This window comes from Shewanella sp. FeAMO, assembly GCF_053653955.1.
This window is the reverse complement of record NZ_CM132201.1, coordinates 3,221,732-3,279,402: the sequence shown is the minus strand read 5'-3', so window position 1 is coordinate 3,279,402 and position 57,671 is coordinate 3,221,732. Positions and strand designations below refer to the sequence as shown.

Annotated in this window: 45 protein-coding genes and 10 tRNA genes (2 of these 55 running past the window's edge); 32 read left to right on the top strand and 23 right to left on the bottom strand. The window is 53.6% G+C overall.

Going from position 1 to position 57,671, the window contains the following annotated elements; translation table 11 throughout:
- Window positions 1-104 carry the start of a DUF3649 domain-containing protein gene (locus ACWAU4_RS14775; RefSeq protein ID WP_044734829.1) on the bottom strand. The gene continues 199 nt to the left of window position 1, outside the view, so only the first 104 of its 303 coding nucleotides appear in the window; its start codon is at window positions 102-104; the stop codon falls past the left edge of the window.
- A gap of 350 nt (window positions 105-454) precedes the next feature.
- Here ACWAU4_RS14775 and hpf point away from each other — a divergent pair, with 350 nt between their 5' ends.
- Window positions 455-811, top strand: coding sequence for a ribosome hibernation-promoting factor, HPF/YfiA family (gene hpf / locus ACWAU4_RS14770; RefSeq protein ID WP_025010928.1), 357 nt, complete (start codon window positions 455-457; stop codon window positions 809-811).
- 74 nt (window positions 812-885) lie between these two features.
- Here the strand turns inward: hpf and ACWAU4_RS14765 are convergent, their stop codons facing one another.
- Window positions 886-1,608, bottom strand: coding sequence for a YebC/PmpR family DNA-binding transcriptional regulator (locus tag ACWAU4_RS14765; protein ID WP_025010927.1), 723 nt, complete (start codon window positions 1,606-1,608; stop codon window positions 886-888).
- A gap of 263 nt (window positions 1,609-1,871) precedes the next feature.
- Between ACWAU4_RS14765 and ACWAU4_RS14760 the strand changes: the two genes are divergently transcribed.
- Window positions 1,872-3,446, top strand: a complete 1,575-nt coding sequence (locus ACWAU4_RS14760; protein WP_208124916.1) for a methyl-accepting chemotaxis protein — start codon at window positions 1,872-1,874, stop codon at window positions 3,444-3,446.
- 46 nt (window positions 3,447-3,492) lie between these two features.
- Here the strand turns inward: ACWAU4_RS14760 and ACWAU4_RS14755 are convergent, their stop codons facing one another.
- Entirely contained in the window at window positions 3,493-4,074 is a 582-nt protein-coding gene (locus tag ACWAU4_RS14755; RefSeq protein WP_208124915.1) for a TetR/AcrR family transcriptional regulator, read from the bottom strand.
- 184 nt (window positions 4,075-4,258) lie between these two features.
- Between ACWAU4_RS14755 and ACWAU4_RS14750 the strand changes: the two genes are divergently transcribed.
- Window positions 4,259-5,302 (top strand): alkene reductase, encoded by a 1,044-nt coding sequence (locus ACWAU4_RS14750; RefSeq protein WP_044734827.1) that lies wholly within the window; start codon window positions 4,259-4,261, stop codon window positions 5,300-5,302.
- Here the strand turns inward: ACWAU4_RS14750 and ACWAU4_RS14745 are convergent.
- Window positions 5,220-6,158 carry a substrate-binding periplasmic protein gene (locus ACWAU4_RS14745; protein WP_208124914.1) on the bottom strand — a complete coding sequence of 313 codons (939 nt, stop codon included), beginning with the start codon at window positions 6,156-6,158 and terminating at the stop codon, window positions 5,220-5,222. The genes ACWAU4_RS14750 and ACWAU4_RS14745 overlap by 83 nt on opposite strands.
- Window positions 6,159-6,511: 353 nt before the next feature.
- On the opposite strand from ACWAU4_RS14745, the gene ACWAU4_RS14740 reads away from it, so the two are divergent.
- Together ACWAU4_RS14740 and ACWAU4_RS14735 are read left to right on the top strand one after the other, a co-directional pair.
- Entirely contained in the window at window positions 6,512-10,411 is a 3,900-nt protein-coding gene (locus tag ACWAU4_RS14740) for a S8 family serine peptidase (RefSeq protein WP_454290313.1), read from the top strand.
- A 66-nt stretch (window positions 10,412-10,477) separates the two neighbouring features.
- On the top strand, window positions 10,478-11,296 hold the full coding sequence (locus ACWAU4_RS14735; RefSeq protein WP_454290312.1) for a GlyGly-CTERM sorting domain-containing protein: 819 nt from the start codon (window positions 10,478-10,480) through the stop codon (window positions 11,294-11,296).
- 302 nt (window positions 11,297-11,598) lie between these two features.
- On the opposite strand, the gene ACWAU4_RS14730 is transcribed toward ACWAU4_RS14735, so the two are convergent.
- From ACWAU4_RS14730 to ACWAU4_RS14720, 3 genes are all read right to left on the bottom strand, one after another.
- Entirely contained in the window at window positions 11,599-12,792 is a 1,194-nt protein-coding gene (locus tag ACWAU4_RS14730; protein WP_208124912.1) for a porin, read from the bottom strand.
- Window positions 12,793-12,856: 64 nt separating this feature from the next.
- The gene (locus tag ACWAU4_RS14725) at window positions 12,857-14,725 is read right to left on the bottom strand and encodes a methyl-accepting chemotaxis protein (RefSeq protein WP_144224667.1); all 1,869 of its coding nucleotides are present in this window, start codon (window positions 14,723-14,725) and stop codon (window positions 12,857-12,859) included.
- A gap of 510 nt (window positions 14,726-15,235) precedes the next feature.
- Window positions 15,236-17,023, bottom strand: a complete 1,788-nt coding sequence (locus ACWAU4_RS14720) for a flavocytochrome c (protein WP_208124911.1) — start codon at window positions 17,021-17,023, stop codon at window positions 15,236-15,238.
- 117 nt (window positions 17,024-17,140) lie between these two features.
- On the opposite strand from ACWAU4_RS14720, the gene ACWAU4_RS14715 reads away from it, so the two are divergent.
- The gene (locus tag ACWAU4_RS14715; RefSeq protein WP_044734823.1) at window positions 17,141-18,094 is read left to right on the top strand and encodes a LysR substrate-binding domain-containing protein; all 954 of its coding nucleotides are present in this window, start codon (window positions 17,141-17,143) and stop codon (window positions 18,092-18,094) included.
- 43 nt (window positions 18,095-18,137) lie between these two features.
- Here ACWAU4_RS14715 and ACWAU4_RS14710 read toward each other — a convergent pair whose 3' ends face one another.
- Window positions 18,138-20,516 (bottom strand): Lon protease family protein, encoded by a 2,379-nt coding sequence (locus ACWAU4_RS14710; protein WP_123116613.1) that lies wholly within the window; start codon window positions 20,514-20,516, stop codon window positions 18,138-18,140.
- 227 nt (window positions 20,517-20,743) lie between these two features.
- Here ACWAU4_RS14710 and ACWAU4_RS14705 point away from each other — a divergent pair, with 227 nt between their 5' ends.
- From ACWAU4_RS14705 to ACWAU4_RS14675, 7 genes are all read left to right on the top strand, one after another.
- Entirely contained in the window at window positions 20,744-21,967 is a 1,224-nt protein-coding gene (locus ACWAU4_RS14705; protein WP_101059776.1) for a DEAD/DEAH box helicase, read from the top strand.
- A 348-nt stretch (window positions 21,968-22,315) separates the two neighbouring features.
- Window positions 22,316-23,077: a phosphatase gene (locus ACWAU4_RS14700; protein WP_144132917.1), complete on the top strand. Its 762-nt coding sequence runs from the start codon at window positions 22,316-22,318 to the stop codon at window positions 23,075-23,077.
- 68 nt (window positions 23,078-23,145) lie between these two features.
- Window positions 23,146-24,417 (top strand): SDR family oxidoreductase, encoded by a 1,272-nt coding sequence (locus ACWAU4_RS14695; RefSeq protein ID WP_208124909.1) that lies wholly within the window; start codon window positions 23,146-23,148, stop codon window positions 24,415-24,417.
- A 188-nt stretch (window positions 24,418-24,605) separates the two neighbouring features.
- Window positions 24,606-25,367, top strand: a complete 762-nt coding sequence (gene cysQ / locus ACWAU4_RS14690; protein ID WP_208126195.1) for a 3'(2'),5'-bisphosphate nucleotidase CysQ — start codon at window positions 24,606-24,608, stop codon at window positions 25,365-25,367.
- Window positions 25,368-25,395: 28 nt separating this feature from the next.
- Window positions 25,396-26,298: a fructokinase gene (gene mak, locus ACWAU4_RS14685; protein WP_208124908.1), complete on the top strand. Its 903-nt coding sequence runs from the start codon at window positions 25,396-25,398 to the stop codon at window positions 26,296-26,298.
- Between the two features lie 187 nt (window positions 26,299-26,485).
- Window positions 26,486-27,265, top strand: coding sequence for a YdcF family protein (locus ACWAU4_RS14680; protein ID WP_028781562.1), 780 nt, complete (start codon window positions 26,486-26,488; stop codon window positions 27,263-27,265).
- A 68-nt stretch (window positions 27,266-27,333) separates the two neighbouring features.
- Window positions 27,334-28,008 carry a DUF2982 domain-containing protein gene (locus tag ACWAU4_RS14675; protein WP_454290311.1) on the top strand — a complete coding sequence of 225 codons (675 nt, stop codon included), beginning with the start codon at window positions 27,334-27,336 and terminating at the stop codon, window positions 28,006-28,008.
- A 106-nt stretch (window positions 28,009-28,114) separates the two neighbouring features.
- On the opposite strand, the gene ACWAU4_RS14670 is transcribed toward ACWAU4_RS14675, so the two are convergent.
- The 6 genes from ACWAU4_RS14670 to galU all read right to left on the bottom strand — a co-directional run bounded on the left by ACWAU4_RS14670 (window position 28,115) and on the right by galU (window position 34,724).
- Window positions 28,115-30,382, bottom strand: a complete 2,268-nt coding sequence (locus ACWAU4_RS14670; protein ID WP_454290310.1) for an OmcA/MtrC family decaheme c-type cytochrome — start codon at window positions 30,380-30,382, stop codon at window positions 28,115-28,117.
- A gap of 288 nt (window positions 30,383-30,670) precedes the next feature.
- Window positions 30,671-31,645, bottom strand: a complete 975-nt coding sequence (locus tag ACWAU4_RS14665; protein ID WP_454290309.1) for a LysR family transcriptional regulator — start codon at window positions 31,643-31,645, stop codon at window positions 30,671-30,673.
- Between the two features lie 154 nt (window positions 31,646-31,799).
- The gene (locus tag ACWAU4_RS14660; protein WP_025010908.1) at window positions 31,800-32,204 is read right to left on the bottom strand and encodes a bactofilin family protein; all 405 of its coding nucleotides are present in this window, start codon (window positions 32,202-32,204) and stop codon (window positions 31,800-31,802) included.
- 116 nt (window positions 32,205-32,320) lie between these two features.
- Window positions 32,321-32,800: a ferredoxin-type protein NapF gene (gene napF, locus ACWAU4_RS14655; protein WP_208124904.1), complete on the bottom strand. Its 480-nt coding sequence runs from the start codon at window positions 32,798-32,800 to the stop codon at window positions 32,321-32,323.
- 2 nt (window positions 32,801-32,802) lie between these two features.
- Window positions 32,803-33,816, bottom strand: a complete 1,014-nt coding sequence (gene galE, locus ACWAU4_RS14650) for a UDP-glucose 4-epimerase GalE (protein ID WP_208124903.1) — start codon at window positions 33,814-33,816, stop codon at window positions 32,803-32,805.
- Window positions 33,813-34,724, bottom strand: a complete 912-nt coding sequence (galU, locus tag ACWAU4_RS14645) for a UTP--glucose-1-phosphate uridylyltransferase GalU (protein WP_100145791.1) — start codon at window positions 34,722-34,724, stop codon at window positions 33,813-33,815. The genes galE and galU overlap by 4 nt, the downstream gene beginning before the upstream one ends.
- 286 nt (window positions 34,725-35,010) lie before the next feature.
- On the opposite strand from galU, the gene phhA reads away from it, so the two are divergent.
- From phhA to ACWAU4_RS14610, 7 genes are all read left to right on the top strand, one after another.
- Window positions 35,011-35,802: a phenylalanine 4-monooxygenase gene (phhA, locus tag ACWAU4_RS14640; protein ID WP_025010904.1), complete on the top strand. Its 792-nt coding sequence runs from the start codon at window positions 35,011-35,013 to the stop codon at window positions 35,800-35,802.
- A gap of 54 nt (window positions 35,803-35,856) precedes the next feature.
- Window positions 35,857-36,195 (top strand): 4a-hydroxytetrahydrobiopterin dehydratase, encoded by a 339-nt coding sequence (locus ACWAU4_RS14635; protein ID WP_025010903.1) that lies wholly within the window; start codon window positions 35,857-35,859, stop codon window positions 36,193-36,195.
- 198 nt (window positions 36,196-36,393) lie between these two features.
- The gene (gene tyrR / locus ACWAU4_RS14630; RefSeq protein ID WP_025010902.1) at window positions 36,394-37,932 is read left to right on the top strand and encodes a transcriptional regulator TyrR; all 1,539 of its coding nucleotides are present in this window, start codon (window positions 36,394-36,396) and stop codon (window positions 37,930-37,932) included.
- Between the two features lie 261 nt (window positions 37,933-38,193).
- Complete coding sequence (locus tag ACWAU4_RS14625) at window positions 38,194-39,183, top strand: fumarylacetoacetate hydrolase family protein (RefSeq protein WP_025010901.1); 990 nt, start codon at window positions 38,194-38,196, stop codon at window positions 39,181-39,183.
- A gap of 157 nt (window positions 39,184-39,340) precedes the next feature.
- On the top strand, window positions 39,341-40,000 hold the full coding sequence (maiA, locus tag ACWAU4_RS14620; protein ID WP_025888342.1) for a maleylacetoacetate isomerase: 660 nt from the start codon (window positions 39,341-39,343) through the stop codon (window positions 39,998-40,000).
- Between the two features lie 461 nt (window positions 40,001-40,461).
- Window positions 40,462-42,579 carry a S8 family serine peptidase gene (locus ACWAU4_RS14615; RefSeq protein ID WP_208124902.1) on the top strand — a complete coding sequence of 706 codons (2,118 nt, stop codon included), beginning with the start codon at window positions 40,462-40,464 and terminating at the stop codon, window positions 42,577-42,579.
- Window positions 42,580-42,589: 10 nt separating this feature from the next.
- Entirely contained in the window at window positions 42,590-43,051 is a 462-nt protein-coding gene (locus tag ACWAU4_RS14610; protein WP_025010899.1) for a hypothetical protein, read from the top strand.
- A 56-nt stretch (window positions 43,052-43,107) separates the two neighbouring features.
- Here ACWAU4_RS14610 and ACWAU4_RS14605 read toward each other — a convergent pair whose 3' ends face one another.
- Window positions 43,108-44,445 (bottom strand): IS4 family transposase, encoded by a 1,338-nt coding sequence (locus ACWAU4_RS14605; protein ID WP_208124901.1) that lies wholly within the window; start codon window positions 44,443-44,445, stop codon window positions 43,108-43,110.
- A 101-nt stretch (window positions 44,446-44,546) separates the two neighbouring features.
- Window positions 44,547-45,428: a LysR family transcriptional regulator gene (locus tag ACWAU4_RS14600; protein ID WP_028781271.1), complete on the bottom strand. Its 882-nt coding sequence runs from the start codon at window positions 45,426-45,428 to the stop codon at window positions 44,547-44,549.
- Between the two features lie 148 nt (window positions 45,429-45,576).
- On the opposite strand from ACWAU4_RS14600, the gene ACWAU4_RS14595 reads away from it, so the two are divergent.
- Window positions 45,577-46,839, top strand: coding sequence for an MFS transporter (locus ACWAU4_RS14595; RefSeq protein ID WP_045282643.1), 1,263 nt, complete (start codon window positions 45,577-45,579; stop codon window positions 46,837-46,839).
- Here the strand turns inward: ACWAU4_RS14595 and ACWAU4_RS14590 are convergent.
- The 6 genes from ACWAU4_RS14590 to ACWAU4_RS14565 all read right to left on the bottom strand — a co-directional run bounded on the left by ACWAU4_RS14590 (window position 46,818) and on the right by ACWAU4_RS14565 (window position 53,655).
- Complete coding sequence (locus ACWAU4_RS14590) at window positions 46,818-48,185, bottom strand: sigma-54-dependent transcriptional regulator (RefSeq protein WP_096142300.1); 1,368 nt, start codon at window positions 48,183-48,185, stop codon at window positions 46,818-46,820. The genes ACWAU4_RS14595 and ACWAU4_RS14590 overlap by 22 nt on opposite strands.
- Window positions 48,182-49,978, bottom strand: coding sequence for a sensor histidine kinase (locus tag ACWAU4_RS14585; protein ID WP_208124900.1), 1,797 nt, complete (start codon window positions 49,976-49,978; stop codon window positions 48,182-48,184). The genes ACWAU4_RS14590 and ACWAU4_RS14585 overlap by 4 nt, the downstream gene beginning before the upstream one ends.
- 78 nt (window positions 49,979-50,056) lie before the next feature.
- Entirely contained in the window at window positions 50,057-51,454 is a 1,398-nt protein-coding gene (locus ACWAU4_RS14580) for a TRAP transporter large permease (protein ID WP_025890112.1), read from the bottom strand.
- An 8-nt stretch (window positions 51,455-51,462) separates the two neighbouring features.
- On the bottom strand, window positions 51,463-52,101 hold the full coding sequence (locus ACWAU4_RS14575) for a TRAP transporter small permease (RefSeq protein WP_025012078.1): 639 nt from the start codon (window positions 52,099-52,101) through the stop codon (window positions 51,463-51,465).
- 45 nt (window positions 52,102-52,146) lie between these two features.
- Window positions 52,147-53,166, bottom strand: coding sequence for a TRAP transporter substrate-binding protein (locus tag ACWAU4_RS14570; protein WP_028781275.1), 1,020 nt, complete (start codon window positions 53,164-53,166; stop codon window positions 52,147-52,149).
- A 261-nt stretch (window positions 53,167-53,427) separates the two neighbouring features.
- Window positions 53,428-53,655, bottom strand: coding sequence for a hypothetical protein (locus tag ACWAU4_RS14565; protein ID WP_025890110.1), 228 nt, complete (start codon window positions 53,653-53,655; stop codon window positions 53,428-53,430).
- A gap of 265 nt (window positions 53,656-53,920) precedes the next feature.
- Between ACWAU4_RS14565 and gltX the strand changes: the two genes are divergently transcribed.
- The 11 genes from gltX to ACWAU4_RS14510 all read left to right on the top strand — a co-directional run bounded on the left by gltX (window position 53,921) and on the right by ACWAU4_RS14510 (window position 56,911).
- Window positions 53,921-55,330 (top strand): glutamate--tRNA ligase, encoded by a 1,410-nt coding sequence (gene gltX / locus ACWAU4_RS14560; RefSeq protein ID WP_208124899.1) that lies wholly within the window; start codon window positions 53,921-53,923, stop codon window positions 55,328-55,330.
- Between the two features lie 106 nt (window positions 55,331-55,436).
- A tRNA-Ala gene (locus tag ACWAU4_RS14555) sits at window positions 55,437-55,512 on the top strand.
- 51 nt (window positions 55,513-55,563) lie between these two features.
- Window positions 55,564-55,639, top strand: a tRNA-Glu gene (locus ACWAU4_RS14550).
- A 60-nt stretch (window positions 55,640-55,699) separates the two neighbouring features.
- A tRNA-Glu gene (locus ACWAU4_RS14545) sits at window positions 55,700-55,775 on the top strand.
- Window positions 55,776-55,988: 213 nt separating this feature from the next.
- Window positions 55,989-56,064: transfer RNA gene (locus ACWAU4_RS14540), tRNA-Glu, on the top strand.
- Between the two features lie 34 nt (window positions 56,065-56,098).
- Window positions 56,099-56,174: transfer RNA gene (locus ACWAU4_RS14535), tRNA-Ala, on the top strand.
- 37 nt (window positions 56,175-56,211) lie between these two features.
- A tRNA-Glu gene (locus ACWAU4_RS14530) sits at window positions 56,212-56,287 on the top strand.
- 213 nt (window positions 56,288-56,500) lie between these two features.
- A tRNA-Glu gene (locus ACWAU4_RS14525) sits at window positions 56,501-56,576 on the top strand.
- 35 nt (window positions 56,577-56,611) lie between these two features.
- Window positions 56,612-56,687, top strand: a tRNA-Ala gene (locus ACWAU4_RS14520).
- A gap of 37 nt (window positions 56,688-56,724) precedes the next feature.
- Window positions 56,725-56,800, top strand: a tRNA-Glu gene (locus ACWAU4_RS14515).
- 35 nt (window positions 56,801-56,835) lie between these two features.
- A tRNA-Ala gene (locus ACWAU4_RS14510) sits at window positions 56,836-56,911 on the top strand.
- A gap of 390 nt (window positions 56,912-57,301) precedes the next feature.
- Here the strand turns inward: ACWAU4_RS14510 and ACWAU4_RS14505 are convergent.
- Window positions 57,302-57,671, bottom strand: the final stretch of a protein-coding gene (locus tag ACWAU4_RS14505; protein WP_044735871.1) for an ABC transporter ATP-binding protein. It continues 1,460 nt past the right edge of the window; the window shows 370 of its 1,830 coding nt (coding positions 1,461-1,830); its start codon lies off the right edge, out of view — the gene reads right to left on this strand; the stop codon is at window positions 57,302-57,304.

The window sequence follows — 57,671 nt, the reverse complement described above, 5'->3', positions numbered from 1 at the left end:
GACGCGATAAGATAACCGCCAACAATAGATGCCAGCGCCCGGCTGATAATGGTCAGGGCTTGGGGATAGCGCCTGGGAAACTGTAACAGAGATAGAGATTTCATGATTGCTGCGGATAGTCATTGACCACCAAGGGAAACAGATGCGCTGATTCTAGCTTAATAATAATTAATGATAAACATTACCATTCGTGTTTTACCTGTAAATAACGCCTGTATCGAACCGGCAGTTGACTTGATACAGAAGGGGCTGGAAATACTGAACTGAATTAAAACAGGCCAATAACCGGCGATAAAAACAGCACTAAACAGGGAACAAGATGAACTCTGGATTAATTTTGACCATACAAGAGCAGAATGAGGCACTGATCGAGCTTTATTTGAACATTGGCCCTTGTGTTTTACGCTGAAAGCCCCAAGCTCTATAAGTGAATCAGCAGAAAAAAGGAAAACCTATGAAAATTCAGCTTTCAGGTCATCATGTTGAAGTCACAGCAGCAGTACGTAGCCATATCGAAGAGAAGTTTTCCAAAATCGCCAAGCATTTCCCCAGCCTGTTAGGCTTGGACATCATCATTGCCAAAGAGCATGGCGTACATCAGGTTGATATTCGAACCAATTACGAGGGGGTGGCAGTCGCGGCCTCCGGCAAGAACGAAGTCATGTATCCGGCCATCGCCGAAGCAGGCAAAAAACTGGAAGCGGCGCTCAAGCACAGAAAGGGGCAACTCAAGGCCGATCTTCATGAAAAACCCGAGGTGACCACCCCGGAAATTGCCCACGAGATTATCCAGGAAATGGAACTGCGTTAATTCAAGTGCATTAACATTTACGTAGAAATAAAAAGGGACCATCTGGTCCCTTTTTATGTTTCAAAACCTTGGTCTTATTCGATGATCTCGGCGTTGTGATAGACATTTTGCACGTCATCACAGTCTTCCAGTGCGGCAATAAACTTGTCGAACTGGGCGACATCTTCACCGGACACTTCCACCATGTTCTGTGGTACGAAAGTGATCTCTTCCATCTCAAAGTTGACTTCGGGGAAGGCTTCCAGCAATGCCGTCTTGGCCTTGTAGAATTCGGTGTTGGGGGCGTAGACACTGATCATGCCGTCTTCCAACTCGACATCGGCAACATCGACATCGGCCATCATCAGGGCCTCGAGCACCACTTCATCATCTTCACCGGGGAAGACAAATACCGCCTGGTGATCGAACATGTGGGCCACAGTGCCTGGACCACCCAGCTTGGCATCATTCTTCACAAAGGCCTGACGAACCTCGGTGAAGGTGCGCTTGCCGTTGTCGGTCAGACAGTCGACAATCACCATGCAGTTACCCGGGCCGAAACCTTCATAGCGGGCAGTATCATAGTCTTCACCGCCACCACCTTTGGCCTTGTCGATAGCCCGGTCAATAACGTGTGCCGGTACCTGATCTTTCTTGGCGCGTTCAATCAGGCGCCGCAGTGCCAGGTTACCGTCGGGATCGACACCGCCACCCTTGGCACACACGTAGATCTCTTTACCGTAACGGGAGTAGACCTTGGTCTTCTGTGCGGCCGTCTTGGCCATGGATTCCTTGCGGTTTTGATATGCTCTGCCCATCTTTGCAATGTCTCATCAATGCGTTGAAAAAGAGTGGCAGATTCTAGCAGCTTTCCCGCACTAAATGCACCTGTCCGCCCGCTGGGCTGCCGGCAGTGTGAAGCCACGCCTGATCATGCTTACCGTCTCCGGCCGCAGAATCTCATTGCCTCACTATAGACTTATGTCCAATTCGGCAGAGCACCGTGCTTTGGGTTATGCTGAAAAACTCAAGGATCCCTTGTTTGGCACAAACCAACAATAAGGATAGGAAGGGAGGCTGCATGTCTGAGGAAAACCGTATTTTGCCTATGCTGGCGGGGTTGCTGCTCGGTGCGCTGGCGCTGGGTTGCGCTCAGCTGGCTTTAAGTGCCGACAATCTATTGCTTTCACTGCTTGGATGGGGTCTTGCGCTTATAGGCCCTGTATTGGCGCTGCGCTGGGCTTCCCGCCCTGTGGCCCAAGGCGCCAAGCAGACATCCGCTGAGGGCGCAGGTGATGAAAAGGCGGCGCAGCAACTGGGCCGGGATGCCAGTCGTATCGCTATCGGCGCTGCCGAAGTGTCCCACTTTGTTGACCAACTCAAGTTCACTCTGGACTCCAGCGGTCAGCAAGCCGGGCAAATTGCCGTGGCGGCCAGTCAGCTGAGCCATACTACCGTGGCTTTGAGCGAACATGCCGAAGTGGTGCTCAATCAGGCAAAGGCATCCCGCAGTGTCAGCATGGAAGGGCGCCAGTATGCCGCCAGTGGTTTTCGTGCGGTTGAAGCCTTGAGTCAGGATGTCGACAAGGCCGCCTCCGGCGTAGGGCAACTCAAGGCGCAGGCCGATGCCATAGGCAAAATCACCGAAGTGATTGACAGTGTTGCCGCCCAGACCAATCTGTTGGCGCTCAATGCCGCCATTGAAGCCGCCAGGGCCGGAGAGGCGGGCAGAGGCTTTGCCGTGGTGGCCGATGAGGTGCGCAGTCTGGCGGCCAAGACCGCAGAGGCTACCCAGAATATTGCCGCCATGTTGACCCAGATTAGAGAGCTGACCGATGGCACCTCACAGCTAATGAATCAGGTGGTTAGCCAAACGGCCGGCGCCGTGGATGCCATGAATTCACTGGAGCAGAGATTTGACAGTATCGCTTCGGGCGTCGAGGACTCGGCGCAGGCGTTGGAGCAGATTGAGGCCGCGTTGCGTGAATATCGCGGCACTACGGCGGATATTTCCAATGCCATTACCCATATCAGCGAGTCGCTGACAGATACAGGTCGTCGCAGTGAGCAGATCTCCCGTCAGGCCTTTGGGCTGTCGCAGACCACAGAGGGAATGTTCCGGGCGCTTTCGCATTGGGATACCGGCAGTTTCGATCAGCTTATTCTCAAAGAAGCGCAGCAGGCCGCCAAGGCTTGCGGCCAGACGCTGGAGCAAGGGTTGGCGGAAGGCAAGTTTACTGAGCAGCAGTTGTTTTCGCCGCAATATCGGCCGATAGCGGCGACTGAGCCACCCAAATACAACACCGCCTTTGACGGTTATACCGACAAGCACTTTCCGGCCTTGCAGGAACCGATACTGGAGCGTCACCGGGAGGTGATTTACGCCGGAGCGGTCGATAAGAAGGGCTACTTTCCGACTCACAATCAGCGTTTTTGCCAGCCGCTGACCGGTGATAGGGAGCGGGATATGTTGCAAAACCGCACCAAGAGATTGTTCAACGACCCAACTGGGATCCGCTGCGGCCAGCACACAGAGCCGGTGCTGTTGCAGACCTATAAGCGTGACACGGGCGAGGTGATGCACGATCTCTCTGTGCCCATCTATGTTAAGGGTAAACACTGGGGTGGCTTTCGGATAGGCTTCAAGGCCCAGTGATGCTGTAGTGCGACTGCGCCTTGGGCGCTCAAGGCTTGCGGTCGGCTCAGAGGCTCAGGTGTTCAAACAGCTCTGTGGCCAGGGCTCTGAGTTCATCGGCGCTCGGGCGAGTATGGGCATAAGTGCGCAGGCCATAAATACCCATCATCAGAAACCGGGTCAGCCGCGCCGGATCTTTATCGGCGGCCAGTTCACCTTGCACCTGGGCCTGCTGCAGTATCTGCTGCAACGCCGTTTGCCATTGCTGTAGATGTTGGTTCACTCTTTGTTGCACAGCCAGATCTTGCTCACCCACTTCGCTCAAGGCCTTGACCAAAAGGCAGGCCTGGCTGGCATCACAGCTGAGGCACTCGCTGATTATGTTGTCCAGATAACGCCGCAGGCATTCGAGCCGTGAACCCTCGGCTGGGAAAAAGCCCTGCAGCTGCTGCTCGCGATCGGCATGGTACTGGTCAATCGCCGCCAGAAACAGCCCGTGCTTATTGTCGAAGGCACAATAGATAGACCCCGGGTGCAAGCCGGTTGCCCGGGTCAGATCCTGCATACTCGTCTTACTGTAACCCTTGGCCATAAAGGCATTCATGGCGCTGCGCAGCACTTTCTCACGATCGAATTCGGCGTTTCTCATCAGATGATTTCCCCACTGTGATGCGCCGAGTTTACTGCAATTTGAATATTTGTTCAAAAAAGGCTTGAATGATCATTCAACAATCTTTATCTTGAACGAACATTCAAATAGGGGCTCAGCTCCTCAGGCTCTGAATAAGGCGAATGCCAGTGACTGAGCCGTTAACTCGCCAAGGGCAGGAACCATGTACCAGAACTTGTTTGAACAGTATCGTCTCAATGACAGCATCACACTCAATAACCGCTTTATGATGGCGCCGCTCACCCGTTGTATGGCCGATGCCGATTTGGTGCCGACCGATGCCATGTTGGCTTACTACGCCCGCCGCGCCGAGGCTGGGCTGATCATCAGTGAAGCCACCATCATTCGCCCGGATGGGCAGGGCTACCCCAACACTCCTGGGATCTTTACCCAGACTCAGATTGCCGGTTGGCGCCGGGTGACAGATGCCGTGCATGAAAAGGGCGGTAAGATTTTTGCCCAGCTGTGGCACACAGGCAGGGTCGCGCATCCGCACTTCTTTAATGGTGAGCATGTGTTGGCACCATCTGCTGTGGGCGTTGAAGGTACAGTACCGAGAATGCGCGAGCTGAGCTACCAAACCCCAAAGGAGGCCAGCAAGGCCGAGATTGCCGAACTGGTGCGTGATTACGCCAAGGCGGCAGAAAACGCCATTGAGGCCGGTTTCGATGGCGTTGAGATCCACGGTGCCAACGGTTATCTCATCGATCAGTTCCTGCATTACGACAGCAACCGACGTGAAGATGAGTACGGTCAAACGCCTGAAAACATGAGCCGCTTTGCCCTGGAAGTGGTGGATGCCACCATAGCCGCCATAGGTGCAGATCGCACGGCGCTGCGTTTGTCACCCGGGGCATACTTTAATATGAGTGCCGATCCCCGTGACCGTCAGGTGTTTGATTATCTGCTCGCCGAGCTTGGCTCCCGCCGATTGGCCTATCTGCACGAGGGCATGTTTGACGACAACATGCGCTTCGACTTCCTCGATGGCCGGGTATCGGACTACATGCGCCGCCACTACCAGGGAAATCTGGTGGGTGTGGGTGGTTACAGCCCGGAAACGGCCGCCGAGGCGATTGCTGCCGGGCGTTTTGACCTGGTCGCCATAGGCCGCCCCTTTATTGCTAACCCTGACTATATCGCCAAGGTTCGCAGCGGCGAGAGCCTGCAGGATTACTCGGATGAGATGTTGGCCACTCTCGACTGAAACAGGGCATCCCGACCAGAGTACCCTTAACCCGCTTAGCCATGGCGCCATCGAGATGCAGTATTGGCGGCGCCTGGCGTCCTTGTAGAATTGCCCCATATTTGGCGAGTATTTTGGCATACTCGCCGTTTTTTTTGATTGTCTCCAGCCCTTGATTGAACTCGGTAATCAACTTAGCGCCATGGGGATGAAGGCGACTGGTGCTCAGGTGCAGGTTGCGGATATCCAGTGGCGGACCGGTAAAGTCGAAGCTATCTTCCTGTTGCAGACGCCAGAATGTATCTGTGGCGACAATCTCATCCTCCAGAGTCAAATCCAGACGACCCACTGCCAACATCTTCAGATTGGACTCCAGACTGTTGTTGGGCACGCGAATAAATTCGCTCGCGGCGCGAAAACCGGTTTGATAGCTGTATCCGCGTACCACGCCGATTCTTTTCCCCTTGAGGCTGTCGAGATCTGTGTATTCAAAGGGATCACCACGGCGCTTGATGAAACGCTGGCGATTTTGCAGATAGGGCTCGGAAAACAGCAGCACTTGCTCTCGCTCCGGTGTATGCCAGGTGGCCAGCAGCAGATCGGTTTTGGCCTCTTTAACCGACCTCAGTGCCCTGGCCCAGGGCTTTAACTCCACCTGCAAGCGATAACAGTGAACCGCCAGGGCGCTCTGAACTATTTCCAGTGCCAAACCGGCTTTGCCATCGGCCTCAATAAAAGGGGGCCAGGGATCATTGGTCAGTGTCAGATGCAGCGGTACCGCCGGTTCAGAAGTCGAAGGGGATGCTGGATTACAGTTGGCGCAAGCCAGCCATGGCTGTAGCAGAAACAGCAGAGCAAATACCCAAGTCAGTTTCATATTTGACCCTTCATATCAGAGGCTTGGAACCCAAAAGTGCTGAAAGAAAGCTGCAGGTGTCGTCAGCATCCCATAAATCCGCATGTAATTGCAACGTTACCAAATGCTACGAAATTGTTTGTTTTTGTTTGTTATATCTGGAGGGCAGATTTTCTGCGTAATTGAAAGCAAGAGTCTTAAAGAGGACCTATGACTATAACAAATAATCAGCTTGGAACGCGGTTCCGGCAGACGGCGCTGGCCAGTCTGACCGCGCTCTATTTCGGGGGCATGATGAGCGCCACCGCCCAGGTTCAGATGCAACCCGTGGGCAAAGGCAATTTCTATCAGCCGAGTTTTCCAAAGAACAGGTGTTGGCGGCAGACAAGGCTCGTAAGGCGAGCCTTGAAGGCGACATCTATGCCGGTCAGCCGGGTGTGCTCAACCAGGTATTGCGCCAGCGGACGCCGGAACAGATATTTCAGCCGGATCCATCTGTCAGTGGCGTTCAGAGCTATATAGTGCAGCTTAACGAAGAACCTCTGGCAACCTATGACGGCAGTATTTCCGGGCTGGCGGCCACCAAGGCACCGAAAAATCGCTCGCTGATCGCCAAAGGTCGGGTCAGTGTCAATACGACTGATGCCAGGGCTTACAGCCGTTTCCTGGAAAAGCGTCAGGATAGTTTCGTAAATCGCGCCCGTCAGGCCGGTGCCAATCTACAGTTGAAACAGCGCTTCACCATTGCCAGTAATGCCATGGTGGTAGAGATGACTCAGGAAGATGCCAAAATTCTTGCCCGCCAGAGTGGCGTCAAACGGATAACCCCCAACCGCATTTTCCAACTGCGTACCGACAGAGGGCCTGAGTTTATCGGCGCCGACCGGATCTGGCTCGGCCAGGACCCGAGTACAGGCCTGGCCGCCAAGGGCGAGGGCATGTTGGTCGGGATTATAGATACCGGGGTTAACACAGATCATCCGGCCTTTGCCGAGGATCAAGACTATGTGCGTTTGAATCCGCTCGGCAGCAACAAGTTTACCGGTGATTGTATCGACAGCCCTGAGTTGTGTAACAACAAACTGGTGGGGGTACATTCCTACCCCGAGATCACAGATGTTTACGGGGCGCCGGAATTTCAGGCCAACCCCTGGGGCACACCTGTCATGTTGCGCCCGGCCAATGGTGAGGACTATAACGGCCATGGCTCCCACACTGCCAGCACAGTAGCAGGTAACCATCTGGACAATACGCCTTTGCAGGCTGCAACCGGTGATGCCACCAGTGATGGGGTCAATGTGCCCTTTAACTTCCCGGCTACCAGCGGTGTCGCGCCGCGGGCGCATATCATCTCTTACCAGGTGTGTTGGCCCGGCAACGGTGGTGATCCCTATGCCGGTTGTCCCGAGTCGGCGATTCTGGCGGCCTTTGAAGATGCCATTGCTGACGGGGTCGATGCGATAAACTTCTCCATCGGTGGCGCCGAATCTTTGCCCTGGGCCGACCCTATGGAGCTGGCGTTTCTGGCCGCCCGTGAGGCGGGAATTTCTGTGGCTGTCGCCGCCGGTAATGCCGGTGCTTATTGGAGTGCGGATCACAGCTCTCCCTGGGTGACGACAGTTGGCGCCACCACCCACGACAGGGTGCTGGAAGCCGGTAACAAGCATATCGACAATTTCGGCGGTAACGAACGCTATCGCCCGTCCGAGCCTATTGTGGGCAAGAGCTTCTCCGGCGGCATTACCGGCGAAGTGGTGCTGGCTGAAAACTATGCCGACCCTGACCCCAGCGATGATTTCAACGCCGCCTCCTGTAACGTACCTTTCCCCGCCGGAACCTTCCGCGATGACCAGATAGTCATCTGTGAGCGCGGTGACATTCCCAGAGTGGATAAGGCCAAGAATGTGGCGGCCGGCGGCGCCGGTGGTTTTATTCTGCAAAACGTGGACTATCAGGTCGACAATCTGGTGGCCGACAGCTTTGTGATCCCTGGGATCCAGGTCAAGCAGAGCGACAGATACAAGCTGAAAAACTGGGTTAGATACAGTGATCCCGGCACGGCCATAGCGACTATCTCGGACTTCAGCAACGAGTATCTGTTTGATGATGCCCTGGCCAATAACCTGGCGCCTTTCAGCTCAATGGGCCCGAGCCGCACCAACAACACCTTGGTGCCGGATCTCAGCGCTCCCGGGGTACAGATTTACGCTGCCAACGCCGATGATCAACCCTTTACCGGCGCGCCGGATGCCTCCGACTGGACCTTTATGAGCGGCACCTCAATGGCGGCGCCTCATGTGACAGGTGCCATGACACTGCTGATGCAGCTGCATCCCGAGTGGACCCCTGCCGAAGTGCAGTCGGCGCTGATGATTACAGCCGGGCCTGTGTATCTCAACACAGGTTATGAGTTGCTGGAGCCTTTCTATCACTTTATGGCCGGCGCCGGTGCCATCAATGTTGCCCGCGCGGCCGATACCGGCCTGGTGATGGATGAGACCATAGAAAATTACCGCAATGCCAATCCGGAGAACGGCGGGATAGTCAATTGGCTCAACTTGCCTTCCATGGTGGAAATGGCCTGTGAGCAAAGTTGCAGCTGGATGCGCACAGTTACTGCCACCCGCGACGGCAGTTGGAGTGCCGAGGCTTTGGGTAAGGAGCAGGGCTTTGAGCTCAGTGTTTCTCCCGAGAACTTTACCCTGGCCAAGGGCGAAAGTCAGACTCTGGTGATCAAGGCCAAAGTGCCGCCGTTGATTGAGTCCAACGTCAATCCGGGTGAGCCGGGAGCGCCTTGGCAGCAGGTACAAAACAAGGACGCCTTCTTCAACGGTGAGCTCAGACTCACTGAAGCGTCAGGCACTTCCCCTCAGTTGCATATGCCGGTAGTCGTGGCCAGTAAGGCTGATCAGATGCCGGTATCCATGGACCTGGAGATCAGCCGGGCTCAGGGCAGTGAAACCCTGAAGATGAATACCTCGGCCTATGCTCAACTGACGCCTCGTTTCTACGGCCCGGTGCAGCCTGAGCTAAAAACTGCCACTCTGGAAGCCGTGGCGCCATTCCTTGATCTGGAATACATAGAGAAGGGCTGGGATATTCAAACCGTCACGGTTCCCGAAGGCGCCAAGCGTTTGGTGGTGGAAGTGCAGAGCGCCAAGCGCACTAGCACGCTTGAGGAGATGAACCCCCGTTATTCAGGGGTGTTCCCCTTTGTGATCCTGGGGCGGGATGCCAACGGCAATAACGGCTTTATCCCTTCGCAAGAGGAGATGGAGCAGGATGACAGGGCGCTCAAGGCAGAATACGATGCCGAGCTGGTGTGTTTCTCTTCCAGCCAAGCCGAGCACAACCTCTGTAGTCTGGAAAACCCGGCCCCCGGTACCTATTGGTTTGCCACCGCCATGGCCTATGGCAAGGGGGAAGTGGAAGCTGTGACCGGCCATGCGGTGATCATGGCCGATGACGATTTCGGTATGTTGAGCCTGGATGGTCCGGCGTCGCATGATGGCAATGGTGACTATCAGTTGACCCTCAACTGGAATATTCCCGATGCCAAGCAAGGGGATGTCTTCTATGGCGGTATGGATCTCGGTGCCGGCCCAGGCGCTGAAGGTTCTTTCGGTTTCAGTGCCCTCAATATCCGCCGCGGCGAGGATGCCGTCAGCTGGTCAGTCAGTCAGGACAAGGCGCTGAGCGAAGATGTGGTGGATGTTACCGTTAAACTGGCGGCCAACCTTGAATCCCGCGATCGTAACTATGAGTTGCAGCTCAAGTTACCCGAAGGCATGCGTTTGGCACCGGCGACCATCAAGAGCAATAATCCTGCGGTTGCCGAAGCGATTGTTGCCGATGAAAGCGGCCTGACGCTGACTGGCCAGCAGCCCAGCACTCGATTGGTGGAGCGGCAATACAAGGTCAGTACCAACCTCAACGATGCCATGTGTCGCACGCCTATGATTGATGAGTACTCCACAGGTGGCTACATAGATCTCTTCGGCGAGTTTGGCATGCAGCCCAACGCCGACTGGTTGGCCGGCGACTCTCAAGCCAGTGTCGATGTGCCTATCGATTGGCTGTTCTATAAAGAGGGCGCCGAGTTCAAGGTGTACAACCAGGCCAATGCCGGTTATATGCGGATGCATACTGTGGGCGCGTTGCAGTTTAACACTGCCTACTGGTATATGGGCGCGCACCGCGGCCCTGGTTTTCTCTACGAGGCGCTGGCCCCCTTCTGGCGTGGCAGTTTTGAGATGAAGTACCGCCGCCATTAGGAAGAGCCTTGGGGCCTGACCATAGCCACTCAGTATAAGGAAGAGCGTCCGGATCTGGGGGACTTGTTGTTCCTCGAGTTTGATAATGTTACCGACCGCCAGACAGGCCAGGAGTTTGACTTCCAGACCATACTGCGCAGCGGTATCGACGATCATCCCGGCATGTACGAGATCATCTATGCCTACCAGAACCTGGGGGCCGATGTGGCCGACGGGGCTGTGTTTGTCGAAGGCTTTGACAGTACCTGGTCCAGCGATGCGGGACCGAAGAATGGCTATCTTTATGAGATGCTGGGCTTCGATAACCTGGATACCTTGCTTAAGGACGATCTGGTGATCTGCTTTGATTACACAGGGCCTGAGCAGAGCCGGGTCGAGCTGAGCTTCAAGGCGGCGGTTCAACCCGGGGCTACCGGGAAGGCGCTTGCCATGACACTTAATTACGATCTCGAAGGCGGCGAGCCGGGCACTTTGAGCCATCAGATTGCGGTTAAAGGCAATATCCAACTAGCGCCACTCAGTGACATGAGTGTTGCCGAAAATGGCCGTATAGACGGTATTGCCGTGACCTATGTCGATGCCGATAAGGTGCCGAATCTGTTGGAGGTCAGTGGTGAGCACATCAGAGCCGAGATTGATGGTGACAGCTTCAACTTGATCCCCGAGGCAGATTTCCACGGTGAAACCCAGGTCACGGTAACTGTACGTGATAGCCTCAACAGTGGCGATGCCGCCAGCACCAGCTTTATGCTGAAGGTGGAGTCCGACGGGGTTGACCCTGTGAGCCCTCCAGAGCCGCCGCTGGAGGAGTCAGACTCGGGTGGTTCGCTCGGCTGGAGTCTGCTGGCGCTATTGTCTCTTGGCTTGTTACGGCGCAAGCGCTGAGGCTGAGCTAAACAAAAGCCAAAGCTAGATCCAAAGCCAAACCTGAGTCCGGGTTCTCACTTGGGCCAGGTGCCAAAAACTGCTGACAAGGCAGATAAAAAAATCCCCGCAGGTTGCATCAGCGGGGATTTTTATTGCCAGGGCTCATTCAAAGCGGTTACTTACAGGGCTAATCATCACGATTGATACAGATTGACTTCGACAGACCCCGGCATGCCTTCAGTCAGAAGCCTTGAACACCAATTGTTGTGCAAGCCACTCTCTACAAAAGAGAAGGCCACGAGGACTTATTGGCACCTTCCCTAAGGAAGACGCCAATTGAGATCGAAGTCGTAGCGGATACCGGCAGCCACTATCGACTCATCCTCTCGGTTGTCATAGTTTTGCGCCAGATATTCAAGGTGCAAACGTACATTATTCAGCGGCTGCCATTCCAGTGTCAGGTTGTAACCGTCATAGTCCAGGCTGCTGAAATCTTCTATGCCATCTTTGAACCAGAAGTAACCCAGCTTGAGTTTGTAGTCCTTGCCAAGCGGCAGTGCCAGCGCGCCATCAAAGGTATCGCCATCTCGATTGTTAGCACTGACAAAGTCATACTCCTTGCGTTGGTAACTGGCGGCGGCATAGATGCCGTTGTGCCAGGTATAGGCTGCTACCGCGCCCCACACCTGCTCGTCACCCTGCTTGATATCGCCGGCATATTTATCCTGGGCCAGCCAGGTCAGCCCCAGATGCAACTGCTGCCAATCGAATCCCGCCCCCAGGTTGATGATATCGGCGCCGCTATTGTATTCACTGTCATCAAATACTGCCGAAGCCATCAGGGTGAAAAGCTCAATGTTAACTTGATAAATTAAAGCGTTGTCGACAAAGAAGGGGCTTTCCTGATTGTAGCCAAAGGGGCTGTTGGCATTGTTGAAAATGTCAGTGTATTCCGCCACCAGGGTATATTGCACCGGGCGTTGCCGCCCCAGAGTCAGCTTGCCGTATGGCGAGTCGACTCCGGCAAACGCCAGTCTCGCCTCACCGAAGCGGCCATTATCATCGATACGGATTTTCCATTCCCCTTGCGCCAGAGCGCGCCAGCCGGGAAGCAATTCGGTTTCTGCCTTGACTCCAATTCGCGACAGTGCATCGCCTATGTCCCACTGATCTTTGCCGCGATCCCTGTATTCCAATGTTGGGCGCAGCGAGCCGTACAGAGTGAATTGGCTGGCGCCAAGGGAGGAGGTCATAGAGGGAGACTTATCCTGCATCGTTTGACTGGCGGCAGGCTCAGGCTTGCTGGCTTGTTGCGACGATGCTGAGGTTTGGCTTGTGTCTTGGGCCATCATTGGCGAGTGAGTGCCGGATTGTTGCAGCTGGGCTTGCAGTAGCTGCTCCAGTTCCATGACTCTTTGTTCCAATGCCTTGATGCGTTGCTCTTGGCTGCTGTCTTCGGCATTCGCCAGCAGCGGCAGCAGACAGGCGCTCAATATCAGGAGTTTGCCTTTCATATCGACTCTCCGGTAGCTGTGGATACGGTGCGCCCGGGCTTGTTACCTGGGCGCACTGGCGGTTTCAGACAATAAACTTGTTGAGTATGGCGTCCTGCTGCCGTACCTGTTCGGTTTGGGTATGCATGGCTGAGTTGGCCTGTGTCGCCGAATCCGATACCTGCACCGACAGATCCTTGATCCTGACCGTGTTGTTATTGATCTCTTCGGCCACCAGGCTCTGCTCTTCGGCGGCCGAGGCGATTTGTAGATTCATATCGGTGATCTGCTGAATGGCATCGCGGATACGGTTCAGCGCCTCATTGGCACCTTCTGCCTTGGTAACGGCTTCCTGGGTGGTATCCTTACTCTGATTCATCACGTCGGCCACGGCGCGGGATCCGGCCTGCAACTGCTCTATCATGGCGCGAATTTCTGTGGTGGATTCCTGGGTGCGCTGTGCCAGAGTGCGCACTTCATCAGCTACCACGGCAAAACCTCGGCCCGAATCACCGGCTCTGGCGGCCTCAATGGCGGCGTTGAGTGCAAGCAGATTGGTTTGATCGGCAATATCATTGATAACACTCAGAATCGTCGCGATATTGCTGGTGGCGGTTTCCAGCTCTTTGACCTCTTGCACTGCCATATCAATCCGCTCTGACAGGGCATTGATTGCATCTGTGGTGGCGCTGACCACCTGAGTGCCGACACTGGTGGCGTTATCGGCGTCTTTGGCTGCGGTGGCGGCGCCCTGAGCATTACGGGCAACATCCGACGAGGTGGTGGCCATTTCGTGCATGGCGGTGGCCAACTGTTCCAGCTCATGCAACTGGGATTTCATGGCGTCTGTGGATTGCTGCAGCTCGGCCGAGGTCATTTCAGAACTCTGCAATATCTGCTGCCCTATGGCCTTGGACTGGGTGATGAGCTGTTGCAGACTGGCGGTAAAGCTGTTGAAGCCAGATGCCAGTGCCGAGAATTCGGCGTCAGTGTCCGTATCCAGTCTCTGGGTCAGATCCCCTTCGCCCGAGGCGACATCTTGAATCGCCTTGTTAAGGGTTTCCAGAGGCCGCATCAGGGTTTTGATCAGCATCAGCAGCAGTGTGATGCTGACTATGACGGCGATAATGGCGTACAGGACGGAGCTGTTGCGCAGTTCGCTGACGGCGGCATAGGCGATATCTTCATCCAGCAGGGCGCCGACGTACCAGTTCTCACCACTGACCTTGGCAAAATCCAGGGTATAAGGTTTACCGTCCAGCATTACCTGCTGCGGATCTTCACTTAACGACACCTTGGGCAGGAAGTTGCTCATGGGTTTGCCGTTCAGCTCTGACTCGGGGTGGGCTATGGTGGTGCCATCGCCCGAGACGATAAACACATAGCCGGCATTGAAGAGTTTGACTTGATTGACCAACTCGGCCAAGCCGACCAGGCTGACATCATAAAAAATGGCGCCGATAAAACGGCCGCTGTCTTTGACCGGAGTGGCGATGGAAACCAGGATTTCCCCTGACGCCGAGTCGGCATAGGGCGCTGTGATAATCAAAGCGTCGGCTTGTTTGGCGTCCTTGTACCAGGGGCGCACCCTGGGGTCCCAACCGGCTCCGGGATCCCAGGCGGGATTGTTGTTGATGTTCGAGCCATCGCTTTCATAACCGAAGCCGACCAGAAGGAAGCTGTTTTTTATTACTGGACGGGTGATCACATCGCGGATGTGTGCGGGCGAAAGATCGGTTTCCAACATACTGGTTGAATAAGCGGCCAGTTTCTTGCGCGAGTCCAGCTCAGAAGAAACCGTGTTTTTGAGTCCATCCATGATTTCGGTCACGCTGGCTCCTACCTGAGCCTGCATCTGTTCCTGTACCGCAAAGTATTGCTTGGTGGAAAGCAGTGCAACTGTTACCAAAAGCAATGCAGAGGAGGCGGCGACAATCTTATGGCTGAACTTCATTGTTTATCCTCTGATAATGTTGACGTATCCCATAAATATATAGACATAAATCTACCCAGCGGCCATTGCGACCGGGACAATCTAGTACATTTGTTTAACAAGAATAGTGCAAGCCGAGGGGTTTTAACTGAGGATGTTTAATAAATGTGAACCAATAAGGCTTTCCAGCGCCATATTCTAACTGGGGCTGCTGGAAATATGGCTTAAACAACGCCCCTTGCGAATATAAGGGAAGGTGAGAACAAGTCCCATGCGTGCTCTGCGTCGGCTTACAGGCCTGGATGCAAGGCGTGGTTCGCAGCAAATGGCCTTAGTCCTTTGCAAGAAGCACAACACAGCAGGCAGGCCTGTAAGCCACGCCCTTCGGGGCTTTCACAGCAACCAGCTTTCTGCGTTATCCGACTTCGACAGGCCCCGGCATGCCTTCAGTCAGATGCCTTGAACGCCAATTGCTGTGCAAGCCAGAGCGCCACGAGGACTTATTCGCATCTTCCCTATGGGCGATACAGATTACTGGTTATCGGTTGCTGTTTGTTTGATAAATTCGGCGACATTTTCACCGGCTATGCGACCAAATACTATGGTATCGGCTATCGCATTACCCGCCAGCCGATTGGCACCGTGGACGCCACCTGTTACTTCACCGGCGGCATAAAGGCCGGCAATAGGCTTGCCGTCTTTATTCAATGCCCGGGTGTCAGTAGCGATTTTAAGGCCGCCCATAGTGTGGTGAACCGCAGGCTTAACCTGAACGGCATAGAGCGGGAAATGCAGATCGTCGGCCATATTCTTGCGGCCAAAATCGCTGTCCTTGCCACTGGCCTGAAAACCGTTATAGCGTTTGACGGCGGCTGCCGCCGTTTCGGCATTCATTTGGGTCTTGGCAGCCAGTTCTTTGGCATCGGCGGCTTTGTAGATGATACCCAGCTCCAGCATGCCCCGCAGTTGCCCCAGACGTTCAAACACGGTTTCATCAAATACCAGCCAGGCGTCTTTTCCGGGTTGAGCCCAGATGCACTCGGAGACTTTGTCCCTGGGGCCCATCTCGTCACAGAATCTGGCACCATCGCGGTTCAGCAATATGGCCCCGGCGCCGCGTGCTGTGCCTGAAATAACCATTTTACCGGCCGCTGCTGTGGGGAAGGCCTGGATTTGGTCGACATCCACAGTATCCACGCCAATGGCGGTGGCAAAGGTGAGTGCATCGCCGACATTGCCCGGGTTATTGGTAGAGTCCACGCCCTTGAGATCTGGTCTGTATTTGGCGACCAAGGCATTGTTGCGGGCAAAGCCGCCGGAGGCGATCACCACGGCCTTGGCTGCCAACAGGTTCACCCCACTGTGTTTCCCTTGCACCAGTACTCCGGTGATTTTGCCTTGTTTATCTTGCACTAAGCGTATCACCTTGCTGTTGGTGCGAGTTTCAACTCCGAGTTTTTCGGCCGCCCTTTTCAGGGTATTGATGATTTCCGGGCCGGACTTGGCACCGCCGCTGGGCCGGTGCAGACGTTCGGCACTGTGGCCACCGGCACTGGCCGCAGAAGTCATATCTGCGCCCAAGGCCATCAACCAATCGATACCGGTACTGCCGTTGTTGACCAGGGTATGCACCAGATCCGGGTTATTGAGCTGGTGGCCACCCTTCATTGTGTCCTGATACCAGAGCGCCTTGCTGTCCTGATAACCACGAAACGCCTGGGTCAGGGTCTCTGCCGAAGCCATGCCACCGGCGGCCAGCATGCCATTGCCACCTATGTAGGGTTGTTTCTCAAGTAATACCACATCTTTGATACCGTGCTGGCGGGCCGATACGGCGGCGGCGTGTCCGGCGGCGCCGGCGCCAATGACCAGAAGCTCATGCCTTTCCACCGGACCTGCGGCCAGCGCCTTGTCTATGGCTTGCTGAGATACTTCGGGGAAGACATAGGTATCCGCTACCTTATCACTCGCGGAGAAGGGAATATGAAAACTGCTCTTGAAGCTGTCATGGCAGGTCTGACACACCATCACAGGCTCCTTGTGGCCCGAGTGGCAACTGGTGCAGGACAGGTCAATAAGATGACTGTGGTGGGGCGAAAGCGGTTGTTTTGCCTGCTGAGCCAACTCCTGCAGCGAGCCGTGGCAACTGATACAAGCCTGGTTTTCCCGAGCCTCATTGTCTTTTACCTCTATGGGCTGACTGTGGCAGGACTGACAATCGGCCCCGGCCTGTTTGATATGGTGCTCGGCCAAACCCGCAGCAGATACCATGCCGGTATACAGAAATGCAGTACCGGCCAATAACATTATTCTTTTCATGAATATCCTCACACATGGTTTTGTTATGCCTTGATAATATTGTTAATGCATGGGTGAGTTATCAAACCAATCGTTTTCGTCTGTGACGTTAAAAAAACTAAAGTGTTAAGAGAAAATATGAGAATAATTCCACCAATGAAGGCGGTGATTTGTTTTGAAGCGGCCGCAAGACTCAAGAGTTTTAAATTGGCAGCGGTTGAACTGAATGTGACGCCGGGCGCAATCAGTCATCAAATCGCCGCATTGGAAAACTTTGTCGGTAAAGAATTGTTTGACCGTAGTCACAGGCAATTGGAGCTCACTCACAGCGGCCGAAAATATTTCGCCAGAGTCGCGATTATTCTACAAAATATGGAAGAAGCCACCATAGATCTTGGGGTGCAGGGACATAGCCCCTCATTGAAAGTGGCTGTGCCGCCGTCACTGCTGAAAAACTGGCTATTGCCAAGAATGAGCCAGAGTCATATTTATCATAAGGGGATCAGTATCGAGTTTATCGATACCCTGGAATATCTTGATTTTGGAAGTACTGGTCTGGATCTGGCTATTAGATATGGTTATGACTCCTGGGATAATTATTATTCCGTTCATCTCTTTGATGAGGAAATGGTTGCCGTTTGTCACCCTGAATACTGTGCGGTTAATTATGATTCTTTAACACAAAATGCCGTCGATAATATGACCTTGATATATACCAATAATAGATTGGTACAGTGGGATATAGTATTACAGTACTTTGGCATTGAACGGCGGGCACAACAGTCGAGGCTGGTATTTCAAAATTCAGTTCAGGCCATAGAAGCCGCGGTCTTGGGCGCGGGAATTGCCTATGTCAACCGCTTGCTGGTGGAGAAGGAGCTGGAGAAACAGCGTTTGGTGATCCCGTTTGAGATCCGCATGCCGGAGCACAAATCGCCTTCATATCATCTGGTCAGCACCTTCGAGCGAATGCAGCATGAATCTACTGCGCTGATTTATCAGTCTATTCTGGAAGAGGTAAAACGTATCCCGGAGCGTTCTTCCGTCAGCACAGGTCGGCAGCGGTTGGGGTGTTCAACCCCTTTGGGATAATCAAACGCCGCCCTTGAGCGGCGCTGCTTACTTTAGCGTTGGATTACGCTTTATCTTTGGCTTTTAAAGCTGACAGCCTGGCCGAGGCCAGTCCCAGTAAACTGCCATTCGGGTAATGACCGCGCTTGTCGGCCTTGCCGGTTTCCATATCGCACAGCAATGCCATCGCCTCGGTTACATGCTCGACCGTCCAGATATGGAACTTGCCCTTGCTGATGGCGTCCACCACAGGCTTTTTCAGCATCAGGTTGTGGGCGTTGGCCGCGGGAATGATCACCCCTTGGGTATGTCTGCGCCCCTTGATGGCACAGACATCGAAAAAGCCTTCAATCTTTTCATTGACCCCGCCTATGGGCTGGGCTTCACCGAACTGGTTCATTGAGCCTGTGATGGCGATATCCTGGCGCAGGGGAACCTGGGCGATTGCAGAGATAATGGCGCAGCATTCGGCCATGGAGGCACTGTCGCCATCGACCCCGGAATAAGATTGCTCGAAGGTCAGGGAGGTGGTCAGCGGAATATCGGCCTCGCGTCCCAACAGGGTTTTGATATAGGCCGAGAGGATCCACACTCCCTTGGAGTGAATACGGCCGCCGAGGCGCACCTTGTGTTCAATGTCCAACACTTCGCCCTTGCCAAAGGCTGTGGTCGCGCTGATACGGTTGGGCAGGCCAAACTGATGATCTGTGGTGGCGATGACCGACAGGGCGTTGACCTGGCCGCAGACTTTGCCGTGCACATCAATCAGGGTGGTGCCCTTGTGAAAGCTCTGCATCAGTTGATCCCTGAGGCGCGATACCCTTTGCTCCTGCTGCGCCAGAGCCTGCTCTACATGGGCGAGGCGAATACTGCGGGCGTTGGCCGCCTTGGCGCAGTAGTGGGTCTCCCGCAGCAGGTTGGCGATATTGGCCGAGTGCAGTGACAGCTGGGTTTGGTCATCGGCCTGGCGCGAGCTGAATTCGATTATCCGCGCAATGGCGCTGCGATCGCAGTGCAGCATCTGGTTATCGTGTACTATCGAGGAGATAAATCTGGCATAGAAACATTCGGCCTTCGGGCTTCTTGGCATCACATCTTCAAAGTCGGCGGTTACCCGAAACAGCTCGCTGAAGTCGGGATCATAATGCTGCAGTAACTGGTAGGTCTGGTTATCACCGAAGAGCACGATTTTGACATCCAGAGGGATAGGCTCCGGCGCCAGTGAAACTGTGCCGGACAGGGAGACTTCACGCTCCAGCGAGCTGAGATCCAAACTGCGGGAGCGCAGGGCCCGTTTGAGTCCGTCCCAAACATAGGGCCGTTCCAGCACCTTGACCGCATCCATCAGCAGCACCCCGCCATTGGCCTTGTGCAGGCTGCCGGGGCGGATCAGCGAAAAGTCGGTAAAGACGGTGCCGCGGTAAGTGGCGTTTTCCACATAACCAAACAGGCCGTGATAGGTGGGGTTTTCCTCTACCACCACAGGGAATTTCTGCTCCTCTTGACCCACCAGCAGGTTGACCTGATAACGCCTGGGCATTTTCTTTTCCAGCGAGGCATAGGCCAGCGCCAGTTGGTCTTCACTCTCCTCAAGGAAGATATCCAGGTTACCGAGCATATCTTTCTGCATCGCCGTCAGAAAAGAGCGGATCTCCGGCAGGCTGCGGTATTCATCCTTGAGCGGCTTGAAGAAATGGCTCAGTACTTCGCGGGCTACCTGTTCATCGTGCTCCTGCTGCTTGGTGCTGAACTCCTCTTCCCATTCGGTCAATTGGCGGATAATGCCCCGCAGGCGCGATTCCAAGTGTTTGATATTCTGTTCAAACAGCTGTTGTTCGGCTTCTGGCAGGGCGTGATAGGTTTCCTCGGTATGCGGCTCTTCGCCGTTCAGCGCCATCAACTGATACTCGCCCTGAGTGTTGATGGAGAGGCTTATTTTCATCCCCTTGGCTTCTTCGCTCAGAGCCAACAGCGCCGCTTCCTGTTTTTGCGCCAACTGACTCTTGAGCTTGTCGGCGCGGCGGTAATACATCTCGTTGTCAAACGCCAACGGCAGCGCCTTGACCAGCCTGAGCACCAGTTTTTCCATCTCTTTCTTGAAAGTGACGCCCTTGCCGGCGGGCAATTTGAGAACCTTGGGGGTACGGGTCTGGTCGAAGTTGGCCACATAACACCAGTCGTTAAGTGTCTTGTCGGTAAATTCATGGCGCTTGAGATAACGCAACATCATGGTGCGTTTACCCAGACCATTTTGGCCTATGGCATAGATGTTGTACCCCTTTTCCTTGATGGACATGGCAAATTCCACCGCACTCTGAGCCCGCTCCTGGCCTATGATGTCATCCAGCGGCTCCAGTTCGCGGGTAGACTTGACCTCATCTCCCAGATTGTCGAGATTGGCGGGACGGTATACCTGACTGGCATCTAAGCTGGTGACGGCCATGGGCGCTTCCTTGTTCAAATAGGGCAGAGAAAAGTAAAACTGCTTTTTATGACAATAAGATGCGCTGCAGCCTAAAGCAAACGTCAAGCCGAATAAGTCTCTCGGGCGGTTAATTTTTCACCCGTAAGCAACGTTTGCTGCCCGAACGCAGGGATAACACCTATCCGGCACCGGGTAGCAGGGTATAATGGCGGTTTGCCCTAAGCTTTATCTTTGAAGGACTCTCCATGGAATTTGCCGCTTTTTCTCTGCCCGAACCGCTACTGACCAATCTGGCCGGACTGGGTTTTAGCAAGGCAACCCAAGTGCAGGCAGAGGCCATTCCTTTGGTGCTCGCCGGCAGCGATCTCCTGGTGCAGGCACAGACGGGCACAGGGAAAACCGCCGCCTTTGCCTTGCCGTTGCTGGCGCGTTTAATGCCCGCCACGACTGAGAGAGCAGTAAAACCCGCAGCGCCCAAGGCTCTGGTGCTGGTGCCTACCCGGGAGTTGGCGCAGCAGGTTTTCGATAACATTAAAAGCTATGCCAAGGGCTGCGAGCTGAAGATTGCCATTGCCTATGGCGGTGTGCCACTCGATGGGCAGCTAAAGAACTTCAAGGATGGCGTCGATATCTTGGTCGCCACACCCGGGCGCCTGCTGGATCACCTTAAAAAGCGCAGTCTCAGGCTGGATAAGGTTGAGACCCTGGTGTTTGATGAGGCCGACCGCATGTTGGATATGGGGTTTGAAGATGAGATCTCGGCGCTGATGAAAAAGATGGCCAAACAGCGCCAGACTCTGCTGTTTTCCGCCACCTTCAACGACAACATCTGGCGTCTGGCCAAGATTTTGCTGCAGTCTCCCAAAGTGTTGGAGCTGCAAGCATCGGAGCAGGGTGGCAGTATCAAGGAGCGATTGATTGAGCTCGATAGCGAGCGTAAGGCCGCCGCCGTTGCCGCCCTTTGTCGCCGGCACGACTGGCGTCAGGTGTTGCTGTTCAGCCGCACCAAGGAGGGGGCCGACAAACTGGTCTGTGAGCTCAGTGCCGAGGGCTTGGCCGCCAGTGCGCTGCACTCAGATCTGAGTCAGGCTCAGCGGGAGCAGACCTATCAGGCGTTCAAGGCGGGTGAATGCCGTTTGCTGGTGGCCACAGATGTTGCCGCCAGAGGCCTGGATGTAGCTGCTTTGCCTTGTGTTATCAATCTGGAGCTGCCGTTCAAGCGCGAAGATTATGTGCACCGCATTGGCCGCACCGGCCGCGCCGGCATGGAAGGGCTCGCCATCACCCTATTCAGTCGTGACGACGAGCGTCTCCTCGAAGAGCTGGAAGCCATGCTCGACAGACGCCTCCCCAGAGAATGGCTGCCTGGGTTTGAGCCGGATCTCAACCGCAGTTTTGACGCACCGAGAAACCAGAGTAAAGCCGCCCAAAAGCAGCGGGCCCGCAAGAGAGCGCTTGGTAAAAGATAACAAGTCCGGTTTAGTTGAGCCTACTTGAGTTAATCAACCGCAAATGCAAACAACACAAGTATTCTGGTCCTGATGGATTCGAGGCCTTCTCTGGCATGGATGCCAGAGTAGAGCCATCAGGGATGATTTCACGGCGTGCCGAGAAGCCGTTAGGACGAAAGCCCACGGCAGGTGCTTGATAGTTGTGTGGATTGGAAACCTATGCTGTTCAAGCAGTTTGAGTCGATGCATACCCTTTATCTTTGGGGTGGCCGATAGGTAGGAAAGCTATTGGGTTCATTCGCCAAAGTGGGTCAGTTGCGCTAAGCTAGTGGCCCGGTTTTCAAGAAACAGTCTCCTGGGGGAGCCATGTTCGCAGTCGATACCCATACCCACACAGTTGCCTCTACTCACGCCTACAGCACGATCCATGATTATCTGGCAGTCGCCAAGCAGAAAGGGATCCGTTTGTTTGCCACCACAGATCATGGCCCGGCGATGGCTGATGCGCCGCATTTCTGGCATTTCGTGAATCTTAGGGTGTTGCCGCGGATAGTCGATGGCGTAGGGATATTGCGCGGAATTGAAGCCAATATTACCAATCTGGAGGGGGAAATCGACTTCTTTGGTGAGTTCCTGGAGGAGCTGGACTTGGTGCAGGCCGGGTTTCACGAGCCGGTATTCCCTCCCGCCGACAGTGACAGCCACACTCAGGCGCTGCTGAACTGCATTCGCAGCGGCAAGGTCGATATCATTACCCATCCAGGCAATCCCAAGTATCCATTGGATCAGGAGCTGATTGTCCGCGCTGCCGCCGAGCATAATGTGGCGCTGGAGATCAATAACTCCTCTTTTGCCTGCTCCCGCAAGGGCAGTGAAGACAGCTGCCTCAATATTGCCAAACTGGCGAAACGATTCGATGCCCAGTTGGTGATGGGATCAGATTCCCATGTTGCCTTCAGTCTGGGGGAGTTCCCGCTGGCGCTTGAGATAGTGGATGCCGCCGGTTATCCAAGAGACAGGCTGCTCAATCGCGAACCATTGGCGCTGCTGAATTTCCTGCAGCAGCGAGGCCACAAGACGCTTGGTGAGTTAATCGACTACTTTAAGAGTGAGGCGGCCGCGGGCTAACCTGGTTCGCCTGCCTTGAGGATACGAGCCACAAAATCCATCAACTGATTAGCCATGAATCCCGAATCGTGAAAGCCAAGACTACCCGAATATTGATCACCGGCGCTCATGGCCAGCTCGGACAGGCACTGCTGGCGAATTTGCCTTGGTTGCCCGAGTTTTCGCCTTCCAGGCTGCGAATGAAGATACCTGAGGCAAGCCTGGTGCCCGGCAGTACGGTAGAACCCCGCAGTGCTATAGCACCTGGCAGCGCAATTGAAATAGTGGCGCTCGGGCATCAGCAGCTGGATTTAACCTCAGCAGATTTGCCCGAGCGGCTCAGCGAAATCAATGCCGATGTGATAATCAACTGCGCCGCCTACAACGCCGTGGATGCGGCCGAGCAGGATATGGCTGCCGCCATGGCGCTCAATGCCGAGGCGCCGGAGCGTTTGGCCATCTGGTGCCGGCAACAGGGTGCTTGGCTTATCCATATTTCGAGTGACTATGTCTTCGGGAATGTATTCGGGAATGATTTGGGGAATGCACTCGGAAACGTTTCTGGAAATGCAGCTACCAATATGCTCGGGAATGCGCCCAGAGCCTTGACCGAGAGCGATGTTTGCGAGCCTTTGAGCCTGTACGGTCAGAGCAAGCTCGCCGGCGAGCAGCGCTTGCTTAAGGCTAATCCCGGCGCCCTGGTGCTGCGAACCTCTTGGCTTTACAGCCGTTTTGGCAGCAACTTTGTGTTGACCATGCGGCGATTGCTGACCGAGCGCCCGGAACTCAAGGTGGTGGCGGATCAGGTCGGCACGCCAACCTGGGCCGAGGCGTTGGCGCGGCTTATCTGGCAGTTGCTCATCTGGTTTCATCTTAAGCCAGAGAAGTCCGCGGTGCTGAGCGGCTGCTTTCATTACGCGGCAACGGGGCAGTGCAGCTGGTATCTTTTCACCAAAGAGATAGCCGAGCAAATCGCCAAGCAGCAGTGCAATTCTGCGCCAAGCTCTCAGGCGGCGACGCCATTGCAAACCGCGTCGCCATCTCAAGCTGCATTGCATGCTCAAGTTATATTGCATTCTCAAGCTACATTACATTCACCAGCAAACCCGGCGCCAATCACGCCAGGGTGCCGGATAACGCCTGTCAGCACAGTAGAATACGGCGCCTTATTGAATCGAGCACAGGCGCCGCGCCCGGCGTATTCGGCGCTCGACTCAAGCGCTCTCAAAGATGCCATGGCGGCCATGCCTTCGGCATTTCGCTGCTATTTGCCAAAAGATTATCCGTCACCCATCTGGCTTTCCTGGCAGGCGCAGTTGATGCAGATGCTTTCGGGGCTTGGTGCATCTTCCTTGGATTGAATCGGCTTAAACAGAATGAAAAGTAAGGCAAAACCGGCTGTAGATTATAACCAGTAGCTAAAGGTTATACCCGCCAAAGCCGGGTGGCTGGCATAATAAACTATCTTGTTGATCCAAAGGATGAAACCTTGTCGAATAATCCCCCCAAGACCTTGCTTGATGCCAAGCAGCTGACACTTTTGGCCGAGATGGCCCGCGCCGCCGGTGAGGCGATAATGCACTATTATCAGGGCGGCAAACTGGCGATTGAGCGCAAGGCCGATGACAGTCCGGTCACGGCTGCCGATCTTGCCAGTCACGCCGTGTTGCAACAGGCGCTGGCGCGTGAGTTTCCAACCTGGCCACAGATGTCGGAAGAAGCGGCGGATATCCCCTGGGCGCAGCGGCGGGGCTGGGAAACCTATTGGCTTATCGACCCACTCGACGGCACCAAGGAGTTTATCAAGGGCAACGGCGAATTTACCGTCAACATTGCGCTTATTCACCGCGGCCAGGCGGTCGCCGGTGTTGTCTATGTGCCCGCCACAGCCGTGTGCTATTTGGGCGCGCTGGGACTCGGTGCCTGGCGTGAGACCCCAGATGCGGCTGGGTACCAGCGTGTGGAATTGAATGCCAGGGCCGGGGTTAAGCGCCAGATCCCTGTGATTGTCGGCAGTCGCTCGCACTCGAGCCCGGGGCTTGGCGAGTATCTGCAGCAGCTTGGCGAGCACGAAATGAAGAGTGTCGGCTCATCACTCAAATTCTGCCTGCTTGCTGAGGGCAAGGCGGATATCTACCCCAGATTGGGCCCTACCAGTGAATGGGACACGGCGGCGGCTCAGGCGGTGCTTGAGAGTGCCGGTGGCCGGGTTTTGGAATATCCAGCAGGCAACAACTTAAAATATAACCAAAAAGAAACTATCCTCAATCCTTGGTTTATCGCATACAGTGCCGATTGGCCTTGCGATTGAAGCAGATATACACACCGGAGTTGAAAGCATGATGCGTATCGGCGTTGATTTGGGCGGCACTAAAATTGAATTGGTGGCTCTGAGTGGCGAAGGGAGTGAGTTGTTTCGCAAGCGAATTGCCACCCCCAGAGACTATCAGGCGACCATTGAGGCCATCTGTGCCTTGGTCGATGAAGCCGAGACGCAGCTGGAAATGACAGGAACAGTGGGTATTGGCATTCCCGGGGTGATCTCGCCCTTTTCCGGTTTGGTAAAAAACGCCAACTCCACTTGGTTAAATGGTCATCCGCTCGATAGAGATCTTGAGCAGCGCCTGGGGCGCAAAGTGCGGGTTGCCAATGACGCCAACTGTTTTGCGGTCTCCGAGGCGCTGGATGGTGCCGCAGCAGGTAAAGAGGTGGTGTTCGGGGTGATCATAGGCACAGGCTGTGGTGCCGGTATTGCCATCAATGGCAGGGTGCATCAGGGGGGCAATGGCATAGGTGGTGAGTGGGGCCATAATCCCTTGCCCTGGATACGCGCCGAGGAGTTCAACAGCACTGAGTGTTTTTGCGGCAAGCATGACTGCATCGAAACCTTTATTTCGGGAACAGGGTTTGTCCGCGACTATAACCAGGCCGCTGGGGCGCAGCTCAGCTCGGGCGCCGAGGTGATGGCATTGCTGGAGCAGGGGGATGCCGAGGCTGGCGCGGCCTTTGAGCGCTATCTTGACCGTCTGGCCCGTTCTCTGGCCCATGTGATCAATCTGCTGGATCCTGACGCCATAGTACTTGGCGGCGGCATGTCCAATGTGCAGGCTATCTATCCGGCATTGCCGGACAGGCTCAAGCACTATGTGGTCGGCGGCGAGTGCCGAACCCCAGTGTTGGCCAATCACTACGGCTGCTCCTCCGGGGTACGCGGCGCCGCTTGGCTGTGGGGCCGGGACTGAGTTTGGCAAGGCGCTCTGGCCGTATTACTGATATTCGACTTAGGCACTCTAGGTACTTTAGACAGAAGGGAAAAGCACTCGAACATGTATTGGGGCGAGTGAGCCTATAGCCCTTCGCCAATCACTGGTCAGCCGAGTAACGCTTCTGTAAGCTATGGCTACTTTTGCCAACCTTCGGATATCAAGCGTGTTCTGGCTGAAAAAAATCCTCTCTCAATTCTTTATGCCCATTCCTCTAACCTTGGTCACTCTGCTGCTGGCTTGCTTTTATATCCGTCGCAGGCCGGGAGTAGCGCGCGCCCTGGGGGTTTTTGCCATCACTTGGGTGCTGCTGCTTTCCAGCTCTATCGGCAGCAACACGCTGCTTGCGGGGCTTGAGCGTCAGTATCCACTTTATACCGCTGCACCGGCGCGCTCCTGTGTGGTGATGGTACTGGGTTCTGGCCATGATGATCAGGTTGGCGGACTCGCGCGACATATGTTGTCGGCAACGGCGCTTGAGCGCCTCAGTGAGGGGGTGGCGCAACTCAAGGCGGCCAATAGCAAAGATTGCCTGCTGGCGGTCAGTGGTTGGAGCGGCGGCCTTGAGCAGCAGAGTCATGCCCGGCGCATGGCCGAGGCCGCCATCGAGTTGGGGGCCGAGCCATCGCGAATTCTAATGCTGGAGTCGGCCCGCGATACCATAGAGGAAGCCCTGGCGTTGCGGCAGGCCTTCGGTGCCGACACAGACGATAAAGGAATAGATGCCTTGGGTGGCAGACAACTGATCCTGGTCACTTCCGCCAGCCATATGCCAAGGGCGATGCGAATATTCCGCTCGACCGGGCTTGAACCTCAGGCGGCACCGACCGACTTTCTGCTTAGGCGCGATCACTGGTGGCGCCTGACTACATCCAATCTGGATGATTCACAAAAGGCGCTGCACGAATATCTGGGATTGGCCTGGTTGACTGTCAGCGGCCGCTAATGGTCCTGAACCCTGGTCATGAAATGAATAAACGGCTGACAAGCCGCTGACAATAGAGCGAAAGCGTTATGGAAACTATCACAATAAGGCCGGGCAGCAAGCGCAATGGCATTACACTGACCCTGGCCGGAGGGCTGGGCGTTGTCCTGGGTTTGGTGCTGTTTATCGGTTGGCCCTGGATGTTTGCGCCCGGACTGGTTTGTTTCGCCCTCGGGGCCGTGTCATTGGTGCTGGGAATTGCCAAGCAGCTCGAGCCCCATGTCAGTCTTGAATTCAGCGCAGAAGGGCTGAGATTCTTTCATCGCCGCGGCAGCTTGTTTGTGGCCTGGGATAATATTCAGCGGCTGGATCAGCCCAGAGTCACCCAAGGTATGGAGCAACTGACGCTGCCCTATGTCGGGCTCAAGCTCAAACGTATCAATCCGCTGCTGGATGCCATTTCACCCAGGTTGGCGACCGGGCTCTTGTCGGAGCAGCGGCCCTTGTTGATGACAGCTGCCGCCCAGGATGAAGAGCTGCAAACACTGGAAGCGGCACTCAGCGCCGAGTTTGAACCCCTGACGGTCAATAATGAACGCTACCGAGGTGTATTGGCCATGTTTGGTCGCCGCTGCCTGACGCTGGACAAGTACTTGGGGTATCACCTCTATATTCCCGTGGATGCATTGGATCAACCGCCGGAGAGCTTTGTCCATAAACTGCGACAGCTGTGGCAGCAGAGGGTGTCGGCTACTGAGTTGTAAGTTATGGCTTAAGTAAGTTGAGAAAAGGCAAGGGGACCCGGTTGGGTCCCCTTGTTGTTGCAGAGTTGAGGGAGGGCCTTGCAGGGACAGCCCTCAAGGTACGGTACTAGTGAGCACCCCCTGCGTGTACCTTATCTACGCCATAGGTCTTTCCTTCGGCGTGACAGGTGGCACAGGACTCAACCGGTAGGTTGGCGTCTGTGGCAGCATCACCGGCAACTAAGGCACCATTACTCTTGAAGTGGGCCAGAGCGGCCGCATCAGAGTGAGCGTGACAGGTACGGCAGGATTCGGCAACCGGGGAGATATACTCGGTTGCTGAAATCTTGATCCCACGCTTGGCGGATGTCAGACCTCCGTCGGCGGCGAACAGCGGTGTGTCGTCTTTGTGGCAGGCGGTACACTCGGTTTCCACTGCAGGGTAGCCATGCAGCTCGCCTGAAGCGTCACGGAAGATGGCGGCTTCACCCCAGTTACCACTGTGGAAGCGGTGGGCAACTGTCATCAGATCCCGGTTGGCATACAGGAGTCCGGGGACTTCGGCAAATATAGGATTGCCATCGGCATCCAGATTACCTGTATTGTACTCGGAGGTGCCGTGATAGGAGCCATCATAGCTGTTGTTGTGGCAGTCCATACACTGATCGAAGGTGTAGGTGCCGTGGCGGGTACCCTTGATATAGTCCAGGGTGCCGTGACAGGCATTACACTTGGCTTCGCTGGCGCTCATCCGTTCTGCAATGGCAAAGCGGGCTGTGACAGCATCACCACCATCAAGGTTATAGAACTTAACGCTTGAAGTGGCGCCAATCGGATTGACGGCATCGAATGGCATGCCTTCGGCACAGGCGGCTATCTTACCTGAGTTATCGACACAGAAGTTAGCCTCGGTACCGACGTAAATGGTGCCCATCGCCTGAGCTTCCGGTACATCAGCAGTCAGGGTCAGCACGCCATTGACGGCGTTGCCGCTGGCTAGACCGGGCCTGCTGCCCCAGCGGGTGACTTCGCCTCTGGTATCCACATTGCCTATCAAAGTAGCGTCTTTATTGAGCACCGCCAGTTGAGCTGCATCTGTCAGTGGTTGACCATTGAAGCTGACATTGGCTGTGATGGTGACTAGTTTATTGCCGGCTGTGGTAGAAGCTACAGCCGTGGCAGAGGTGAATTCAACGGTCAACAGCTCAGCATATTCAGCCCGTTTACCCACTTTGTGAGCTTGCATAGGGCTGAGTGCTCCGCTGCCATGACAGGACTGACATTGGCTGTCATCTGTCTGGGCCAGGTTGAAGTCTGAGTGGCCGGCGCCGGTTTCAAAGTTGACATTGATATGGCAACCGACACAGGCTTCACGGTAGATATTGGCGTTCCAGGAGTCACCGTTGTTGTGGCAACTGGCACAGTTGTTAATTTCTGCCGGGAAGCCGATTTCACCGAAGTACTCTTTGGCTTCACCTGAGAGGAAGCCAGCGATGTGATGGCCGGCATGCAGCCTGTGAACCATGGGACCGAAATCAAATACCCAACCTTCGGCTTTTTGGGCTTCGTTCGGTACCAGAGCCGGGTTGTGGCAGGCAACGCATTTCTCTGTGCTTTGGTAGTTGTGGTGCGCGTTTATCTTGGCGATGCGGCCTTCGACTTCACTGTGGCAGGCAATACAGGCGGCATCTGTTACCGTGTCTTTACCTGTGGCTTCAACCAGTTCGCCGGATGCCGGAATATAATCCAGCGGCGTAGAGAGCACCTTGTCTGCTATGGCTGTGCCACTGGCATCCTTGAGGTTATAGGCGCGCAGGAACAGGCGATGAGGTGCGCTGAGGTTGTCGTTGGCATTCATAATGGGGGCGACCCCGTCATGTGCCCAAGTGCCGGTATAGGTACCTGGCTCGGCCGGATCTTCAACCAGGAGACAGGCATCGCCAGTCTGACCTCTGGAGCTATAGGTGCCATCCAGGGTGCAATACATGGAGCTGCCCAGTTCCTGAACCGTGGCATTATTGACCCATTGCAGCGGTGCACCGCTGCCCGAGTCATTGCTCATGGCGGTAATAGAGTAGAGGGCGACCTGATCCAGGCCAGTCAGAGGGACTCGCTCCCCTGAGCTGTTGGTGGCCGAAGCCTTGAACTTGAGGGCGAAGGTTTCGCCGCCTGCCAGTGTGTTGTCGGCCGGCACTATCTCGAAACTGACATCGCCGGCACTGATAATGGTGGAAGTACTTGAACCTGCGGGGGCACCTGGCTGTCCGGGTTCGCCTGGTATACCAGGTTCACCGGGGGCTCCGTCTTTTCCGTCCTCACCGTCCCCGCATGCGGTAAGGCACAATAGACTGGTCAGAGCCAGCGCCAGTAATGACTTATTGTGTTTTTTCATCATAGCGTCCCTTTATTCAAATTATGGGTACTGCCTTTGCAGTTATTTGAATATACATACATCTAAAGTAGTAGTTTTGATTTATTGTTTTATTTGTGAAATACGAGTTAATAAATTGATAAAGAAATGACGAGTGGCGAAATCGGTAATTTCAGTTTTTGAAATTACTGAATGCACAGAGTTACCAGCGGAAGTTGGCTATAAGTAGCAGATAGTTTTGGACAAATGGGAGAATGGGCTGATTCTGAAGGTAGCAAAGATGCCAGGTAATGAGCCGGAATCAATCAGTTCTCAATATTCAGCCTTGGGGTAGAGTTCTTGAGTGACCAGGTTTAACAACAGTTTTCTTTGTTGTTCGGAGTAACGGCGATAGCTGGGGGCCTTTTCTACCAAGGAGTAGCTTGGCAGCGAAAATGCCCGGTGGAGTTTAGCCACTTCGGTCTCGGGCAGATGTTGCACTCTCAAGCCAGGCATGCCTTCAATAAGCGCCATTTCATTGGGGGTGCTGAAGGCTACACTGCCCATGGTCAACAGATGAGCATGCCATTCTTCCCTGTCGTGTACGGCGTGCACCTGGGATAGGGGAATGCCTTCCTGCTGACAGAAGAGCTCCATGGGATCCATGCGCTCGTTGAAGCCCTTGATAGTCAAGTAAACGAAAGTATATTGGCTGATATCTTCGAGGGTGATGGCCGGCGATCTTTGCCACAGGGGATGATCTTCGCGGCTGACAACACATACCCCCATGGTTTGCCCGAGCGAACTCAGAATGAGATCCAGCTGTTCGGGGTGCTCCAGGCAGACCCCCAAGTCCAGTTGCCCACGGTGAATTTTTTCTGCTGAATCATCTTGCCAGGGATAGAGTCTGATCTGGCCCAACTGCTGTTGAATGTTCGTCTGTCCCAGTTTCATCGCCAGCGAGGAAAGTAACCCATGCGCTACGGCTACATGAATACAGATATCGCTCGAGGGCAGACGGCTCTGATGAACTTGTTGTTCCAGACGGTGCACTGAGTGGATGAAATCGCAAACCGGTTGGTATAGATTCTCCGCCAGAGGTGTAGGCTTGAGTTGTTGCTGACGGCGATAGAAAAGCTCGTCATCAAAGGCCAGCCTGAGCGCGGCCAAACAGCGACTGACCTTGGGGGCGGAAACCGCCAAATCTCTTGCCGTACAGTTGGCATGCCCTGTCTCATAGATGTTCTTGAACACCATGAGAGTAAAGATATCCAATTCGCACAACTGCTTGAGTAATCGACTCGTCACTTACATCCATCCCGCGGCTTTATACCACTTAGGGAGTAGATGTTAGCTCTCCGGGCAGCGCATTACTGTGACTGAGCACCATTCTGTGCTGCTTTTGTATATTTTGTGAACAAAGTGTGATGGAGATCCTGTTGCAGGATCCCATACTTTAAACTCATTCCTGGGTTTGCAGCCTCAACTCGGTAGCCGTTTCGCTGTCATTACCCAGCTGTTTCAGCAGATTGACCTCTTCTTTGACTCTCATGCCGATAAATTGGCCACCTTCGAAGATCTCCATCGACTTACTGGCCACTTCACCTTCGACAGTCCCTGTGCCGCAGATGGTCAGTTTTTCACAGCAGAGCTTACCGCGAAACAGTCCGGAGACCTTGAGCTCCTGGCAGGTGAGTTCGCCATCAACCAAGCCGTTGGCTTCTATGGTCAGCTTGCTTTCGGCGTTGATTTTTCCATAAATGGCACCGCCAACCAGAGTCTCGCCATCGAAGTGACTCTCACCGGTGATTTTGCTGCCCTGGGCAATATATGTGAGCCCCGTCGTTTTTTTGCTTTTACCAAACATAATGCTTTTTAAGAGTTTTTTCTCAGGGAAGGCCCGATGTTACCCGTTATTGAAAAAGAACAAAACCACTAAAATTTGGCGCTGTGGGAGTCAGATTTTTGGCTCCCGGATGGGAGTCAAGCGGGGTCTGGCTCTACCAGCTTGATGGCAGAGGCGGGGCAGGGGGCAATGCAGGCGCCGCAGCCGCTGCAGCGCTCGGCATCCAGTACAGGTAGAGCGGTAGCCCCTAAAAGGGGCGGAAAGCGGATCGCCCGCTCGTCGCAGGCATCCTTGCAGCTTTGGCAGACAATACCCTGGCGGGCGAGGCAGTTGTCGGCAAATTGGGCTATAAGCTGCCAAGGCGCTTCGCTAAGAGGCCTGAATACCGGCTCTGCACAGCTGGTGACACAGGCTTGGCAAAAGCTGCATTCGGCGCGCTGGAAGTTAAGCTCCGGAAAGCCGCCATCCCCCTTGATAAGCACTTGGGTCTCGCAGGCATCCACACAGGCGCCGCAGCGAGTACAGGCGTCGATAAATTCCGCTTCCGGTTTACTCCAGGGCGGCCTGACCACATTACTCTTGCGGCGACTGAACAGATGTCTGCGGGATAGATCCATGACTAACCCTTGTAACCGTTAGGATTGTTGGATTGCCAGTTCCAGCTGGAGTCGGCCATATCCTGCAGGCTGTGCTCTGCCTGCCAGCCCAGCTCTTTGGTGGCATGGGTAGGGTCGGCATAACAGGCGGCGATATCGCCGGGACGACGCGGGGCAAACTCAAAGGGGATCGCCTTGTTGCAGGCTTTCTCAAAGGCTTTGACCATCTCAAGTACGCTGTAGCCCTGGCCGGTTCCCAGATTATAGGTGACCAGGCCCGGATTGGTGGCGAGTTTATCCAGTGCCTTGAGGTGGCCTATGGCCAGGTCAACCACGTGGATATAGTCGCGCACACCCGTGCCGTCTACCGTGGGGTAGTCATTGCCGAATACGCTGAGTTTATCGCGCTTGCCGACGGCAACCTGGGCGATAAAGGGCATCAGATTGTTGGGGATATCGTTGGGATCTTCACCGATGCGGCCGCTCTTGTGGGCGCCGACCGGGTTGAAATAACGCAAGCGGGCGATGTTCCAGCTGGCATCGGCCGCGGCCAGGTCCGCCAGAATATGTTCCACAATCAACTTGGACTGACCATAAGGGTTGGTGGCGCCGGTGGGGAAGGCCTCGGTGATCGGCAGACTGGCGGGATCGCCGTAAACTGTGGCCGATGAGCTGAATACCAGGTTGCGAACGCCATATTCTTTCATCACCTGGCACAGAATAAGGGTGCCGGTGACATTATTTTCATAGTATCTCAGCGGTTGGGCGACGGATTCACCCACCGCCTTAAGGCCGGCGAAGTGAATAACGGCTTCGAAGCTGTGGTCACTGAAGACTTTCTGCAGGAATGCCTTGTTGAGAATATCGCCTTGATAAAAGAGCACGCTCTTGCCGCTGATCTCTTCGACTCTGGCCAAGGCTTCGACACTTGAATTGCTCAGGTTGTCTATCACCACAACCTCTTTGCCCGCGGCCAAGAGTTCAACCAGAGTGTGGGTGCCAATATAACCGGCTCCACCGGTGACCAAAATTGTCATGCTTTACTTCCTTTAACCAAATCGCCCAGATAGGCGGCAAATTCACGTCCAAGCTCGGGGTGGCGCAATGCATGTTCCACCGTTGCCTGCATATAACCCAACTTATTGCCACAGTCATGGCTCTTGCCACGCATGTAGTAAGCGTTGACCTGCTGGCTTTGCATCAACATGGCAATGGCATCCGTGAGCTGGATTTCATCACCGGCACCGGCCGGCGTCTTGCCAAGCAAGGGCCAAATGGCGGCAGGTAGCACATAGCGGCCCACTACAGCCAAGTTAGAGGGGGCTTCGTCGACATCCGGTTTTTCAACCAACTTAAGCAGAGGCTGGGATTCGCCCGGCTTAAGGTCGTGGCCGTTGACATCGGCTATTCCGTATTGGTCTACCTTCTCGTGAGGCACACCCTCGACCATGATCTGCCCGGTTCCTGTGCGATCGAACAGGCTAACCATTTCGGCCAGGTTATCGCGGGAAAGATCGCTAGCGGCATCGTCTATCAACACGTCCGGCAGCAGCACGGCGAACGGCTCATCACCTACTACCGGACGAGCACAGAGAATGGCATGTCCCAGCCCTTTGGCCTGAGCCTGGCGGACGCTGATCACAGTGACATTTTGCGGGCAGATGGACTGCACTTCATTGAGCAGTTGCCGCTTTACCCGGCGCTCAAGCTGGGCTTCCAGTTCAAAACTGGTATCGAAATGGTTTTCAATGGAGTTTTTACTGGCGTGGGTAACCAGCACGATTTCCTTGATGCCGGCGGCAATGGCTTCGCTGACAACATATTGGATCAAGGGTTTATCTACTACCGGCAGCATCTCTTTGGGAATGGCCTTGGTGGCCGGCAGCATTCGGGTGCCAAGACCCGCAACGGGGATTACCGCCTTGCGGATGGTGGTCGATTTTATCGGCATTCAGATACCTTGGGTGCTCGGGATAAATCAGCCCCTATTGTAATGCAGTGGCACCGAAAAGCCATTTGCAAAAAGGGCTAATTTCCCTGGAAATATGCAAAAAAGCCTGTTTGGAGCACAAAAATAAGCTTCTGAGTTCACAGAGTTAAATACCAATTCGTAACTCAATCTTTACAAATCTTCTTCACTGGTCGCCGGAAATAAAGTGTGACCTGGTTAACAAAAGTGTGGCCTTGAGTGAACATGAAATCAGAAATGATTCAGGCAGTGAGTATGGACTATGAGTAAAGCAACTCAATATGTGGCCCGTCACCCGGGCAGTGATGGCCGAATAGATTACCCGCAGGACGAGCACGCCATCTGGCAGGAGCTGTATGCCCGTCAGGAACACAACTTGCCGGGACGTGCCTGTGACGAATACATGCAGGGACTCAAGGCGTTGGACTTGCCCAAAGACAGGATCCCGCAACTGGGTGAGCTGGATACCGTGTTGCAGGACACCACGGGCTGGAAGACGGCGGCGGTGCCGGCGCTTATCTCATTCGGGCGCTTCTTTGAACTCCTGGCCAACAAGGAGTTTCCGGTGGCAACTTTTATCCGCAGCAGGGAGGAGTTTGATTACCTGCAGGAGCCGGACATCTTCCATGAGATTTTTGGTCATTGCCCCTTGTTGACCAACCCGGCCTTTGCTCATTTCTCCCATATTTATGGTCAGCTGGGGCTTGATGCCAGCAAGGAAGACAGGGTCTTTTTGGCGCGTCTTTACTGGTTTACCGTGGAGTTTGGTTTGCTGCGTACCCAGACCGACGGCCTGAGAATTTACGGTGGCGGCATTTTGAGCTCGCCGGGCGAGACGCTGTACGCCTTCAGCGACACACCGGAGCGCAGACCTTTTGAACTGCTGGATGTGTTGCGCACTCCCTATCGGATAGACATTATGCAGCCCATCTATTACGAGATAGAACATATCGATTTTCTGGATGAAATCGCCCGCATGGACATTATGAAGGCGATTACCCAAGCCAAACGACTGGGACTCTTTACCCCCAAATTTCAACCCAAAGCCAGCTGATACTGGCGGTAATGGCCTGCGTGCAAGCATGCTGGCCACTTTCAAGGAGATGTTATGACTGAACTGGCCAATATGAAGTGCGAAGCATGCCGCGCCGATGCTCCCAAGGTGACAGATGCCGAGCTTGCCGAGCTTATTCGGATGATCCCGGATTGGGGCGTACAGGTGCGCGATGGCATCATGCAGCTGGAGCGGGTTTACAAGTTTAAAAATTTCCGGCAGGCAATGGCCTTTAGCAATAAGCTGGCGGACTTGGCTGAAGAAGAGTTTCACCACCCGGGGATCCTGACCGAATGGGGCAAGGTGACTGTGACCTGGTGGTCGCATTCCATTAAGGGGTTGCACCGTAACGACTTTATCATGGCTGCCAAGACAGACCAGTTGCTGGATTAATCTTTTCCTAATATATTCAGTGTGTTGATTGTCTCTTCACACTGAATCCTTTCCCTTTGTTACAAATCCGCTGTAAAGCGAGCTTGCCACTTGTGTCAGAACCTTCTAACGTATAGGGCGCATTTTTACATCGCCTGCCGACCTCTTCATGCAGGCGATAATCCCAAAGAATCTGAATTATAAAAGGGAATGACAGTTATGCGCTTGGAAGTCAGTTGTCAGGATCGCGTTGGTTTAGCCAAGGATATTTTAATGGTGCTGGAGCGATACGGGATTAACCTTATCGCTATCGACGCCAGCAACAAGGGATTCTTATATTTGCAGTTTGCCGAGGTCGGCTTTGAGACCTTGAGTGAGTTGATGCCCCAAATCCGTAAGGTGGAAGGGGTGCACGACGTCAGAACCGTTTCCTTTATGCCCTCGGAGCAGGAGCATTACGCCCTCAAAACCCTATTGAAAACCCTGCCGGATGCCGTGTTTTCCCTCGACGGTAAGGGACGTATTCGTATCGTCAACGAGTCGGCCTTGCTTATTCTGGAAATGGCCGAACATGAAGTAATAGATGAATCCCTCAATCACTGGGTGCAAGGCTTCAATTTTGGTCGCTGGCTCAGTGAGCCCAAGGTGTTGGCGCAGGCTACCCGGGTTGCTATTGGCAGCAACGAGTATCTGGCCGAGATGCTGCCCATCTATCTGCCGGATGAAAACGACAAGAGTATTCTCGCCGGCGCCGTGGTGGCACTCAAGTCACCGGCGCGGGTGGGCAAACAGTTCAACGCGCTGCAGAGCCAGAGCAGTGGCTTTGATTCAGTACTGGCCGTCAGCGACAAGATGAAAGAGGTACTCAAGCAGGCCAAGCGTATGGCACAGCTGGATGCGCCTTTGCTGATCACCGGAGAAACCGGCACAGGCAAAGAGCTGATGGCCAGGGCTTGTCACGATGCCAGCATGCGGCGGGAGAAACCCTTTATTGCCATCAACTGCGCCGCCATGCCAGACAGTGCCGCAGAAGAGGAGCTGTTTGGTTATGTCAGTAAGGGTGAAGTGGTTAAGCGGGGTTTCTTTGAAGAAGCCAAGGGCGGCACCGTCTTCCTCGATGAAATTGCCGAGATGTCCAAGGCCGCTCAGGTCAAATTGTTGCGCTTGCTGCAGGATGGCAGTTTCCGCCGTATCGGCGGCGATGTAGAGGTGCGCGCCGATGTCCGTATCATCTGCTCGACCCAGAAGAATTTGGCGGAGCTTTGTCAGACAGGTGAGTTCCGTGAAGATCTCTACTACCGAATTCATGTACTGAGTTTCCATATGCCGGCGCTGCGTGAACGCAGGGTCGATATTATCCCGCTGACGGAAATGTTCCTTGAACACTACAGCCAGCAGCTTTCCAGCCCGGTGCGGCGGATCTCGGCGTCCTGCCGCGATCACCTGTTGACCTATGCCTGGCCCGGTAACGTGCGGCAACTGAAAAACGCCGTGTTCAGAGCGGTATCCATGTGGGACGGTTCGGCCGAATTGACCATAGAACAGTTGAAACTGCCTTCCTATGCCGAAGGTTTTGGCTATTTCGACAAGGAGTTTGAAGGCACCTTGGATCAGGCCATGAAACAGTTTGAAGCCGGTTTGCTGCGGCGTCTCTATCCGGCGTACCCCAGTACCCGCCAGTTGGCGAAAAAGTTGGGGGTATCCCACACCGCCATTGCCAATAAACTCAGGGAATATGAGATCAGCAAGAAGCGCTGAAGCCCTGTAAAGCGGATTTGCCGCCGGAACGGCTGAAATTTAGGCTATCTTTGAGCGCAAAGCCTTTGCCGGCGCTTGCTGATGGCAAGCGTCAGTGAAAGTTTACAAACTCATTCCCGTGCGGGCTAAATGTGAAGTGAGTCACAGAGTTTTCATTGCCTGCAGCATGAGGTATTACTGGCGGGATAACAGAAACGGATTGAGCCGGGCACATAGCCTGATGAAAACCATTAATCCGGGCAGAGACAGGAAGGAGCAGGTATGAAATTAGCGACATATGACAATGGACGCCGCGATGGTCAACTCATGTTGGTCAGCCGGGATTTGAAGAAGACAGTGGCTGTCCCCGCCATAGCCCAGACCATGCAGCAATTGCTTGACAGTTGGTCACTGCTGGAACCTCAGCTCAGAGAGCTTTCCGATGCCCTGAATGCCGGCATGTTGGATAACACCCAGGACTTTGACGAGAGCCGTTGTTTGTCACCTTTTCCCCGCGCTTACCAGTGGGCCGACGGCAGCGCTTATGTCAATCATGTTGAGCTGGTACGCAAGGCCCGCGGCGCCGAAATGCCGGAGTCTTTCTGGACAGATCCCCTGGTCTATCAGGGCGGTTCAGACAGTTTTATCGCCCCCAGAGCCGATATCCCGCTGGCAAGCGAAGATTGGGGCATAGACTTCGAATCGGAAATTGCCGTGGTTACAGATGATGTACCCATGGGCGTGAGTGCTGAAAACGCCGCCTCTCACATCAAGCTGTTGATGCTGGTTAACGATGTGTCGCTGCGTAACCTGATCCCGGCCGAGTTGGCCAAAGGCTTTGGCTTTTTCCAGTCCAAACCTTCCAGCAGTTTTTCGCCGGTGGCAATCACCCCGGATGAGCTGGGGGATAAATGGCAGGATACCCGGGTTCACCTGCCGCTGATCACCCATCTGAACAACGAACTGTTCGGCAAGCCCAATGCCGGGGTGGACATGACTTTCAACTTTGCTGAGCTGATCGCCCATGTCACCAAGACCCGCCCCCTGGGCGCCGGTGCCATCATAGGTTCGGGCACCATTTCCAATTATGACAGAAGCGCAGGTTCCAGCTGTTTGGCCGAAAAGCGCATGCTGGAAGTGATTGCCGAGGGCAAGGCGGTAACGCCATTTATGGGCTTTGGAGACAGGGTCAGAATCGAAATGCTGGATGATGCCGGGCACAGCATCTTCGGCACGATAGATCAGCAGGTAGTTGAGTATATAGCCGAGTAAAATAACTCGGTAACAAAACGGGGCTCTCTGAAGCCCCGTTGGTTTTTATACCGGCTTGGTATTACCTTCGAATGTGTCAGCGTTAAGGCTTTGGATAAAACATCACCAGGGCGGAGTCGCAATCTAAGGTTAGCGAGCTTTGGGAGAACAACTTATGTTGAAATTATATGGTTACTGGCGCTCCAGCGCCGCTTATCGGGTGCGGATTGCGCTCAACCTCAAGGGGCTTTGCGCCGAGCAGCTCTCGGTTCATCTGGTGCGCAATGGCGGCGAGCAGCATCAGGCTGCTTTCAAGGCGCTTAACCCGCAGGAGTTGGTGCCGGCTTTGGTGGTGACGGATGACACCGACGAGCGCGCCGAGTTGGTGTTGTCCCAATCGCTGGCGATCATTGAATATTTGGATGAAGCCTTTGGCGGTGAGGCGCTGTTGCCGGGTGATATTGAGCAGCGGGCGCTGGTCAGGGCCATGGCGATGGGGATTGCCTGTGAGATCCATCCTTTGAACAACTTGCGGGTGTTGCAGTATCTGACCGGGACGCTCAAGTTGGATGACGCGGCCAAGAATGATTGGTATCGCCACTGGGTCGAACAGGGCTTTGGTGCATTGGAGCAACAGCTGCAGCAGTACTCGGGCCGGTATTGTTTCGGCGACCAGGTCAGCCTGGTGGATATCTGTCTGGTTCCCCAGGTTTATAATGCCAAGCGTTTTAATATCGATTTGTCTCCTTATCCCAATATATGTCGTATTAATGATGAGTGCCTGACTCTGCCGGCCTTTATTGATGCAGCACCTGAAAATCAACCAGATGCCCAGTAGTTTTATTATTTTATAGTCATCTATGCGGTGACTATAAAATAACCTTAAAAATACCCCGCGCTTGAAAAACCTCTCTTATAAAATGATACCTTTCTGTTAATAACAGGCTTTTGAAAATAAAATCTGCTCAGCAATTTGTAACTAATTGTTTAAACAGCATGCTGTTTTTATTACATTTGCGATCTGGCTTATATAGGAAATTGTTTTTAGATTTATAGGCTTACCATTTCTTTATTTAGTCTTTTATAAAATACCTCAAATAACGTATTTCGTATCATATGTAGGATTTTTCCTGCTTGTTGTTTTTCTCTTATTGAATTGGCTGTTACATGTGATACATATGTTAATGCTTGATTTTGACCAAGCTATAACAATAAAAAATACGCCATACCTATTAAACATTTGCTTCCGAAAACCTGTTTTCGGCGGTATGGCGTTTTATTATCAAAAGGAAAAGAAGTATGCATAAGTCGATTATTGCGCTGAGCATAGCCGCAGTCTTATTGGCGGGGTGTGGCAGTGACAACAAGAAGGCACCTGAGCCGGTTAATACAGCCCCTGAGAGTCAGGATGTGACCTATGACGTTCGTCAGTCGGTACGCCTGGATGGTCAACTGGAAGGAAGAGATGCCGAAGGAGGGATAACCTTTTCGTTAGTGGATCCCGGCGAAGTCAAGTTAGGGACTTTGAGCATCAATGATGCGGCCAAGGGTAGCTTCAGCTACCAGACCGATGCGTTGGAAGGCACAGAAGTCGTGCGCTTCAAAGTCAGTGACGGCAAGAGCGAGTCTGTCTCAACGCTGACATTGCGTATCGACGGTGGCGACCCTTTGTATCAGCATCAGTGGCACTTGAAAAACACAGGCCAAAATGCCTTTGCCAAGAATCGCGGTGTGGCCGGTGAAGACATGAATGTCAGTGATGCTATTGCCTCAGGTGTTACCGGTAAAGGCGTTATTGTTGCTGTGGTAGATGATGGTCTGGAGATTAGTCACCCGGATCTCAAGGCCAATGTTATTGAAGGCGGCTCCTATAACCTGATCACCGGCACTATCGATCCTACGCCATTTGCCGACAGTGCTTCGCACGGTACTTCTGTTGGTGGGATCATAGCCGCTGCCGGTTGGAATGGCCTTGGCGGCCGCGGTGTTGCCCCCGATGCCAACCTTATCGGCTTTAACTTCCTGGATAAGGATCCCAGCGGTAAGGTCAAGAGCGTACAAACCTTTGAGAACTTCGCCAAGTCCCACGGTGCCAGTGCTTACAGTGACAATGCCAGGGTGTTTAACCAGAGCTATGGTTATTCAGTGCCTTTCCCCCATGGATTTGATGAAGATGAAAATGAGGTCTACGGTGCTATTACCAAAGACAGTTTTGACGGCAAGGGCAGCATCTTTGTCAAGTCTGCCGGTAATGGATACAAATATTACAAGGCGTTCAATACCTTCTGGATCCCCGGTGATTATTTCAGTGCGCCAAAAGAAGGCAAAGTGCCCAACCACGGTTTGCCCTTCCATAATGCCAACATGTCCTCCGACAATGCCAACGTATATAACCTCCTGGTATCGGCAATCAATGCAGCCGGTAAGCGCTCAAGTTATTCTTCTGTAGGTTCCAATGTGTTCGTTACTGCGCCGGGTGGGGAATATGGTGAGGATGATCCCGCCATTGTGACCACGGACAGAGCCGGCTGTGACAAGGGGAGTTCGGTTACCGAAGAGCGCCCATCAACGCCTTTTGACGGCGGCCTGCATCCACTCAATCTGGAATGTGACTATCGTTCTACCATGAACGGAACATCGTCAGCAGCGCCCAATACCAGTGGTGCAGTCGCCATGATTATGAGTGCCAACCCCTCTCTTTCCTGGCGTGATATTCGCCATATCTTGGCTTCGACTGCCACCAAGGTGGATGCAGATATACCCGCCAAGACGGTTGCTATCGGTGAGGGGGACAAGGCGCCTGTCTATGAGGCTATCTCAGCCTGGCAGGACAACGCCGCAGGATTTCATTTCCACAATGAGTATGGTTTTGGCAGGGTAGATGTCAGTGCGGCTGTAGCTATGGCCAAGGACTACAAGGCAGACTTGGGTGAGTATCTGTTGACTGACTGGATTGCCAGTGAAAAGGATCTTGATAAGGCGATTCCGGATGCCAGTCTTGCCGGGGTTTCAGACTCTCTTGAGGTTGCCGAGGATTTGGTGGTGGAAGCGGTGCAGATTGAGCTCAGCGCCGATCATCTGCGTCTTCCTGATCTGGCGGTTGAGTTGGTGTCTCCGGCAGGTACCCGCAGTGTGTTGATGACGCCTTTCAATGGCCTGGTGTATCAGGGCGTGATGGATCCCAACGATCCGGATGACCTGGTCAAAGGCTATGATAAGACGCCTATGCTCTCAAATGCTTTCTATGGTGAAAACACCAAAGGTGTGTGGACCATTAAGTTGATAGATGTGAACAGCGGTGAATATCAGTTCCTCAAATATGACAAGGGTTATATCAGTATTCCCAATGAGAGTAACGGTATGTTGAAGGGCTGGTCCATTCGTTTTCATGGCCACAAGGCCAAGGCAGCATCTTAAGGAGTAACAGATGAAGATTTCAACAGCAATGATGGCCATGGGGCTGACACTTTTGGCGGCTCCTGCAATGGCGCATGATAAAAATCCTTTTGAAGATAACGGCAAGCAGTATCAGCAACAGGGCGATAGAGCCGACTTCCTCGGACTGAAGGATACCTTTTATGTCAAGACAGACAAAGGTGTGCAGAAAGCCAGCAGGCTGAGCCAGGGAGAGCAACTGGTGACTGAGGCCGGCGAGCCATTTGCGACAGTGACCGGAAAGCTGGTGGTCAAACTCAAGCCTGGTGTTGATGCCGCGGCCTTTGCTGCCGATTCAGGCCTGAGGTTGGATTGGCAAAATGACACTCAGCTGATGGTGTTGGCCGCCAGTGAAGGCAGCGATCTCCTGGCTGTGCTTGAAAAGCTGAAGCGGGATCCGCAAGTGATGAGAGTCAAGCTGGATAGGGCGGTGCTTAAACACGAGCCTATGTGATCCACTGAGATGATCCACTCAGACGCAAAAAGGCCCGGATCCCACCGCAACGTAGTTCACTTAAGCGGAGCTGCCTTGTGATTAACAGGATATCGGGTCTTTGATATTTTTACCGCCCTAGGCCGATTTGGCTTAGGGCGTTTGTCTATAAACAGGATGGACAAGTCTCCTCGCAGACTGTTTAGACGCTTCGGCGTATTACCTGGTGACACCGCTTTGCTCATGACTTTGAGCTGACTTGCGATGAACTGACAAGCGTACTTAAAGCTGATTTCATTGGGCATTCGACCATGCTCTACTGCCGCTTGGCTCGCTTCTCGTCTCACCAAGTTATAACCAAGCAGCAGCCCCCATAACTCTTGATAGACAAGTTCGACTGTCTTGCTCCTCAGCACTAACGCATTGTGTTGCATCGAACTTTTTATGTCTCGATAGCCTAATTCAATTTCCCATCGCTCGCGGTAAAGCGCCGCGACTGCTCCCGCATCGTACTGCTCTCTGGGAAGAGACGTAAATACGGTTTTTGGCTTACCTTGTACCTGATAAGTCACGGCTCTCACTTGCCATGTTTCAGGTAGGTTAGGATTTTTCTTGCGTGCTTGTGGAGAGGCTTTCATTTCGACTCGCATGTCGTCACTCTCTTCATCGTCCAGAAGGGTGTATTTCACCCCTTTCTTCGCCGGTAACAACCAATGTCTGTTAGCACCACTATTTTGGAGAGAAAGAAGTAAGCCTGCTCCATAAAAACCCTTATCCAATAAGGTCACGGAATTATCCGGTAAGGAGTCAATAAAGGGCATAGCAAGAGGAATTTCGCCTCGACGATAAGGGCTTATAGCGGCATCGACAATGACATGAGAGCGAACATTCATCATGGTCACCACCCTTAATACTGGGTGAGGCGTCTGTCTGTCGCTGGATGTATTACCTGACCCAAAATGGTCTCTTAGTTCCGGTGTGTCAGCGGTTCGAAAAAGCGCGCCATCCACAGCAAAGACCTGCAAACCTTGCCAAGTATCCTCAGGGTAACGCTCTACCCCCCACCTGTGGCTGCATTGCCTAAACAACCATTCTGGGGCTGCTTTGCCAAGGCGTTGCCTTGCTTGCGTTAAAGCACTTTTTGCTAACAGCTCCTCATTAACCAACCCCTCGGCACAGACATTCATTCGCCGTGCGACTTCGGCAATCGGTTCGTTGCGGAAAAACGCCATTCCAACAATAAGCCAAAGAACCATATCACTCGGTAAGCGACGTCGACGAATCGTCGCTTTATCGGAAAGTGTTACCGCTTTAGCAATCCACTCGTCAGGAATATGCTCGGAGAAGGTGGTTAGCTGAGCGACATCAACAGGACTCTCTTCAAGAAAGTCGGCAAAGCAGTTTTGAATAGACATAAAAAATCGGAAACCTACAAACAGGTTTCCGATTGTCTCTCATCAGGAGGATCGGTCAACCGATCCTTATCTGATCTACGTTGCGGGTTCCACAGGGCCTTTTACTTATTGGCCAGCAAAAACTCCACAAAGGCCCGGTCGGCCTGGCTTACCGGGCGCTGTTTCTTCCAGGCAATATGCAGGTCGAGATGTACAGGAGGTGCGAAGGGCAGGGCTATGATGTCATCTCTTTCATTGACCACCATTTCCAACACACTGGTGACGGCAAACCCTTGACTTACAATCTGTTTTATCAGGTTTATCAGGTTGGTTTCAAAGGCGATCCTAGGCTCGAGTTGCAGCTCTCTGGCTCGGCTCAGCATCCATTCACGATGAAAATAACCGGGTTTGAACATCACTAACTCATGGGCGAAAAACTGCTCCAGCGTTACGGCCTCGTTTGTGGCCAGGGGGTGTTCAGGGCTTGAAGCTACTACCATCTGCTCTCTAATTAACAGACAGGACTCGAACTCGGGCTTGAGGTCCTGGGCCGTGATAATCGCTATATCCACCTCTTCCTGCTCCAGCATCCTCAGGGCATCGCGGGTGCCTCCCTCAAACAGCGACAGCTTCAAATCCGGATACTGATGGCGAAAGGCCATCACCCGTGACGGCAGGTAGAAAGAGCCCAACATACCGGGCACGGCAATTCGCACTTCGCCCTTGGCCAGCTCGGCCATGGCCCGGATATGGGCCTCTGCCTGACTCAGCTGTTTGAGGATCAATACCGCATGTTGATGCAGCGCCAGCCCTTCGGCAGTGAGGCGAATGCCGCTTTCCTGGCGGCTGCCACTACGGTCGACCAGAGTGACGCCGAGAGATTGCTCCAGCCGCTTGATACTCTGACTGAGGGCGGGTTGGGCCAAATTCAGCTTCTCTGCAGCTCGGGTAAAACTGCCGTACTTAACCAGGTTATCCAGGTGTTTTAGTTGTCTGATGTCCACGTCTCGCCTTACTCTTGCGGATAATCTTGAGGAAGTTTTCCAAGCATAACAAAAATTGATGAAATCGATATTATTTATCTATTATTGTTATGTATTGCCCGGTGCTAACCTTGTTGTAGTGAATTCTTTGCTAATTTAAGAGGTCGGAGTGACTAAGGTCGAAGCCGTTGGCCGGCATGCGCGTGATACCCGTTTGATTTGGGCACTGTGCGTGGCATCAGTGGTGGTTTATATCAATCTGTATTTGATGCAGGGGATGCTGCCCTTGATTGCCGAGCATTTTCAGGTAACGGCGGCCAAGTCGACTCTGGTACTGTCTGTCACCAGCTTTACGCTGGCGTTTTCCTTGCTTGGCTATGCCATAGTCTCGGACAGGATTGGCCGTCACAAGCCGATAGTTATCAGCCTCTGGGCCCTGGCGCTGTCCAATATCTTGTTGGTATTTGTTAAAGATTTCAATGCACTGGTGGCGGTGAGGTTGCTTCAGGGGATATTGCTGGCGGCTGTACCGGCCATCGCCATGGCTTATTTCAAGGAGCAACTCAGACCTGAGACCATGCTCAAGGCCGCGGCGGTTTACATTACCGCCAACAGTTTCGGTGGCATTATCGGTCGGCTGTTTGGCGGGCTGATGTCGCAACATCTATTATGGCAGGATGCCATGTGGCTGCTGCTGGCGGTGAGTCTGTTTGGGGTGGCACTGGTCAGCTATTTACTGCCCAATGCCGTCAGCGCCGCCAAGCGAGAACGGCTGCCGAAACAGTGGCGTTTCTGGCGTGGTGGCAGTGAAGACCTACGGGGCTTTGTACATCACCTCAAGGATAGTCAGATGCGACTGGCTTACCTTATTGGTGGGCTGGCATTTATGATGATGGTCAACCAGTACAGCTTTATTCAGTTGCACTTGATGGCACCGCCTTATGATTGGAGCCGGTTTGAGGCGACACTGATTTTCCTCTGCTACTCAAGCGGCACACTGGCATCGTATTACACCGCCAGGTGGATTGCCCGCCATGGACAGTTACCTCTGTTCAGAATTTCCTTGCTGCTGATGTTGTGCGGCAGTCTGCTGACTCTGCTGGATACCCAGGTGTGGATTTGCGTAGGCTTTTTGCTTACCTCCTGCGGTTTCTTTATTACCCACAGTTGCTGTAACTCCTTTGTGGCCATGCGCGCCAGCAGCCACAGGGCTAAGGCCACTTCATTGTATCTGTGCTGCTATTACCTTGGCGCCGCAATGGGAGGCCCTTTTTTGATGCTGTTCTGGCAGCGGGGAGAGTGGCAGGGCGTGGTGATGGGATCCATGGTTTTGCTGTTTTTGACATCGCTGGCGGTTTGGCGCCTTGGCTGGCGGCAAAAACAGCCGCTCAGCCAGGAGATGGATACGCCTCAGGGGGCATCGTTGAGGTAATCTTTACGCTCAAGACCATATTTGCGCATCTTGTCGTAGAGGGTCTTGCGCGGTAGCTCCAACTGTTCCATGGTCAGCTTGATGGAGCCCTTGTTGTGCGCCAGGGCTTCTTCAATCAGCAGTCTTTCGAAAAACTCCACCCTTTGAGTCAGTGACATGCCGCTTTGCAGGCTGTCACTGCTGCCTATGGCGCCGGCAAAGGCTGCCTCGGCGCCAAGCAGAACATAACGTTCCGCCAGATTTCTCAATTCGCGCACATTGCCGGGCCATTCATGGGTACTGAGACGGGCCTGCTGCTCACCGCCAAGGGCAATCAGCGCCTTGTGGTAGCGGGCCGAAGCAATACGGGCAAAGTGCAGAAACAGCAAGGGAATATCTTCCCGTCGCTCCCTCAGCGGCGGAATGGCCACAGTCACCAGATTGAGACGATAGAAGAGATCTTCGCGAAAGCTGCCCTGGCGGCAGAGTTCTTTGAGGTCGACCTTGGTCGCGGCAATCACCCTGATGTCCAGCGCTATGGATTTATTGGAGCCCAGACGCTCGACTCTCCTGTCTTCCAGTACACGCAGCAGCTTGACCTGCAATGCCATAGGTGTGCTTTCAATTTCATCGAGGAACAGGGTACCGCCGTTGGCGTACTCAAATTTGCCAATCCGGGTCTTGTCGGCGCCGGTAAAGGCTCCTGCTTCTGCACCGAACAGCTCACTCTCTATGATGTTTTCCGGGATAGCACCACAGTTGATGGCGACAAAGTTGGCGCCGTGTCTGGGGCTGTGATCGTGCAGGTAACGGGCAACCAACTCTTTGCCAGTGCCGGTTTCACCCTCGATCAGGATATCGGCCGGGGTATCCAGCACCTGGTGGATGAGATGGCGCATCTGACGGATACCCGGACTGTTGCCGAGGATCCTTGGGCCTGGCAGGCTCTGGGATTCCAGCTCCTGCTTGAGCTTACGGTTCTCCAGCGTCAGGCTGCGCTTGTCCAGTGCCCGCTTGACGACATCCAGAATATGCTCGTTGTTGAAGGGTTTTTCCAGAAAGTCATAGGCGCCCTGTTTAACGGCGCTGACCGCCATGGCGATATCGCCAAAGCCGGTGATCAGTATCACCGGCAGATCGGCATCCAGCTGTTTGATTTGCTGCATGACACTGATGCCGTCCATGCCGGGCATGTTGACATCGGTAATGACCACTCCCATCCAGTTGCGGCTGAGGTGGCGCAAGATCTCTTTCGGTTGGGTCGATGCCTTGGCACTGATGCCTTCGAGTTCAAATAATTGGCTCAGCACTGTGCCTATATGGGGTTCGTCGTCCAGGATCAGGACTGTGTATTCTTGTTCGCTCATTGGGTTTCCTCGCCGCGGTACAGAGGCAACAGGATCTGAAATACAGCGCCACCTTCGGCGGCGTTGGCGACGCTGATGGAGCCCTGCATGGACTCGACAATTCGGCGGGAGATGGAGAGTCCCAGACCCAATCCCTGTCGTTGGCTGGTGGTAAAATAGGGTTCGAAAATTTTCTCCATCTGGCTTTCGTTGACGCCTGGGCCGGAATCCTGAATACGGATACACAGCATCTCTTCTACGCTGATGCTGATGGTCAACAAACGCTCATCGACTCGTTGCATGGCCACTATGGCGTTGCTGATAAGGTTCACCAGTACCTGTTGCAGGCGTATTTTATCGCCGTAGAAGCACCAGGGCTTACCCGGGAGCTGCAGTTCGAGCCGGACCCCCTGTTTGTCGATTTCCGGATGCACTATGGTCAGCGCCTCCTGCACGGTTTCATTGATACTGGTGGGCTTGTCCTGGCCCTGGCTCTTGCGGGTGAAGCTCTTGAACTGGGCAACTATTTCCGCCAAGCGGTCGGTCAGGCTGATGATGGTGACCAGGTTTTCCTGTGCCTTGTCATGCATGCCCCGACCAAGAAAGGTTTGAGTGTTTTGGGCATAACTGCGCAGCGCCGCCAATGGTTGATTGATTTCATGGTTGATGCTGGCAGACAGACTGCCGATGACAGTCAGCTTGGCGGCCTGGATCAGTTCATCCTGGGTTTGTTTCAGTTGGGTGTTGGCATCTTCCAGCTCCCGGGTACGTTCTTTGACCCTATGTTCCAGCTGGCTCTGGGCCTGGCGCATGCGTCTTAGGTTACGGCGCCGCTCGAGACTGAACAGCAGCCCCAATGCCAGCAACAGAAAGATACTGGCGGACAGCAACATCACAGGGGGCAGTGAACGATACAAAGGTGCCACAGGTGTCAGCACATGCACATACCAGCCTACCTTGGTCATTTCATTGCGGGTATCCAGATATTGGGCCCGGCCCTGATCGTTTTCTATCCGATATAGTGCCCTGTGTGCGGGTGTTTCCTGCCGGTAGGGCGGATCTATCCTGAGTTCCTGCAGCTTACGGTCGGCATAACGGCGGCTAAGGGTTATCTGTTGCAACCTTTCCGCAGCTAGGGGTTGCAGTGACCTCAGACGCCAATTGGCAATACTGGCCAGAAAGATGACTTCATCCTCACCGCTGATGGCCAGTTCATACTGGCCCGCCTTGGCTAGCCCCGTCATCTGCTCTTCAATATCGGCAATATCGACCTTGACCACTATGACACCGAGTACTTTACCCTGATCGTAAATCGGGTAGGAGAAATAAAACCCCCTGGTGTTGGACGAGGTGCCGACGGCGTAATAGCTGCCCAGCCTGCCGGCTATGGCTTCTGTGTAGTAGGGACGAAAGGCATAATTCTGACCGATAAACGAATAGGCTTGCTGCCAGTTACTGGCGGCAATAGCATCCCCTTGGCTATTGAGCAGATAGATATCAGAGGCTTCGGTGACATGCTGTATCTCTTCAAAGTACTTGTTGATTTTGCTGATTTCGCTCTTGTCTGCGCTACTCTTGATTACCCGGGCCAGCATGGGGTTGGTGGACAGCACATGGGGAATACTCTCATAGCGAATGAGTGCGCCTTCAATAAAGCTTATGACTTCGCTGAGCTGTTTGTCTGCCAGGGCCTGGTATTGGGTGAATCCCTTATCCAGATGGTACCAGTAGGTCAGTTTGAGGGTAATAAACAGACCCGTCATCAGCATGGTGGTGATAAGCAGGCGCTTTCGGGTCTTGTTGTTGAGCGGCATCTTATTGTCCCGGCGTCATTGCGGAGTAAAGAAATCGGCGAGTCTTAGACTCGCCGATAGCCCTGATGATTTCAAGGATTAAAAGCCCCGCAGCGAATCCAGATACTCAGGCAGGAACAGAGATACTTCAGGAACATAGGTGATCAGAATAAGGAACCCCAGTAACAGCAGCAGCCAAGGCAGGCAGGCATGGATTACCCAACCTATGCTCTTGCCTGTGATCCCCGAGGTCACAAACAGATTAAGCCCCACTGGCGGCGTCAGCATTCCTATCTCCATATTGACCACCATGATGATCCCAAGGTGAATGGGGTCGATCCCCAACTGGGTGGCGATGGGGAAGAGGATGGGCGCCATAATAAGCAAAATGGCTGATGGCTCCATAAAGTTACCTGCGGCCAGCAACAACAGGTTGACTATGATGAGAAAGCCCCAGGCCGGCAGGCCCATGCCGACTATGTTTTCGGCAATCATGTGAGGGATCCGCTCTGTGGTCAATACATGGGCGAACAGCATGGCGTTGCCTATGATAAACAGCAGCATAATGCTGACTTTGGCGCCATCCCTGACGACGGCGCGTATCTCTCTGTCGGCCGGTGTCTTGAGTAACCCCAGTAAGCTGTATCCCAGATTGCGGCCTATGGCTTTAACTATAGGCTCACCAGGATTGCGCCAGGCGACATTTTTCAGTGGCCCGATATCGCGATAGCCGAAGACGGCAATGAAATAGGCATAGATACAGGCGACCGCTGAGGCTTCCGTGGGGCTGGCGACCCCGCCGTAAATGGAACCCAGCACTATGACAATCAGCATCAGGCCACCCAGCGCCTTGGCCGTTGAGATAGAGAGCTTGCGAATGCCGGGGAAGGGCAGGGAAGGTAGTCCCTTGATACGGGCCACTATATAGATGGCCAGCATGATCAGCATCCCCGCCAGTAACCCAGGGATCAGCCCGGCCATAAACATCCGCGCCGCGGACACTTCGGTGGCTGCCGAATAAACCAGCATCACAATCGATGGTGGGATCAGTATTCCCAGGGTACCTGAGGTGGTAATAACCCCGGCGGCAAATTTTTCCGGATATCCGGCGCGGATCATGCCGACGATAACTATGGAGCCGATAGCTGCCACTGTGGCCGGAGAAGAGCCGGAGACGGCGGCAAACAACATACAGGCCATGACCGAGGCCATGGCCAAACCGCCGCGGATATGGCCGACACTGTCCATGGCGAAGTCGATGATCCGCCTGGCGACGCCGCCGGTGGAGAGAAAGGCCGAGGACAGAATAAAGAAAGGGATCGCCAGCAAAGTGTAGTGCTCTGAAGTGGACTCATAGAGTTTCAGGGCCACAGAGGCCAGCGAATCGTTGGAAAACAGTAAAATAGTCAGCATGCTGGAGAAACCCAGTGCAATGGCAATGGGCATGCCGAGCAGCATACAAACAAATAAGACGATAAAGAGGGTAGCTATTGTCATGGCATTACCTACTCATGCTTGGAGTTGTTTTTGTCTTCGCCGGCTTCGTTTTCGTCTGCCAGGTGCATGCTTTCCTTGGCTTCATCGTGGAAGCTGAATCCTTGTGAGCGGTTGGTCAGAATGGCAAAAAACAGTTCAATGAAACGCCAGGTCAACATGGCAAAACCGATAATCAGAATGCTTTGGGAGATCCACAGCGGTACTGCCGGATCTTCCACATCTATGCGCAAGGTTTCCCAGGCAAAGTCGGGGTCCAGTTTGGCAACCAGGGCATGGGGGAAGTCGATATCTTCCATGGGTATCCCAATCTGATACATCTGGCTGAGATAATCCCAGCTGCCTTTAAGAAACAGGCCGCAATAGATCAAACAGATGACCGCAGCCAGCATGGCGGCGTATTTGCGGCCTGTCCTGGGAAGCTTTTTGACGAAGGCATCGACACCTATATGGGCACCGACTTTAACGCCGTATGACATGCCAAAGAGGACAAACCAACCACAGAGGGTCAATGTCAGCTCCTGCATCCAGAGAAACCCTGTATTGAAAAAGAAGCGGGCAACGACTTCGACAAAGACAAGTACCGTCATCAGGGTGATCAATAAGTTGAGAAAGCCTTCCTCAAAGTAGCCCAAGGCGCGTGAAATCATATTGCTCTCCGCAGAAATTGCGGGGGCCGGAGCCCCCATACTGACTTACTGGTTGGCGGCCACGGCGGCATCTATCACGTCTTTGCCGATTTGGTCTTCAAATTTGGCCCATACCGGCTTCATTGCATCAACCCAGGCCTGGCGTTGCTCAGGGGTGAGCTCAACCACCAAGGAGCGTTTGGAGTCGATGATCAACTGGCGGTCCTGGTCATTCTTGTCACCGGCAATCTTGTTGCCGTAGGCAATGGCCTCATCGAGCGCTTCCTTGATGATTTTCCGCTTATCGCCGGGCAGACTCTTCCAGAAAGTGTTGGAGGTCACCACCATGTAGTCGAGTACACCATGGTTACTTTCGGTGATATGGCTCTGCACCTCGAAGAATTTTTTGGAGTAGATATTGGACCAGGTGTTTTCCTGACCATCTATGGCGCGGGTTTGCAACAAGGTGAACACCTCGGAGAAGGGCTTTTTAACCGCAGTTGCATCAACGGCGGCAAACTGAGCCGCCAGCACGTCAGAGGCCATAACCCGGAATTTTTTGCCGCTGGCGTCTTTGGGCAGCAGCAGCGGCTCATTGGCAGAGAACTGCTTCATACCATTGTGCAGATAACCGAGGCCAACAACGCCTTTTCGCTTCATGGAGTTCAGCAGCTTTTGCCCGGCTTCACTCTGCTGGAACTTGTCGACAGCGGCCATGTCTTTGAACAAAAACGGCAGATCGAACAGCTGCAGTTTTTTGGTGTAACGCTCGAACTTGGAAAGTGATGGCGCAACCAACTGCACATCGTTGAGCAGCAGCGCGGCCAGTTCATTGTTGTCTCCGAAGAGTTGTGAGTTGGGGAACACACTGACCTGATATTCACCCGGCAGGCGTTCTTCGACCAAGGCCTTGAACTTCAGTGCCATCTGGCCCTTGGGGGTGTTTTCTGCCACAACGTGGGAAAACTTAATCTCTACCGGTTCTGCCAGAACCGAGAAGCTCGCCAATGCGCCGGCCAAAGCCGTCACTTTGGCAAGGGTTTTCAGTGGCTGGGTAAAGAGTTTGGATGGATTGAATGCACTCATGATGTGTCCTTTTTATATGCTCTTGAGTTATTGAAAAATACGTACCCCAAAGTGCGTATCTCCAGCGGGAATACAGCCGACTTTCCCTAAGGTCTGTATTGGGTAAGGCAAGTAGTGCGCCAACTTGATTACTTTTTTGTAACTCATTGGTTGCTAAAGTGTAGTTTATTTGATGGATGTCACGCCTTTTTGCTGTTTGGGTGAGATCTTGCTCACAGTGCTGTCGATTATGGGTGGAAAACCGCCTATTGCGACTTTGATTTACTTGGGGGGATCTATGCGCTTGAGCACGGCGTCACTGGGCAGTAGCTCCAGGTGCCCCTGCTCGTCAAAGTACCAGCCGGTAATAAAGCCTTTCTGACGCATAGTCACCAGGTTATGCATCACTTCTCTGGCTTCTTTTTGCGCAGTTTGCTCGTCATAGTCGTTGGTGTGCTTCAAATAGGCCGCAATGCTGGCGAGGGAAGCCGATTGACTGATTCCTGTCATAGCCTCTGTTCCACAAAAAAGATGCTTTCCTGAAGCGTAGTTGAAAATTTAGCCAGCGTGAAAGAAGCGCTGGTATTACAGCCTGGGGCGCTATCCGGGTGTGTCTTACTCAGGATATGGCTCGGCAGGGCAATCCAGGGCCGCAATATCTATCTTGTGACTGTCGGCCAGAGCTCTTTTCCCCTGTAGGGTTAGGCTGCTAGAATATGCGCACTTTTCATTTGCCTGCCTGGCAGGCGTTTATTCTTAAGGTTAGTGTTCAATTATGACCACCAAGACGCGTTTTGCTCCCAGCCCTACCGGCTTTCTTCATGTGGGCGGTGCCCGTACGGCTCTATACTCCTGGTTGCACGCTCGTGCCAATAATGGCGAGTTTGTGCTGCGTATCGAAGATACGGATCTTGAGCGTTCTACTCAGGAGGCGGTTGATGCCATTCTGGAAGGGATGGAATGGTTGGGCCTGAATTGGGACGAAGGTCCTTACTATCAGACCAAACGCTTCGATCGTTACAACGAGATCATCGCTCAGATGTTAAAAGAGGGCACGGCTTACAAGTGTTATTGCTCTCGTGAGCGCATTGAAGCTCTGCGTGAAGAGCAGGCCGCCAAGGGTGAACGCCAGAAGTATGATGGCTGCTGCCGTGATGCCGCTCCCCGTGATACAGATGAACCTTATGTAGTGCGTTTCAAAAACCCACAGGAAGGCAGCGTGGTTTTTGATGATCATGTTCGCGGCCGGATTGAAATTGCCAACGAAGAACTGGATGACCTAATCATTGCCCGCAGCGACGGTACTCCTACTTATAACTTCTGTGTGGTGGTTGATGACTGGGATATGGGTATCACTTGCGTGGTTCGCGGTGAAGACCATATCAATAACACCCCAAGACAGATCAACATTCTCAAGGCCCTGAGTGCACCTGTCCCTGAGTATGCCCACGTATCCATGATCCTGGGTGACGATGGTGCCAAGCTTTCCAAGCGTCACGGCGCAGTGAGCGTAATGCAGTATCGTGATGACGGTTATCTGCCGGAAGCATTGCTGAACTATCTGGTGCGTTTGGGCTGGTCTCATGGCGATCAGGAGATCTTCTCTCTGGAGGAGATGAAGCAGTTCTTCAAATTGGACGATATCAACAAGGCGGCTTCGGCATTCAATACCGAAAAGCTGATTTGGTTGAACCAGCACTATATGAAGTCGCTGGATCCAGAATATGTGGCTGGTTTCCTCGAATGGCACATGCGTGATCAGCAGATAGATACCAGTAATGGCCCGGCACTGGCTGAAATCGTTACTGCATTGGCAGAGCGTAGCAAGACACTCAAAGAGATGGCTACCTCCAGCCGTTACTTCTATGAAGACTTCGAGGCGTTTGATGAAGCACAGGCCAAGAAGCACTTGCGTGGGGTAGCATTGGAACCCTTGCAACTGGTGCAGCAGAAGTTGGCAGCTTTGCCTGAGTGGACCGTGGAAGCGATTCACAATGCCATTGAGTCAACTGCGGCCGAACTGGAGGTGGGAATGGGTAAAGTCGGCATGCCTTTGCGGGTTGCCGTGACAGGTGCGGGCCAATCTCCTGCTCTGGATTTAACCTTATTTCTCATTGGGAAAGCTCGTTGCGAGCAAAGAATCTCCAAAGCGGTTGAATTTGTAGCAGCCAGAATAAATTCCTAAAAAAGGCGTTGACACATTTGGGTGTGCTGCATAGAATGCGCCTCGCAGTTGAGACACAGGGCAGCAAGTTGCTGGCAGTACACTCAAATGTAATGAGAGATAGCTTGGGGCTATAGCTCAGCTGGGAGAGCGCTTGCATGGCATGCAAGAGGTCGACGGTTCGATCCCGTCTAGCTCCACCAACTTCTCTCAATAAGCTCTTTTTAAGCCGAGTTTAAATGCTTAAGTCCGGGGTCCCCTTCGTCTAGAGGCCTAGGACACCGCCCTTTCACGGCGGTAACAGGGGTTCGAATCCCCTAGGGGATGCCATTTTCGCAGTGTTTAGTAAAACCTGTACTCTTATCACAGAGGTTGAACAGTGAGTCCGGGGTCCCCTTCGTCTAGAGGCCTAGGACACCGCCCTTTCACGGCGGTAACAGGGGTTCGAATCCCCTAGGGGATGCCAATTTTCGCAGTGTTTAACAAAACCTGTACTCTTATCACAGAGGTTAAACAGTGAGTCCGAGGTTGGCTTAGCCTAGAGGCCTAGGACACCGCCCACTTTCCTTGAGTAGAGAGTCGGCGGTAACCGTGGTTCGAATCCGCTAAGGGATGCCACATTTTGCAGCGTTTAGTAAAACCTGTACTCCTTTCACAGAGTCTAAAACGTGAGTCCGGGGTCCCCTTCGTCTAGAGGCCTAGGACACCGCCCTTTCACGGCGGTAACAGGGGTTCGAATCCCCTAGGGGATGCCACATTTTCCAAGAGATTTTGTTTTGACAGAATTTCGGGGCTATAGCTCAGCTGGGAGAGCGCTTGCATGGCATGCAAGAGGTCGACGGTTCGATCCCGTCTAGCTCCACCAAATACTCTTATCACAGAGGTTAAACAGTGAGTCCGGGGTCCCCTTCGTCTAGAGGCCTAGGACACCGCCCTTTCACGGCGGTAACAGGGGTTCGAATCCCCTAGGGGATGCCAATTTTCGCAGCGTTTAGCAAAACCTGTACTCTTATCACAGAGGTTAAACAGTGAGCCCGGGGTTGGCTTAGCCTAGAGACCTAGGACACCGCCCACTTTCCTTGGGTAGAGAATCGGCGGTAACCGTGGTTCAAATCCCCTAGGGGATGCCACATTTTGCAGTGTTTCGCAAAACCTGTACTCCTTTCACAGAGTCTAAAACGTGAGTCCGGGGTCCCCTTCGTCTAGAGGCCTAGGACACCGCCCTTTCACGGCGGTAACAGGGGTTCGAATCCCCTAGGGGATGCCACATTTTCCAAGAGATTTTGTTTTTGGCAGAATTTCGGGGCTATAGCTCAGCTGGGAGAGCGCTTGCATGGCATGCAAGAGGTCGACGGTTCGATCCCGTCTAGCTCCACCAAATACTCTTATCACAGAGGTTAAACAGTGAGTCCGGGGTCCCCTTCGTCTAGAGGCCTAGGACACCGCCCTTTCACGGCGGTAACAGGGGTTCGAATCCCCTAGGGGATGCCACATTTTCCAAGAGATTTTGTTTTTGACAGAATTTCGGGGCTATAGCTCAGCTGGGAGAGCGCTTGCATGGCATGCAAGAGGTCGACGGTTCGATCCCGTCTAGCTCCACCAAAGATTCTCCTTCAAGAGAAACACTAACCACCTCAGGGTGGTTTTTTGTTATCTGTCCTTCAACGTTTGCTTCCTATCAAAACAGCACGCTCTAACCCCGAATGGATTGATTGTTAGAGTATTTGTCCAACCATGTATCGAGACATGGCCCCAAAATGCAGATCTTATTAACTGCTCTTATCAGGCTCAGGCTTCACTACCGATACGCCAGATTGTTTTGCCCGGATACCCGCCGAGTTACTACTTGAGTAAAAAGTCGCTACTCGAGTAAGCAAGTCACTGTTAGTCAAGGTAAGTGTCTCTTTACATGGAAGGCTTAAAAAACAGGAAGCCGCGATGGCTTCCTAGAATGTTGTTCTATGCTGAAAAGCAGGGCGGTATATAGATATTTTAGTCTACACCAATAAAACCGCCTGTTTGGTGGGCCCACAGCTGGGCGTAAATCCCTTTGCTGCGGATCAGTTCCTGATGGCTGCCTTGTTCGACGACTTTGCCCTGATCCAGCACTATCAATCTATCCATAGCGGCTATGGTTGATAGCCTGTGAGCGATAGCGATAACGGTTTTTCCTTCCATCAGTTGATAGAGGCTTTCCTGAATTGCCGCTTCCACTTCCGAGTCGAGTGCCGAGGTGGCTTCATCCAGGATCAGGATTGGCGCATCTTTCAATAGCACTCTGGCGATGGCAATACGCTGCCTTTGACCGCCGGATAATTTGACACCCCGTTCACCCACCTGGGCATCCAGCCCGGTATTTCCC

What these genes read in the sequence shown, in the direction of transcription:
- phhA (WP_025010904.1), top strand. Translation starts at nt 35,011, where the DNA reads ATGAGTAAAGCAACTCAATATGTGGCCCGTCACCCGGGCAGTGATGGC.
- ACWAU4_RS14590 (WP_096142300.1), bottom strand. Translation starts at nt 48,185, where the DNA reads ATGAGCGAACAAGAATACACAGTCCTGATCCTGGACGACGAACCCCAT.
- ACWAU4_RS14605 (WP_208124901.1), bottom strand. Translation starts at nt 44,445, where the DNA reads ATGTCTATTCAAAACTGCTTTGCCGACTTTCTTGAAGAGAGTCCTGTT.
- ACWAU4_RS14760 (WP_208124916.1), top strand. Translation starts at nt 1,872, where the DNA reads ATGTCTGAGGAAAACCGTATTTTGCCTATGCTGGCGGGGTTGCTGCTC.
- ACWAU4_RS14730 (WP_208124912.1), bottom strand. Translation starts at nt 12,792, where the DNA reads ATGAAAGGCAAACTCCTGATATTGAGCGCCTGTCTGCTGCCGCTGCTG.
- ACWAU4_RS14755 (WP_208124915.1), bottom strand. Translation starts at nt 4,074, where the DNA reads ATGAGAAACGCCGAATTCGATCGTGAGAAAGTGCTGCGCAGCGCCATG.
- ACWAU4_RS14705 (WP_101059776.1), top strand. Translation starts at nt 20,744, where the DNA reads ATGGAATTTGCCGCTTTTTCTCTGCCCGAACCGCTACTGACCAATCTG.
- ACWAU4_RS14660 (WP_025010908.1), bottom strand. Translation starts at nt 32,204, where the DNA reads ATGTTTGGTAAAAGCAAAAAAACGACGGGGCTCACATATATTGCCCAG.
- ACWAU4_RS14625 (WP_025010901.1), top strand. Translation starts at nt 38,194, where the DNA reads ATGAAATTAGCGACATATGACAATGGACGCCGCGATGGTCAACTCATG.
- ACWAU4_RS14635 (WP_025010903.1), top strand. Translation starts at nt 35,857, where the DNA reads ATGACTGAACTGGCCAATATGAAGTGCGAAGCATGCCGCGCCGATGCT.
- galE (WP_208124903.1), bottom strand. Translation starts at nt 33,816, where the DNA reads ATGACAATTTTGGTCACCGGTGGAGCCGGTTATATTGGCACCCACACT.
- ACWAU4_RS14700 (WP_144132917.1), top strand. Translation starts at nt 22,316, where the DNA reads ATGTTCGCAGTCGATACCCATACCCACACAGTTGCCTCTACTCACGCC.
- ACWAU4_RS14610 (WP_025010899.1), top strand. Translation starts at nt 42,590, where the DNA reads ATGAAGATTTCAACAGCAATGATGGCCATGGGGCTGACACTTTTGGCG.
- ACWAU4_RS14715 (WP_044734823.1), top strand. Translation starts at nt 17,141, where the DNA reads ATGAGAATAATTCCACCAATGAAGGCGGTGATTTGTTTTGAAGCGGCC.
- ACWAU4_RS14585 (WP_208124900.1), bottom strand. Translation starts at nt 49,978, where the DNA reads ATGCCGCTCAACAACAAGACCCGAAAGCGCCTGCTTATCACCACCATG.
- ACWAU4_RS14615 (WP_208124902.1), top strand. Translation starts at nt 40,462, where the DNA reads ATGCATAAGTCGATTATTGCGCTGAGCATAGCCGCAGTCTTATTGGCG.
- ACWAU4_RS14710 (WP_123116613.1), bottom strand. Translation starts at nt 20,516, where the DNA reads ATGGCCGTCACCAGCTTAGATGCCAGTCAGGTATACCGTCCCGCCAAT.
- cysQ (WP_208126195.1), top strand. Translation starts at nt 24,606, where the DNA reads ATGGCCCGCGCCGCCGGTGAGGCGATAATGCACTATTATCAGGGCGGC.
- ACWAU4_RS14670 (WP_454290310.1), bottom strand. Translation starts at nt 30,382, where the DNA reads ATGATGAAAAAACACAATAAGTCATTACTGGCGCTGGCTCTGACCAGT.
- hpf (WP_025010928.1), top strand. Translation starts at nt 455, where the DNA reads ATGAAAATTCAGCTTTCAGGTCATCATGTTGAAGTCACAGCAGCAGTA.
- napF (WP_208124904.1), bottom strand. Translation starts at nt 32,800, where the DNA reads ATGGATCTATCCCGCAGACATCTGTTCAGTCGCCGCAAGAGTAATGTG.
- ACWAU4_RS14575 (WP_025012078.1), bottom strand. Translation starts at nt 52,101, where the DNA reads ATGATTTCACGCGCCTTGGGCTACTTTGAGGAAGGCTTTCTCAACTTA.
- ACWAU4_RS14725 (WP_144224667.1), bottom strand. Translation starts at nt 14,725, where the DNA reads ATGAAGTTCAGCCATAAGATTGTCGCCGCCTCCTCTGCATTGCTTTTG.
- mak (WP_208124908.1), top strand. Translation starts at nt 25,396, where the DNA reads ATGATGCGTATCGGCGTTGATTTGGGCGGCACTAAAATTGAATTGGTG.
- ACWAU4_RS14565 (WP_025890110.1), bottom strand. Translation starts at nt 53,655, where the DNA reads ATGACAGGAATCAGTCAATCGGCTTCCCTCGCCAGCATTGCGGCCTAT.
- ACWAU4_RS14720 (WP_208124911.1), bottom strand. Translation starts at nt 17,023, where the DNA reads ATGAAAAGAATAATGTTATTGGCCGGTACTGCATTTCTGTATACCGGC.
- ACWAU4_RS14570 (WP_028781275.1), bottom strand. Translation starts at nt 53,166, where the DNA reads ATGAGTGCATTCAATCCATCCAAACTCTTTACCCAGCCACTGAAAACC.
- ACWAU4_RS14765 (WP_025010927.1), bottom strand. Translation starts at nt 1,608, where the DNA reads ATGGGCAGAGCATATCAAAACCGCAAGGAATCCATGGCCAAGACGGCC.
- gltX (WP_208124899.1), top strand. Translation starts at nt 53,921, where the DNA reads ATGACCACCAAGACGCGTTTTGCTCCCAGCCCTACCGGCTTTCTTCAT.
- ACWAU4_RS14750 (WP_044734827.1), top strand. Translation starts at nt 4,259, where the DNA reads ATGTACCAGAACTTGTTTGAACAGTATCGTCTCAATGACAGCATCACA.
- ACWAU4_RS14675 (WP_454290311.1), top strand. Translation starts at nt 27,334, where the DNA reads ATGGAAACTATCACAATAAGGCCGGGCAGCAAGCGCAATGGCATTACA.
- ACWAU4_RS14745 (WP_208124914.1), bottom strand. Translation starts at nt 6,158, where the DNA reads ATGAAACTGACTTGGGTATTTGCTCTGCTGTTTCTGCTACAGCCATGG.
- ACWAU4_RS14580 (WP_025890112.1), bottom strand. Translation starts at nt 51,454, where the DNA reads ATGACAATAGCTACCCTCTTTATCGTCTTATTTGTTTGTATGCTGCTC.
- tyrR (WP_025010902.1), top strand. Translation starts at nt 36,394, where the DNA reads ATGCGCTTGGAAGTCAGTTGTCAGGATCGCGTTGGTTTAGCCAAGGAT.